Origin of the sequence: Ureibacillus thermosphaericus (assembly GCF_012396605.1) — a bacterium.
Taxonomy (GTDB): Bacteria; Bacillota; Bacilli; order Bacillales_A; family Planococcaceae; genus Ureibacillus; species Ureibacillus thermosphaericus.
The window spans coordinates 1-57,671 of sequence record NZ_JAAXPW010000014.1 but is presented as its reverse complement, the minus strand read 5'-3'; the positions used below and the strand labels follow the sequence as shown (position 1 = coordinate 57,671).

At 35.1% G+C, this 57,671-nt stretch carries 62 protein-coding genes and 1 riboswitch (1 of these 63 running past the window's edge); of the genes, 50 read left to right on the top strand and 12 right to left on the bottom strand.

The window, feature by feature from the left end; all coding sequences use genetic code 11:
- The 17 genes from prmA to recO form a co-directional block, all read left to right on the top strand.
- Positions 1-343, top strand: the 3' end of a protein-coding gene (gene prmA / locus HF990_RS07585; protein ID WP_026019091.1) for a 50S ribosomal protein L11 methyltransferase. 593 nt of this gene lie to the left of the window's left edge; only the last 343 of its 936 coding nucleotides appear in the window; its start codon lies off the left edge, out of view; its stop codon occupies positions 341-343.
- A gap of 47 nt (positions 344-390) precedes the next feature.
- A complete protein-coding gene (locus tag HF990_RS07580; RefSeq protein WP_016838574.1) occupies positions 391-1,131 on the top strand; it encodes a 16S rRNA (uracil(1498)-N(3))-methyltransferase in 741 nt (246 codons plus the stop codon).
- A gap of 15 nt (positions 1,132-1,146) precedes the next feature.
- Positions 1,147-2,478 carry a tRNA (N(6)-L-threonylcarbamoyladenosine(37)-C(2))-methylthiotransferase MtaB gene (gene mtaB, locus HF990_RS07575; protein WP_168412330.1) on the top strand — a complete coding sequence of 444 codons (1,332 nt, stop codon included), beginning with the start codon at positions 1,147-1,149 and terminating at the stop codon, positions 2,476-2,478.
- 146 nt (positions 2,479-2,624) lie between these two features.
- Positions 2,625-3,278, top strand: coding sequence for a deoxyribose-phosphate aldolase (deoC, locus tag HF990_RS07570; RefSeq protein ID WP_168412329.1), 654 nt, complete (start codon positions 2,625-2,627; stop codon positions 3,276-3,278).
- Positions 3,279-3,380: 102 nt separating this feature from the next.
- Positions 3,381-3,554 (top strand): 30S ribosomal protein S21, encoded by a 174-nt coding sequence (gene rpsU, locus HF990_RS07565; RefSeq protein ID WP_016838571.1) that lies wholly within the window; start codon positions 3,381-3,383, stop codon positions 3,552-3,554.
- A gap of 235 nt (positions 3,555-3,789) precedes the next feature.
- Entirely contained in the window at positions 3,790-5,115 is a 1,326-nt protein-coding gene (locus HF990_RS07560) for an NfeD family protein (RefSeq protein WP_168412328.1), read from the top strand.
- 2 nt (positions 5,116-5,117) lie between these two features.
- Positions 5,118-6,110, top strand: coding sequence for a flotillin-like protein FloA (gene floA / locus HF990_RS07555; protein WP_016838569.1), 993 nt, complete (start codon positions 5,118-5,120; stop codon positions 6,108-6,110).
- 30 nt (positions 6,111-6,140) lie between these two features.
- Complete coding sequence (locus HF990_RS07550; RefSeq protein WP_096551216.1) at positions 6,141-6,578, top strand: hypothetical protein; 438 nt, start codon at positions 6,141-6,143, stop codon at positions 6,576-6,578.
- A gap of 57 nt (positions 6,579-6,635) precedes the next feature.
- Entirely contained in the window at positions 6,636-6,890 is a 255-nt protein-coding gene (locus HF990_RS07545; RefSeq protein WP_016838567.1) for a hypothetical protein, read from the top strand.
- Positions 6,874-8,001: a sporulation protein YqfD gene (locus tag HF990_RS07540; protein ID WP_016838566.1), complete on the top strand. Its 1,128-nt coding sequence runs from the start codon at positions 6,874-6,876 to the stop codon at positions 7,999-8,001. Before HF990_RS07545 ends, HF990_RS07540 begins: the two co-directional genes overlap by 17 nt.
- 2 nt (positions 8,002-8,003) lie before the next feature.
- Positions 8,004-8,960 (top strand): PhoH family protein, encoded by a 957-nt coding sequence (locus HF990_RS07535; RefSeq protein WP_016838565.1) that lies wholly within the window; start codon positions 8,004-8,006, stop codon positions 8,958-8,960.
- 113 nt (positions 8,961-9,073) lie between these two features.
- Positions 9,074-11,197: an HD family phosphohydrolase gene (locus HF990_RS07530; RefSeq protein ID WP_168412327.1), complete on the top strand. Its 2,124-nt coding sequence runs from the start codon at positions 9,074-9,076 to the stop codon at positions 11,195-11,197.
- A gap of 8 nt (positions 11,198-11,205) precedes the next feature.
- On the top strand, positions 11,206-11,688 hold the full coding sequence (ybeY, locus tag HF990_RS07525; RefSeq protein ID WP_168412326.1) for an rRNA maturation RNase YbeY: 483 nt from the start codon (positions 11,206-11,208) through the stop codon (positions 11,686-11,688).
- The gene (locus HF990_RS07520; protein WP_016838562.1) at positions 11,681-12,031 is read left to right on the top strand and encodes a diacylglycerol kinase family protein; all 351 of its coding nucleotides are present in this window, start codon (positions 11,681-11,683) and stop codon (positions 12,029-12,031) included. The genes ybeY and HF990_RS07520 overlap by 8 nt, the downstream gene beginning before the upstream one ends.
- A gap of 20 nt (positions 12,032-12,051) precedes the next feature.
- The gene (locus HF990_RS07515; RefSeq protein WP_016838561.1) at positions 12,052-12,453 is read left to right on the top strand and encodes a cytidine deaminase; all 402 of its coding nucleotides are present in this window, start codon (positions 12,052-12,054) and stop codon (positions 12,451-12,453) included.
- On the top strand, positions 12,446-13,360 hold the full coding sequence (gene era, locus HF990_RS07510) for a GTPase Era (RefSeq protein WP_016838560.1): 915 nt from the start codon (positions 12,446-12,448) through the stop codon (positions 13,358-13,360). Before HF990_RS07515 ends, era begins: the two co-directional genes overlap by 8 nt.
- Before the next feature lie 125 nt (positions 13,361-13,485).
- Positions 13,486-14,280, top strand: coding sequence for a DNA repair protein RecO (gene recO / locus HF990_RS07505; RefSeq protein ID WP_168412325.1), 795 nt, complete (start codon positions 13,486-13,488; stop codon positions 14,278-14,280).
- 45 nt (positions 14,281-14,325) lie between these two features.
- Here recO and HF990_RS07500 read toward each other — a convergent pair whose 3' ends face one another.
- Both HF990_RS07500 and HF990_RS07495 read right to left on the bottom strand, forming a co-directional pair.
- Positions 14,326-14,805, bottom strand: coding sequence for a hypothetical protein (locus HF990_RS07500; RefSeq protein WP_168412324.1), 480 nt, complete (start codon positions 14,803-14,805; stop codon positions 14,326-14,328).
- A 166-nt stretch (positions 14,806-14,971) separates the two neighbouring features.
- Positions 14,972-16,357, bottom strand: a complete 1,386-nt coding sequence (locus HF990_RS07495) for a glycine--tRNA ligase (protein ID WP_016838557.1) — start codon at positions 16,355-16,357, stop codon at positions 14,972-14,974.
- Positions 16,358-16,739: 382 nt separating this feature from the next.
- Between HF990_RS07495 and HF990_RS07490 the strand changes: the two genes are divergently transcribed.
- From HF990_RS07490 to HF990_RS07445, 10 genes are all read left to right on the top strand, one after another.
- On the top strand, positions 16,740-17,378 hold the full coding sequence (locus HF990_RS07490; RefSeq protein WP_016838556.1) for a helix-turn-helix transcriptional regulator: 639 nt from the start codon (positions 16,740-16,742) through the stop codon (positions 17,376-17,378).
- Between the two features lie 11 nt (positions 17,379-17,389).
- Entirely contained in the window at positions 17,390-18,205 is an 816-nt protein-coding gene (locus HF990_RS07485) for a pyruvate, water dikinase regulatory protein (protein ID WP_168412323.1), read from the top strand.
- Between the two features lie 220 nt (positions 18,206-18,425).
- Positions 18,426-20,246 (top strand): DNA primase, encoded by a 1,821-nt coding sequence (dnaG, locus tag HF990_RS07480; protein ID WP_168412322.1) that lies wholly within the window; start codon positions 18,426-18,428, stop codon positions 20,244-20,246.
- Between the two features lie 31 nt (positions 20,247-20,277).
- Positions 20,278-21,402 (top strand): RNA polymerase sigma factor RpoD, encoded by a 1,125-nt coding sequence (gene rpoD / locus HF990_RS07475; RefSeq protein ID WP_016838553.1) that lies wholly within the window; start codon positions 20,278-20,280, stop codon positions 21,400-21,402.
- Between the two features lie 792 nt (positions 21,403-22,194).
- Positions 22,195-22,755 carry a hypothetical protein gene (locus HF990_RS07470; RefSeq protein ID WP_168412321.1) on the top strand — a complete coding sequence of 187 codons (561 nt, stop codon included), beginning with the start codon at positions 22,195-22,197 and terminating at the stop codon, positions 22,753-22,755.
- A gap of 275 nt (positions 22,756-23,030) precedes the next feature.
- On the top strand, positions 23,031-23,375 hold the full coding sequence (locus HF990_RS07465) for a c-type cytochrome (protein ID WP_016839008.1): 345 nt from the start codon (positions 23,031-23,033) through the stop codon (positions 23,373-23,375).
- Positions 23,376-23,464: 89 nt separating this feature from the next.
- Positions 23,465-24,160 (top strand): tRNA (adenine(22)-N(1))-methyltransferase, encoded by a 696-nt coding sequence (locus HF990_RS07460; RefSeq protein ID WP_168412320.1) that lies wholly within the window; start codon positions 23,465-23,467, stop codon positions 24,158-24,160.
- Positions 24,160-25,281, top strand: a complete 1,122-nt coding sequence (locus tag HF990_RS07455; RefSeq protein WP_168412337.1) for a Nif3-like dinuclear metal center hexameric protein — start codon at positions 24,160-24,162, stop codon at positions 25,279-25,281. The genes HF990_RS07460 and HF990_RS07455 overlap by 1 nt, the downstream gene beginning before the upstream one ends.
- A 519-nt stretch (positions 25,282-25,800) precedes the next feature.
- Positions 25,801-26,247, top strand: a complete 447-nt coding sequence (gene vrrA, locus HF990_RS07450) for a VrrA/YqfQ family protein (protein ID WP_016839005.1) — start codon at positions 25,801-25,803, stop codon at positions 26,245-26,247.
- A 66-nt stretch (positions 26,248-26,313) separates the two neighbouring features.
- Positions 26,314-27,285, top strand: a complete 972-nt coding sequence (locus tag HF990_RS07445) for a 4-hydroxy-3-methylbut-2-enyl diphosphate reductase (RefSeq protein WP_168412319.1) — start codon at positions 26,314-26,316, stop codon at positions 27,283-27,285.
- Between the two features lie 431 nt (positions 27,286-27,716).
- Here the strand turns inward: HF990_RS07445 and HF990_RS07440 are convergent, their stop codons facing one another.
- The gene (locus HF990_RS07440) at positions 27,717-28,385 is read right to left on the bottom strand and encodes a DUF2642 domain-containing protein (protein WP_168412318.1); all 669 of its coding nucleotides are present in this window, start codon (positions 28,383-28,385) and stop codon (positions 27,717-27,719) included.
- Between the two features lie 272 nt (positions 28,386-28,657).
- On the opposite strand from HF990_RS07440, the gene HF990_RS07435 reads away from it, so the two are divergent.
- From HF990_RS07435 to dacB, 3 genes are all read left to right on the top strand, one after another.
- On the top strand, positions 28,658-29,950 hold the full coding sequence (locus HF990_RS07435; protein ID WP_168412317.1) for a DEAD/DEAH box helicase: 1,293 nt from the start codon (positions 28,658-28,660) through the stop codon (positions 29,948-29,950).
- A 16-nt stretch (positions 29,951-29,966) separates the two neighbouring features.
- Positions 29,967-30,854 carry a deoxyribonuclease IV gene (locus HF990_RS07430; RefSeq protein ID WP_016839001.1) on the top strand — a complete coding sequence of 296 codons (888 nt, stop codon included), beginning with the start codon at positions 29,967-29,969 and terminating at the stop codon, positions 30,852-30,854.
- Positions 30,855-30,965: 111 nt separating this feature from the next.
- Entirely contained in the window at positions 30,966-32,393 is a 1,428-nt protein-coding gene (gene dacB / locus HF990_RS07425) for a D-alanyl-D-alanine carboxypeptidase/D-alanyl-D-alanine endopeptidase (protein WP_083839543.1), read from the top strand.
- A 130-nt stretch (positions 32,394-32,523) separates the two neighbouring features.
- Here dacB and HF990_RS07420 read toward each other — a convergent pair whose 3' ends face one another.
- On the bottom strand, positions 32,524-32,793 hold the full coding sequence (locus HF990_RS07420; protein ID WP_016838999.1) for a DUF2624 family protein: 270 nt from the start codon (positions 32,791-32,793) through the stop codon (positions 32,524-32,526).
- An 89-nt stretch (positions 32,794-32,882) separates the two neighbouring features.
- Between HF990_RS07420 and HF990_RS07415 the strand changes: the two genes are divergently transcribed.
- The 4 genes from HF990_RS07415 (at position 32,883) to HF990_RS07400 (ending at position 35,971) form a co-directional block, all read left to right on the top strand.
- Entirely contained in the window at positions 32,883-33,623 is a 741-nt protein-coding gene (locus HF990_RS07415) for a metal ABC transporter ATP-binding protein (RefSeq protein WP_016838998.1), read from the top strand.
- A gap of 12 nt (positions 33,624-33,635) precedes the next feature.
- Positions 33,636-34,472 (top strand): metal ABC transporter permease, encoded by an 837-nt coding sequence (locus HF990_RS07410; RefSeq protein ID WP_096551186.1) that lies wholly within the window; start codon positions 33,636-33,638, stop codon positions 34,470-34,472.
- Between the two features lie 15 nt (positions 34,473-34,487).
- Positions 34,488-34,901 (top strand): Fur family transcriptional regulator, encoded by a 414-nt coding sequence (locus tag HF990_RS07405; RefSeq protein ID WP_016838996.1) that lies wholly within the window; start codon positions 34,488-34,490, stop codon positions 34,899-34,901.
- Between the two features lie 134 nt (positions 34,902-35,035).
- Entirely contained in the window at positions 35,036-35,971 is a 936-nt protein-coding gene (locus HF990_RS07400) for an ABC transporter substrate-binding protein (protein ID WP_016838995.1), read from the top strand.
- 96 nt (positions 35,972-36,067) lie between these two features.
- On the opposite strand, the gene HF990_RS07395 is transcribed toward HF990_RS07400, so the two are convergent.
- A complete protein-coding gene (locus HF990_RS07395) occupies positions 36,068-37,465 on the bottom strand; it encodes an MDR family MFS transporter (protein WP_168412336.1) in 1,398 nt (465 codons plus the stop codon).
- Between the two features lie 191 nt (positions 37,466-37,656).
- Here HF990_RS07395 and HF990_RS07390 point away from each other — a divergent pair, with 191 nt between their 5' ends.
- The 12 genes from HF990_RS07390 (at position 37,657) to HF990_RS07335 (ending at position 48,419) form a co-directional block, all read left to right on the top strand.
- The gene (locus HF990_RS07390; protein ID WP_168412316.1) at positions 37,657-39,261 is read left to right on the top strand and encodes a spore germination protein; all 1,605 of its coding nucleotides are present in this window, start codon (positions 37,657-37,659) and stop codon (positions 39,259-39,261) included.
- A complete protein-coding gene (locus HF990_RS07385) occupies positions 39,258-40,352 on the top strand; it encodes a GerAB/ArcD/ProY family transporter (RefSeq protein WP_168412315.1) in 1,095 nt (364 codons plus the stop codon). The genes HF990_RS07390 and HF990_RS07385 overlap by 4 nt, the downstream gene beginning before the upstream one ends.
- Entirely contained in the window at positions 40,349-41,551 is a 1,203-nt protein-coding gene (locus HF990_RS07380; protein WP_168412314.1) for a Ger(x)C family spore germination protein, read from the top strand. Before HF990_RS07385 ends, HF990_RS07380 begins: the two co-directional genes overlap by 4 nt.
- Before the next feature lie 96 nt (positions 41,552-41,647).
- Positions 41,648-42,202: a bifunctional adenosylcobinamide kinase/adenosylcobinamide-phosphate guanylyltransferase gene (locus tag HF990_RS07375; protein WP_016838990.1), complete on the top strand. Its 555-nt coding sequence runs from the start codon at positions 41,648-41,650 to the stop codon at positions 42,200-42,202.
- A gap of 11 nt (positions 42,203-42,213) precedes the next feature.
- Positions 42,214-42,987, top strand: a complete 774-nt coding sequence (gene cobS, locus HF990_RS07370) for an adenosylcobinamide-GDP ribazoletransferase (protein ID WP_016838989.1) — start codon at positions 42,214-42,216, stop codon at positions 42,985-42,987.
- Entirely contained in the window at positions 42,960-43,556 is a 597-nt protein-coding gene (locus tag HF990_RS07365; protein ID WP_016838988.1) for a histidine phosphatase family protein, read from the top strand. The genes cobS and HF990_RS07365 overlap by 28 nt, the downstream gene beginning before the upstream one ends.
- Entirely contained in the window at positions 43,508-43,921 is a 414-nt protein-coding gene (locus tag HF990_RS07360; RefSeq protein ID WP_016838987.1) for a bifunctional adenosylcobinamide kinase/adenosylcobinamide-phosphate guanylyltransferase, read from the top strand. Before HF990_RS07365 ends, HF990_RS07360 begins: the two co-directional genes overlap by 49 nt.
- A gap of 119 nt (positions 43,922-44,040) precedes the next feature.
- A riboswitch (cobalamin riboswitch) is annotated at positions 44,041-44,227 on the top strand.
- A 135-nt stretch (positions 44,228-44,362) separates the two neighbouring features.
- A complete protein-coding gene (locus HF990_RS07355; RefSeq protein WP_016838986.1) occupies positions 44,363-44,593 on the top strand; it encodes a glutaredoxin family protein in 231 nt (76 codons plus the stop codon).
- Positions 44,590-44,955, top strand: a complete 366-nt coding sequence (gene nrdI / locus HF990_RS07350; RefSeq protein WP_168412313.1) for a class Ib ribonucleoside-diphosphate reductase assembly flavoprotein NrdI — start codon at positions 44,590-44,592, stop codon at positions 44,953-44,955. The genes HF990_RS07355 and nrdI overlap by 4 nt, the downstream gene beginning before the upstream one ends.
- 2 nt (positions 44,956-44,957) lie before the next feature.
- On the top strand, positions 44,958-47,051 hold the full coding sequence (gene nrdE / locus HF990_RS07345; protein WP_168412312.1) for a class 1b ribonucleoside-diphosphate reductase subunit alpha: 2,094 nt from the start codon (positions 44,958-44,960) through the stop codon (positions 47,049-47,051).
- Complete coding sequence (nrdF, locus tag HF990_RS07340; protein ID WP_168412311.1) at positions 47,039-48,019, top strand: class 1b ribonucleoside-diphosphate reductase subunit beta; 981 nt, start codon at positions 47,039-47,041, stop codon at positions 48,017-48,019. The genes nrdE and nrdF overlap by 13 nt, the downstream gene beginning before the upstream one ends.
- Before the next feature lie 82 nt (positions 48,020-48,101).
- Positions 48,102-48,419, top strand: a complete 318-nt coding sequence (locus HF990_RS07335; protein ID WP_016838982.1) for a heme oxygenase — start codon at positions 48,102-48,104, stop codon at positions 48,417-48,419.
- 104 nt (positions 48,420-48,523) lie between these two features.
- On the opposite strand, the gene HF990_RS07330 is transcribed toward HF990_RS07335, so the two are convergent.
- Complete coding sequence (locus tag HF990_RS07330) at positions 48,524-49,141, bottom strand: hypothetical protein (protein WP_016838981.1); 618 nt, start codon at positions 49,139-49,141, stop codon at positions 48,524-48,526.
- 307 nt (positions 49,142-49,448) lie between these two features.
- Between HF990_RS07330 and HF990_RS07325 the strand changes: the two genes are divergently transcribed.
- On the top strand, positions 49,449-50,084 hold the full coding sequence (locus tag HF990_RS07325) for an alpha/beta hydrolase (RefSeq protein WP_168412310.1): 636 nt from the start codon (positions 49,449-49,451) through the stop codon (positions 50,082-50,084).
- 24 nt (positions 50,085-50,108) lie between these two features.
- Here HF990_RS07325 and HF990_RS07320 read toward each other — a convergent pair whose 3' ends face one another.
- Entirely contained in the window at positions 50,109-52,295 is a 2,187-nt protein-coding gene (locus tag HF990_RS07320) for an EAL domain-containing protein (protein WP_016838979.1), read from the bottom strand.
- A gap of 275 nt (positions 52,296-52,570) precedes the next feature.
- Complete coding sequence (locus HF990_RS07315; RefSeq protein WP_016838978.1) at positions 52,571-53,077, bottom strand: hypothetical protein; 507 nt, start codon at positions 53,075-53,077, stop codon at positions 52,571-52,573.
- Between the two features lie 130 nt (positions 53,078-53,207).
- Here HF990_RS07315 and HF990_RS15210 point away from each other — a divergent pair, with 130 nt between their 5' ends.
- Positions 53,208-53,336: a hypothetical protein gene (locus HF990_RS15210; protein ID WP_016838977.1), complete on the top strand. Its 129-nt coding sequence runs from the start codon at positions 53,208-53,210 to the stop codon at positions 53,334-53,336.
- Positions 53,337-53,410: 74 nt separating this feature from the next.
- Here the strand turns inward: HF990_RS15210 and HF990_RS07310 are convergent, their stop codons facing one another.
- From HF990_RS07310 to HF990_RS07295, 4 genes are all read right to left on the bottom strand, one after another.
- On the bottom strand, positions 53,411-53,986 hold the full coding sequence (locus tag HF990_RS07310) for a 5' nucleotidase, NT5C type (protein WP_016838976.1): 576 nt from the start codon (positions 53,984-53,986) through the stop codon (positions 53,411-53,413).
- Positions 53,987-53,995: 9 nt separating this feature from the next.
- Positions 53,996-55,102: a flavodoxin-dependent (E)-4-hydroxy-3-methylbut-2-enyl-diphosphate synthase gene (ispG, locus tag HF990_RS07305; RefSeq protein WP_016838975.1), complete on the bottom strand. Its 1,107-nt coding sequence runs from the start codon at positions 55,100-55,102 to the stop codon at positions 53,996-53,998.
- Positions 55,103-55,198: 96 nt separating this feature from the next.
- On the bottom strand, positions 55,199-55,531 hold the full coding sequence (locus HF990_RS07300; protein ID WP_168412309.1) for a LysM peptidoglycan-binding domain-containing protein: 333 nt from the start codon (positions 55,529-55,531) through the stop codon (positions 55,199-55,201).
- A gap of 42 nt (positions 55,532-55,573) precedes the next feature.
- A complete protein-coding gene (locus HF990_RS07295; protein WP_016838973.1) occupies positions 55,574-56,089 on the bottom strand; it encodes a DUF1189 family protein in 516 nt (171 codons plus the stop codon).
- Positions 56,090-56,205: 116 nt separating this feature from the next.
- Between HF990_RS07295 and HF990_RS07290 the strand changes: the two genes are divergently transcribed.
- Positions 56,206-56,688, top strand: a complete 483-nt coding sequence (locus HF990_RS07290; RefSeq protein WP_168412308.1) for a DUF456 domain-containing protein — start codon at positions 56,206-56,208, stop codon at positions 56,686-56,688.
- A 209-nt stretch (positions 56,689-56,897) separates the two neighbouring features.
- Positions 56,898-57,503, top strand: coding sequence for a superoxide dismutase (locus HF990_RS07285; RefSeq protein ID WP_016838971.1), 606 nt, complete (start codon positions 56,898-56,900; stop codon positions 57,501-57,503).
- The last annotated feature ends 168 nt before the right edge of the window (positions 57,504-57,671 follow it).

Here is a 57,671-nt window from a genome sequence, read left to right as displayed (position 1 = left end):
AAATAAAGTGCATGCTCTCGATTTAGATCCTGTAGCTGTGAAGTCAGCACAAGAAAATGTTCAGCTAAATCATGTCGAGAAAATTGTGGAAGTGGAGCAAGGAAATCTATTAGAAAAGGTACAAACGGAAGCGGATGTTGTCGTAGCGAACATTTTAGCTGAAGTCATCATGACATTTACAGATGATGCATATTCGATTATCAAGCCGGGTGGATTCTTTATTACATCTGGAATCATCGGTGCGAAAAAAGAAGTTGTGAAAAGTGCTCTTGAAAAATCAGGTTTTATTATTGAAGAAGTATTAATGCTGGAGGATTGGGTATCCATCATTGCGAAAAAATAATTTTAGGAGTTGTCTTTAGGGCAACTCCTTACTTTTAGGAGGAAATAATGCAAAGGTATTTTGTTGATGAACCATTTAATGAACAAAAGCAATTGACAATTACAGGTGAAAGTGCTCGGCATATTTCGAAAGTAATGCGCATGCAAAAAGGAGACAAAATTATTGTCGTGCAAAAGGAAATTGCTTATCTTTGTACAATTCTTTCTGTTGGACAAGAAGTGTTAGTAGAGCAAACGGGTGAAACGATTCCTTCTCCTGAAATGCCCATTCAAGTAGACATTGCTTGCGGTTTACCTAAAGGAGATAAACTTGAATTTATAGCACAAAAAGGGACAGAGCTTGGCATGCATGCATTGATTCCTTTTGTAGCAGAACGATCCATCGTCAAATGGGATGAAAAAAAGAGCGATAAGAAAATCCAACGGCTATCCAAAATAGCTCAGGAAGCTGCAGAACAATCCCATCGCACATTTGTGCCGATTATTTCCCCTCCTCTTTCATTCAAACAACTATTGGAAACATTTCCTTCATACGATGCAGTATTTGTTGCTGATGAAGAAGAGGCTAAGGGTAAGCGCACAAGATTTGCGGATCAGCTAAAAAAAGTGTATGATAGTGAATCGAAGTGCATTTTATTTATTTTTGGCCCAGAAGGTGGAATTTCAAGGAAAGAAATTGAACTTCTAAAAGAACAAGGTGCACTCAGTGTTGCTTTAGGTCCAAGAATTTTACGTGCAGAAACGGCGCCATTATATGTCCTTTCTGCCATATCATATGAATTTGAATGAAAGAGGTGTGTTGCCTTGCAAACGGTGGCGTTTCACACATTAGGCTGTAAGGTAAATCATTACGAAACTGAGGCCATTTGGCAATTATTTAAAGAGAATGGTTACGAACGTGTTGATTTTGAAGAACAAGCAGACGTTTATGTCATAAATACATGTACTGTTACAAATACAGGAGATAAAAAGTCCCGCCAAGTTATTCGTAGAGCTATTCGTCAAAATCCGGATGCTGTGATATGTGTAACAGGATGTTACGCACAAACTTCACCTGCTGAAATTTTAGAAATTCCAGGTGTGGACATTGTGGTAGGTACGCAAGATCGAGTAAAAATGCTTGATTATATTGAACAGTACCGTAAAGAGAGACAGCCAATTAATGCAGTACATAATATTATGAAAAATCGCGTATTTGAAGAATTGGATGTTCCTTATTTTACTGATCGCACTCGTGCTTCGTTAAAAATACAAGAGGGTTGCAACAACTTCTGCACTTTCTGTATTATTCCTTGGGCGCGCGGATTAATGCGTTCACGTGATCCACAAGCAGTAATCAAACAAGCACAAGCGCTTGTAGATGCAGGTTATTTAGAAATCGTGTTAACGGGTATTCATACAGGTGGATACGGTCAAGATTTTAAAGATTACAATTTAGCCCAATTGTTACGCGATATTGAAGCAAATGTAAAAGGAATTAAACGTTTGCGAATTTCATCGATTGAAGCCTCTCAAATAACAGATGAAGTCATTGACGTATTGAGAAAGTCGAAAATCGTTGTGAATCATTTACACATTCCGCTCCAATCTGGTTCTGATACAGTTTTGAAGCGTATGCGCCGAAAATATACAATGGATTTCTTCGCGGAAAGATTAAATAAATTAAAAGAAGCATTGCCAAATTTGGCAATAACTTCTGACATCATCGTTGGTTTCCCAGGTGAGACGGAAGAAGAGTTTATGGAAACGTACAACTTTGTAGCTGAACATAAATTTGCAGAGTTACACGTATTCCCATATTCAAAAAGAACTGGAACTCCAGCGGCAAGAATGGAAAACCAAATTGACGAAGAAGTTAAAAATGAACGAGTACATCGTTTGATTACATTAAATGATCAATTGGCGAAAGAATACGCTTCTCGATTCGAAGGGGAAGTATTGGAAGTTATTCCTGAAGAACATGTGAAAGAATTTGGACCAAACATGTTAGCCGGTTATACAGATAATTATTTGCGAGTTGTTTTTGAAGGAACGGCAGATCTCATTGGAAAACTAGTTAAAGTGAAGATTACAAAAGCGGGATATCCATATAATGAAGGTCAATTTGTTCGCGTATTAGAAGAACAAGTTCAATAATAATTCATTGCGCATTCTTGTACAGATACAGGAATGCGCATTTGTTTTATTCATTGAACAATTTTCACCTTAATATGAATGATTTTCGTATGTTATCATAAGGGCAATTGGACAAGAATAAATAATACATTAAAGGAGCAATTACAATGACAACAAATTATGCTTCATATATTGACCATACGTTACTCTCACCAGATGCAACGAAAGAACAAATTGGAAAATTGTGCCAAGAAGCAAGAAAATATGGCTTTGCATCTGTTTGTGTGAATCCATATTGGGTAAAGTACTGTAAAAATTTATTGCAGGACACATGCGTTAAAGTTTGCACAGTCATTGGTTTTCCTCTCGGAGCTTCAACGACGGAAACAAAAGTATTTGAAACAAAACAAGCAATTGAACAAGGTGCAGATGAAATTGATATGGTCATTAATATCGGATTGCTTAAGACGCGTGATTATGAACGAGTGAAAGAAGATATTCAACACGTTATTGATGCTGCGGGTGGAAAAATTGTGAAAGTAATTATTGAAACATGTTTGTTAACCGATGAAGAAAAGGTGAGAGCGTGTCAATTGGCAGTTGATGCTGGTGCCGCATTTGTCAAAACTTCAACAGGATTCTCAAAAAAAGGTGCCACTGTAGAAGATGTCGCATTAATGCGAAAAACTGTTGGCCAACATGTTGGCGTGAAAGCTTCAGGTGGAATTAGAAGTTTTTCTGATATGAAAAAAATGTTGGAGGCTGGAGCAAATCGTATTGGTACTAGCAGCGGAGTCAGAATTATTGAAGAAACTTTATAGGATTTCTATTGACTCAATATTTACAATACGATATAATTTTCGAGTACACAATTAACGCATGTTTTCTGTGTATTGACGTGTGTTCGGAGGGAGGGAAAAGAGATGACAAAAACTGTCGTAAGAAAAAACGAAACACTTGAAGATGCTCTTCGTCGCTTCAAACGAACTGTATCTAAAAGTGGTACAATTCAAGAAATTAGAAAACGCGAATATTATGAAAAACCAAGCGTAAGACGTAAGAAAAAATCTGAAGCTGCACGTAAACGTAAGTGGTAATCTAATTATACCCTTCGTTCGTAACACGCGTAAGATACACTTTAGCTTAGTAAATCATACCCTAGTATTTGTTAAACAAATACTAGGGTTTTTTGCATTAATGCTTCAATCATTTACATACTTAACAGAGGAACAACAATTGATTTTCATGTACAATATAATTAAGTATTAAATGAAAAATTTGAAACTTTTCATTCAATTGAGACGTAAACCATATTGAGGAAGGAGGGAACAGATGAATAAGCCGCACATTTTCCGATGGATTGTACTTTTAGCAGCTACATTGTTTTTCTTATTTCCGAATAACACTTTTGCGAAAGAAAAAGTGTATCACATTCCTTTAGAAAATGAAATCGAAAGAGGTTTATATGAATTTTTAAAACGTTCCTTTAAAGAGGCGATTGAAAATAAAGCAGATGCTATCGTACTTGAAATACATACCCCTGGTGGCTATGTTGACGTCGCTTACGATATCGGAAAATTAATGGATGAGACGCCTGCCAAAATTATAGCATTCATTAACTCAAAAGCTCTTTCAGCAGGTGCTTATATCGCTCTTCATGCAGATGAAATCTATATGACACCAAATGCGACGATGGGAGCGGCACAAATTATCGATATGAATGGAAATGCTGCAAGTGAAAAAGCGAATAGCGCATGGATTAAAAATATGCAAGCTGCAGCAGAATCAACCAATCGAAATCCAGATTATGCTCGAGCGATGGCGGATGCTAGCCTTGATTTGCCAGAATTGAATAGTCCGAAAGGGAAACTGTTAACACTAACAGCAGAAGAAGCTTATCGGATCGAGTATTCTAATGGAACGGTTGAAAATTTAAATGAATTGTTAGCGAAAACAGGTTTTGAGAATAGCGAAGTTTTTTCCATTCATGAAACATTTGCTGAAAAACTGGCTAGATTTTTAACGAACCCGATTGTGGTAACGTTATTGTTAACAATCGCCTCTCTAGGTTTAGTGCTAGAACTATTTTCTCCTGGTTTTGGGGCACCGGGTATCATTGGTATAATTTCATTAATTTTATTTTTCTTCGGCCACACAGTAGCAGGTTTTGCAGGTCTTGAAACGATTATACTATTTATAATCGGTTCTGTTTTTCTAATTGCTGAGCTATTTGTGCCTGGAGGAATTTTAGGCCTCGTTGGTGGTGCTATAATGATCATCAGTCTATTATTTGCTGGTGAAAGTATCGTTCATATGGCTTATTCAATTATCATAGCATTGGCAATTGCCATAATAGGAATGGTGGTATTAGTGAAGTTTTTCGGAAAAAATCTACATGTCTTTAGCAAACTCGTCTTGAAGGAGGCAACCTCCACAGAAGAAGGTTATGTATCCAATGTCAATCGCATTGATTTAATTGGGAAAGAAGGAATAACGATTACACCATTGCGTCCCTCTGGAACGGTATTAGTAGACGATGAAAGAATCGATGTTGTTTCAGAAGGTAGTTACATCGATTCCAACAAAAAAGTTAAAGTGATTGAAGTAGAGGGGTCACGCATTGTTGTTAGAGAAATAAAAGAGAAAGAGGGAGATTAAGCATGATGTTTATTGATGGTTTATTCGTCACTTCCATTGTTGGAATTGTCTTTGCAATCATTGTATTAGGAATTTTCTTTACATTCGTACCAGTAGGTCTGTGGATTAGCGCTTTAGCTGCTGGCGTGCGAGTAAGCATTTTAACTTTGATTGGAATGAGATTACGTCGAGTAATTCCTGGTCGTATTGTAAATCCATTAATTAAAGCTCATAAAGCTGGTTTAGATGTGACAATCAATCAATTAGAGTCCCATTATTTAGCTGGTGGTAACGTTGACCGCGTTGTAAATGCATTAATTGCTGCGCAAAGAGCAAATATCGAATTATCTTTTGAACGTGCCGCTGCAATCGACTTAGCTGGTCGAGACGTATTAGAAGCGGTTCAAATGTCAGTAAATCCTAAAGTTATTGAAACACCGTTTATTGCTGGTGTTGCCCTTAACGGGATTGAAGTAAAGGCTAAGGCAAGAATTACTGTACGTGCAAATTTAGACCGTTTAGTCGGTGGTGCGGGCGAAGATACGGTGATTGCCCGCGTTGGTGAAGGGATTGTTTCAACGATTGGTTCGAGTGAATCCCATTCAAAAGTTTTAGAAAATCCAGATTTGATTTCTCAAACTGTGTTGAAAAAAGGATTAGATGCCGGAACAGCTTTTGAGATTTTATCCATCGATATTGCAGATGTGGATGTTGGTAAAAATATTGGGGCAGAATTGCAAATTGAGCAAGCTCAGGCTGATAAAAATATCGCTCAAGCGAAGGCGGAAGAACGTCGTGCAATGGCAGTAGCGAAAGAGCAAGAAATGGTTGCTAAAACCCAAGAAATGAAAGCAAAAGTAGTAGAAGCTGAAGCACAAATTCCGATGGCAATGGCGGAAGCTTTACGATCTGGTAATTTAGGAATTATGGATTATATGAATTACAAAAATATTCAAGCGGACACTGCAATGCGTGATTCTATTGCAAATGTGACAAAGAATCAACAAGAGGATTAAGAGATACTCCTCCAGAAAGGAGTGTTATAGTTGGAGAGTTTAATTCTATTTATCATTATAGCTCTAGTTAGTTCTTTTTTTAGCTCGTCAAAAAGACGGCATGATCAATCTACCCCTCCTATTCAAAAAGAACATCGTCAAAGACCAAAAATTGAAATCAAAACATTAGATGAATTTGCAAATGAAGTGATGAAACAATTAACGGAAGAAAAGGAAGTAAAACAGAGAGAATCCGTAATGGTAGATGAGAAGGAGCAAGAACCTTCACCAATACAACAACAAGTACAACCTGTGCCCAATAATGTCGAGTTAAAAGAACGTTCAAATCAAACTCCTGTCGTAACGAAAGAAACGAAATCTCATCCACAGGTAAGTCATAAACTTCCATTCTTATCTTCAAAAGAAGCGTTAAGGAATGCTATCATTACACAAGAAATTTTAGGACCACCAAAATCGAAAAAACGGTAAAAAATCATGTCCTCCCATTCCTAAGCATATACTTGGTGAAAGGGAGGGCAGTTTTTTTTGAAAAAATTATTCCAGATTGACCCTATAATTGAAATGATGAATTGTCGCCAATTACGAATGATAGGAAACTATAAATTTTTAGAAGCATCGGAGCATCATTGTAAGTTTTATTATGAAGGTTTTCTCGTGATGATTGAGGCTGACAAAGTACATATTAATGTACTAAAAGAAGAAGAAATTTTAGTACATGTTGATCAGTTAAAAAATTTTGAAATGAAGCGACAGGTGAATGAAAATGAAATTATACGATAGCCGCCCTGTAGAAATTCGTGTTTCTCGCAGTGGAAACGTACATGAATTGATTCGACGCTTACAACAAAATCGAGTGAAATTACGAGAAATAGAGTTTTTAGAGGATGAAGTCAAATTTGAAATTTCTAGAAAAGATGTGACTATTGTACGTTCATTGCGGAAAAAATTAAATTTGAAAGTAAAAATACGTTACCTGCAACAATCAAGGATTTTTCAAAAAACTGGTTGGACAATTATTGGAATAATACTGTTGATTTTCATCCCCATCATCTGTTCACAATTTATTTGGAAAGTTGAAGTGGAAGCAAGTACGCCAGAATTGAAGGCGAAAGTTGAAAAGATAATAGATGAAAAATTACAACTAGACAATCCTGTGTTAAAGCGAAAACTTGTATCCGATTTTGAAATACGACAAACCATTATGGAAGAAATACGTGATCTTTCTTGGGTGCATATTATCAAAAAGGGAAGCAGTATGACGATTGTTCCCCAACTAGCACCAATAACGGAAAATAAAGAAAAGAAAAGCGACGGACTATATCATTTAGTTGCTTCGAAAAGTGGTGTGATAACTCATTTTAATATTACAAGCGGTGAGCGTCGAGTTATGCCAAATATGACTGTGTATAAAGGAGATGTTCTTGTATCAGGAGTCATTACTGTAGGTGAAGATGAATATATGGCTGTGGGTGCGCAGGGAGAAGTATATGCTGATTACTGGCTAGAAACGAGTTTTGAGATACCGAGGAAAGTCAAATACATTTCAGCCGCTGACAGCAAGTGGATATTTGGATTGAAAAATAGCGATGAAAAGGAGAAAGAGTTATCGTTTCAAAAAATCAAATTGCCAAATTGGATTTCAAATTACATCGAAATCAAAAAGACGCAAAATTATATTACAACTGTACAAGAACTGTCAGAAGATCAAATCGACTCATTTATTTTGCCGCTATTGCACGAAAAAATTTTAAAATCACTACCTCCAAAAACGATTATCAAGAAAGAAAATATTTTGCACGTTACCTTCGATGATGATAAAGTTAAAGGGAAAGTCCTTTTTTTGGTAAACGAAAATATTGCGAAAGAATATCCAATTAGTCAAGGAGATTAGATATGGCTGAAGAATTAACAGAGTTACATGTTGAAAACCCAAATGAAGCAATTATGCTTCTAGGAATGGGCGATGCTAATATAAAGTTAATTGAAGAATCATTTAATTGTCGTATCATTACTCGCGGTGAAATCATTCAAATTACAGGTGAAGTAGAACAAAAGAAGCAAGTAACATTGTTGCTAAAAGAATTATTAAAAGTTATTCGTAAAGGCATTAATATTGATTTAAGAGACGTTTCAAGTGCCATTGAAATGTTAAATAAAGGAACACTTGAATATTTTTCAGAGTTATATGACGTTGAAATAGGTAGAACTCATAATGGCAAGCCTATCCGTGCCAAAACGATTGGTCAACGTGAATATATAAAGGCTATTCGTTCTCATGATTTAGTTTTTGCCATCGGGCCTGCAGGTACGGGGAAAACATATTTAGCAGTAGTCATGGCAACACAAGCATTAAAAAATGGACATGTTAAACGAATCATTCTAACACGTCCAGCTGTAGAGGCAGGAGAGTCGCTCGGATTTTTACCTGGTGATTTAAAAGAAAAAGTTGACCCATATTTACGGCCATTATACGATGCCTTACACGATATTTATGGAACAGAACATACTCAACGATTAATTGAGCGGGGAACAATTGAAATTGCTCCACTTGCTTATATGCGTGGCCGTACGTTAGATGATGCTTTTGTTATTTTGGATGAAGCTCAAAATACAACCCATATGCAAATGAAAATGTTTTTAACTCGATTAGGATTTGGGTCCAAAATGGTTATTACGGGAGATAAATCTCAAATTGACTTACCGAAAAATGTAGAATCTGGATTGATGATTGCTGAACGAGTGTTGAAAAATGTGAAAGATATTCATTTTACCTATTTGGAAGCAGGAGATGTAGTAAGGCATCCTCTTGTGGCAAAAATTATTCAAGCCTATTTCGATCAAGAACTATAACAATGTGTACGCCAGTTCGTACACATTTTTTATTTACTAAAGAATCCAATTCTACCAATGAAAAACGAACGAGAAATTGATAAACTATTAATATACAATATTGGGGGTGCGTTATGGATAAGCACTTAATAAAATTACTGGACATGTTCGGTTTTCGTGTATTACTGATTACTATATTATTTATTACTGGCCTATTACAGTTTTTTATCATGTTTGGCAATGTTCGAGGAGATACATATGATGTCCAACCATTTCAATTAGCTCCAGAAACAATACGAGCTGTGAAAACCGTAGAAGATACTGAAAAAACAGAGAAGGAGAGACAAGCAGCAGTAGATGCTGTGGAATCCGTATATGTCTTTGATGAAGAAATTGTCGATCATCGGGTGGCGCTTATTGAAACAATATATGAAATTATTTTGGACGTCCGAAAAGAAATTTCCGGAAATGGTACTAGAATATTATTGAAAGAAGAGCAAATTCAACTGCTTCAAGATAAATTAAAGGAAATCACTGAAAGTCAAACTTCCCTGCGATTCACAGATGAACATTTATGGACTTTTATCACTGTGGACGAAAAGGAATTAAGTAAAGCTCATACCACATTGATTCAACTAGTGAAAGATACTCTATCGGTCCCAATACGCAAGGAAAATGTCACATCCGTGCGCAATGAATTAGAATCAAAAATTCGTGCACATGAGAGTATTAGTAATTCCCTTATACCACCATTAGTTATTTTAGGAAGGGTAGCAGTTGTCGAAACGGAAACGTTGGATGAAGAAAAAACTGAAGAATTAAAACAACGAGCACGGCAAGCAGTTGAACCAACTCGTATTTTACAAGGTCAAATTATCGTACAAGAAGGCGAATTAATCGACAGAGAAAAATATCGACAGCTGGAATTATTAGGGATGACAAATAATAAGGCATCTATAAAACCTGTACTGGGACTAGCAATTTTAGTTATATTGCAAATGACTTTTCTTTATTTCCTATTTGACAAACTTAATATTGATGTGCAAAAAAAGAGAAAACAAGTTGTTGCAACGGTAATTGTTTATCTATTTTCAATCGGATTTATGGAACTTATTAATTTATTAGATGATTTTGAAGTCCAAATAGCCTTTTTATTTCCCTCTGCTTTAACGACTATGCTTGTGAGTTTATTAGCATCTCATAAAGTTGCAAGTCTAGTAACATTACTCACGGCCGCATCGGCAGGTGTTATATTCCAAGAAGGGTATTCGGCAGTATTGCAAATGGAAATTGCATTGTATATATTGCTTGGTGGCTATGCATGCATTTACTTTATGAAATCGATTGAAAATCGTTCTGATATATTAAAGGGTTGTGGAATTGTAGTTATTATTAATATATTATTTATTGCATTCTATTTATTAATGTCCCAATCCCATTATGAACCGTTAGAATTATTATTTTACGGAGTGGCAGCAGTAGTTTCAGGTTTGTTGTCTGGCGCTTTAACGATGGGATTGTTGCCATTCTTTGAATCAGCCTTTGGAATTTTGTCGACAATGAAATTAATCGAATTATCGAATCCAAATCATCCGCTATTGAAAAAAATATTAACCGAAACACCTGGAACGTATCATCATAGCATCATGGTCGCAAATTTAGCGGAAGCCGCTTGTGAAGCTATTGGAGCAGATGGATTGCTTGCTCGAGTAGGAAGTTATTATCATGATATTGGGAAGACGAGACGCCCTGCATTCTTCGTCGAGAACCAAATGTCAGGCATCAACCCACATGACTCGCTGCCACCAGAAAGAAGTGCGGAAATTATTATAGCCCATACAAATGATGGAGCAGAAATTTTACAAAAACATAAAATGCCACAAGAAATTATTGATATTGCACTTCAACATCATGGCACAAGTTCGTTAAAATATTTTTTGCATAAAGCAAAAGAACAAGGCGTAGTTAAAGATGAGTCCATCTTCCACTATCCGGGGCCAAAACCTCAAACGAAAGAAATTGCGGTCATTAGCATCGCTGATAGTGTAGAAGCGGCCGCTCGCTCCATGAAGCAACCTAATGCTGAGAAAATTCGCAATTTAGTGCAATCGATTATTAAAAATAAATTAGAGGAACAACAATTTGATGAATGCGATATTTCCATTAAGGAGTTAAAAATAATTGAAAAAGTGCTTTGTGAAACACTAAATGGCACGTTCCACTCTAGAATTGAGTATCCAAAAGAGGATAAAAATTAGGAGGAACTATGACTTTAACAATTGATTTTTTAGATGAGACAAATAAATTAAGCGATGAACATATCGAACTTGTTGAAAAATTGCTTCAACATGCTGCGAAAATAGAAAATATCAACAATGCAGAAGTTTCTGTTACCTTTGTAACTAATGAAAAGATACATGAAATAAATCGTGAATACCGTGACAAAGACCAGCCGACAGATGTTATTTCCTTCGCTCTAGAAGAAATGGGCGAAGGAGAAATCGAAATTATTGGAGTTGGAGAATTACCTCGTGTTCTAGGTGATATTATTATTTCTGTCGATCGAACGAGGGAACAGGCAGAAGAGTACGGGCATACATTTGAAAGAGAACTTGGTTTTCTTGCCGTACATGGATTTTTGCATTTATTAGGATATGATCATATGACGGAAGAAGACGAAAAAGTAATGTTTTCAAGACAAGAGGAAATTCTCACATCATACGGCTTAGGTCGTGATTTTCATGCGTAAATTTTTTCGTTCTTTCCACTATGCAATTGAAGGAATACGATTTGCAATGAAAGAACGAAATATGCGCATCCATGTTACTTGTGCTGTATTGGTTACGATTGCAGGCTTATGTTCGCAATTAAGTGCAGCGGAATGGCTGGTGTTAATCTTAACGATGGCCCTTGTGATTGCGTTAGAAATGGTGAATACTGCAATAGAAACAGTCGTCAATCTTGTTTCACCAGAATATCATGCTCTTGCAAAAGCAGCGAAGGATGTTGCGGCTGGTGCAGTGCTCATTTCCGCAATCGCAAGCATTTTCATTGGATTGATTATTTTTCTGCCTAAATGGTTTCTCATGTAATAGGAGGCGTATCCGTACATATGGATGTACAAAAGTTAATGAATGAAGCGAAACACGCCCGTGAAAAAGCCTATGCTCCTTACTCTAAATTTTCTGTTGGAGCCGCATTATTGACGAAGAGCGGGAAAATTTTTCACGGTTGTAATATTGAAAATGCTAGCTTTAGTATGACAAATTGTGCAGAACGAACTGCAATTTTTAAAGCCGTTTCAGAAGGGGAAACAAAATTTGAGGCAATTGCTGTCATTGCCGATACAAAAAATCCCGTTTCTCCATGCGGTGCATGTAGACAGGTAATGGCTGAATTTTGTTCACCAGAGATGCCTGTTTATTTAGCAAATTTACAAGGAAAAATACAAAAAACAACTGTAAAACAATTATTACCAAGTGCTTTTAATTCGGAGGATATGAAAGATGCATGACAATCATCGTTTTAAATCAGGATTCATTTCAATTATTGGTAGACCAAACGTAGGAAAATCGACATTTTTAAATCGTGTAATTGGCCAAAAAATTGCTATTATGTCGGATAAACCTCAAACAACTCGAAATAAAATACAAGGTGTATTGACGAGAGAAAAAAGCCAAATGGTATTTATTGATACACCAGGAATTCATAAACCGAAGCATAAACTAGGCGAATTTATGGTGAAGGTCTCTAAAAATACACTGCGTGAAGTAGATTTAATTATGTTTATGGTTAATGCAGAAGAAAAGATTGGCAAAGGCGACGAATTCATTATGGAATTGTTAAGTGAAACGAATACTCCGGTGTTTTTAGTGATTAATAAAATAGATAAAATTCATCCAGATGAATTATTAGAAATTATTGATGCTTATAGAGAAAAAATGGATTTTGCAGAAATCATTCCAATCTCTGCATTGGAGGGGAATAATGTAGAACGATTGCTAGAAACAATTGAAAACTACTTACCAGAGGGACCTCAATATTATCCAAGCGACCAAGTTACAGATCATCCTGAGCGCTTTATCATATCAGAACTGATTCGTGAAAAAGTATTACATTTAACGAGAGAAGAAATACCTCATTCTGTAGCGGTTATCATTGATAAAATTCGCAGGGATGAAAAAAATGAAAATCTCATTCACGTGAATGCCACGATTATGGTTGAGCGGGACTCGCAGAAAGGGATTATCATTGGTAAAGGCGGATCTTTGCTAAAAGAAGTCGGAACTCAAGCAAGAAAAGATATTGAAATGCTCCTCGGTTCAAAAGTTTATTTAGAACTTTGGGTAAAGGTTCAAAAGGATTGGCGAAATAAAATCACATACCTAAGAGACTTTGGATATCGAGAAGATGAATATTAAAATGTTTAAGAGTGCGTCTAATTACTTACGACGCACTCTTTATGAATTTTTATTCATCGTCCTTTTATCGAAATCATTATTAAATAAGATTCTAGAATGCCTCAGTGAAAAGGGATGTGCAACAGATGCTAAGTAAATTAGAGGGCATTGTTTTAAAAACAAGAGATTATGGGGAATCAAATAAAATTGTTACACTGATGACAAAAGAAGCTGGAAAAGTTGCAGTGATGGCTAGAGGTGCTAAGAAACCGCGGAGCAGGTTAGCGTCAATATCTCAAACTTTTATGCATGGTATTTTCATTGTACAACGATCTTCGGGTATAGGCACGTTACAGCAAGGTGAGCTTATCAATTCGATGCGACATATTCAAACCGATATATTACGAGCAGCTTATGCTAGTTACATTGTGGAAATGGTAGATCGATTAATAGAAGAGGGAAATCCGCAACCATTTCCTTACGAAGTGTTGAAACAAGCTTTATATGCGATTGAAGATGAGCATGATCCAGAAGCAATCGCATTGTTCGTTGATTGGAAGTTTCTTCCTTATGCAGGGGTAAGGCCTATTTTGCATCAATGTTCATCCTGTGGTGCGGTAGAAGGGGAATTTGCCTTTTCCTTTTCACAAGGAGGATTTCTTTGCCACCGTTGTTTTCATGTTGACCCCTATATTATTCGGCTAAGTCCAACACAATTAAAATTAATTCGCATGTTTTCTACTATTCCAATTGAGAAAATTGGAAAGTTGGAGTTAAAGCGTGAAACGAAACACTTTATCAAGAAAATTGTAACGACGATTTATGAAGAACAAACAGGTATGCGTTTAAAGTCTCGTTCATTTATTGAACAGCTTGAAAAATCAGAAGCTTTGTACTCGTTACAAAAAGACAATAAAGACAAAACAGGCGACAAACTTTAGGCGCCTGTTTTTATTGAAATATATATTGTATTAATATTTCTATCATTATCTTAATTCAGCTAAAATAGGCATTAAATCTTCTTTAAAAGCTTGCCAAAATTTTTCCTCTAGCTCAGGAATTAGGATGTGTTTAACATTTTTCAATTCCAAATACAGCTTTTCAATTTTGTCATCGACAAGTCTCATTCGATGATTGATTTTCTCTCGTTCTTCTTCAATATTTAGAATAATAAAACTATCCATCAAAAGTTTAAGTTGATTATATTTTTTTATTGTACTTTCGTAAGCTTCTTTATGAAACACACCAAGCGATGTAGTAAGATCGATCTGTTTTCGGTGATATTGTGCCGCATGAAAATATTGTTGAATTTTCAAATTTGTATTGAATATTAATTGACTGTTGGAACTATTGGAAGGTACTTCTCGCTTTAATATCGCTGTCACAATATTCTTTAATTGGCTGAAAACGTCGCTAACTTGAAGTTCTTGTTGTTTCTTAAAACTTGTAAATGAACTAAACAGCATATAGCTCCCCCCTAATCCAAAATCCCTTAACTCAATTATACTAGAGGGGGAAAGAATATGTATATTTAATTCAGATAATTCTGATTTTAAAATAATGAACAACATATCATTAGACAAAAGAAAAAAAGCTGTACAATCATGTACAGCTTTCATCATGTAAGCAATATTAGAATTGTAAGTGCTTTTCAATATAAGCTTTTACATCCGCAATTGGCATGCGTACTTGCTCCATTGAATCTCGATGACGCACAGTCACTTGACCGTCTTCTTTTGAATCGAAGTCGTAAGTGATGCAGAATGGTGTTCCAATTTCGTCTTGGCGGCGATAACGTTTACCGATGGATTGAGATTCATCATAATCTACTGGGAAATATTTGCGCAATTCGTTCCAAACTTCAGTTGCTTCCTCTGACAGTTTTTTCGATAGTGGAAGAACTGCGGCTTTAAATGGAGCGATAACCGGATGGAATCTAAGCACTGTGCGTTTGTCTCCATCTTCTAGTTGTTCTTCGTCATATGCATCACATAGGAATGCCAATGTTACACGGTCTGCTCCGACAGATGGTTCGATGCAGTAAGGAACGTAACGCTCATTTGTAACTGGATCGATGTAAGTGAAATCTTCGTTTGAATATTGCATATGTTGCTTCAAGTCATAATCTGTGCGGTCTGCAATACCCCAAAGTTCGCCCCAACCGAATGGGAATTTATATTCGATATCTGTTGTAGCTTTCGAATAGTGGGATAATTCTTCTTCGGAATGATCGCGAAGGCGAATGTTTTCTTCGCTCATGCCCAAACTTAACAACCAGTTTTTACAAAATTCTTTCCAGTAATTTTGCCATTCTAAATCTTCACCAGGTTTACAGAAGAACTCCAACTCCATTTGTTCGAATTCACGCGTACGGAATGTAAAGTTACCAGGCGTAATTTCGTTTCGGAAAGATTTACCAATTTGTGCAATACCAAATGGAAGTTTTTTGCGCATAGAACGTTGAACGTTTTTGAAGTTAACAAAAATACCTTGAGCCGTTTCTGGTCTTAAATAAATTTCGTTAGAAGAGCTTTCTGTAACACCTTGGAATGTTTTAAACATTAAGTTAAATTGGCGAATTTCAGTGAAATCTTGTGCACCACAATCAGGGCAGGAAACATCATATTGCTTCATGATTTCTGCCATTTTTTCAAATGATAAGCCGTCAACGATAATTTCATCACCTTTTTGTAGAGCTGCTTCTTCTATTAACTTATCAGCTCGATGTCTTGCTTTACATTGTTTACAATCAATCATTGGGTCATTGAAGTTTCCAACATGTCCTGATGCTTCCCAAGTGCGTGGATTCATTAAAATTGCTGCATCAAGTCCAACGTTGTAAGGTGACTCTTGAACAAATTTTTGCCACCATGCTTTTTTAATATTATTTTTCAGTTCCACACCAAGAGGACCATAATCCCATGTATTAGCAAGTCCCCCGTATATTTCAGAACCTGGAAATACAAATCCACGTTGTTTTGATAAATTCACAATAGTTTCCATTGATTGAACAGCCATTTTTGTTCCTCCTATTTAATTTTATTTTTCATAATAATAATAGAAAAGCACCCGTCTCCGGGCCATAAGCCCGGGGACGAGTGCTGGAATACATAATTACACCCGCGGTTCCACCCCGATTGATTGCATTTCATTCATAGAATTGCAATCCTCTTTTTTTCATCATGGCTCGAGGCTGCCGTTTCTCTTTTCGTGTAGGCTTTCACCATCCCTACTCGCTGTTTGTTGAAAAGATACTTATAGTCCTGTCATTGCCAAAATATTTGAATATAGTAATTTTTTTAATTAGTTGTGACATTATTTTATCATGTAGGACTTTTCTTAGCAATTATAAAGAAAATAGTATATAATATTTAAGAAAAGTATAACACTAATTGAGGCGGTGAGTCCAATAGAACTCAATCAACGTCAAGATAAAATTCTGCAAATTGTTAAAGAGAAGGGTCCAATAACAGGGGAGAAAATTGCTGAACAATTAAACTTGACTCGAGCAACCCTTCGACCAGATTTAGCAATTTTAACAATGGCAGGGTTTCTAGATGCCAGACCTAGAGTCGGGTATTTTTATTCTGGCAAAAAAACGATGGCTTCTGTAACAGAGTCAATGATGAATTTAAAAGTTAAAGATTTCCAATCTATGCCAGTTGTTGTATCTGAGAATATGACAGCTTATGATGCTATTTGTCAAATGTTCTTGGAAGATGTTGGAACCTTGTTTGTGGTGGATGATCGATCCCGTTTGCAAGGTGTGCTTTCAAGAAAAGATTTACTTCGCACAAGTATTGGAACTCAAGCTATAACAAAGATTCCCGTTCATATTATTATGACGAGAATGCCGAATATTGTGTATTGTCATAAGAATGATTCACTCATTCATGCTGCTAAAAAATTGATCGAGCGACAAGTTGACTCATTGCCAGTTGTAGAAGAGAAAGAAGATGGGTTAGAAATTGTCGGTCGTATAACCAAAACCAATATTACAAAAGCTTTTATTTCATTAGCTGAGACGAATGATTTGTAAGAGGTGCTAATTTGAAAAACTTAAAAATCTTTGTCGTATCTGATTCTGTCGGAGAAACTGGAGAACAAGTGGTTAAAGCAGCTGCTACACAATTTAGACCAAATTTTGATGGCATCATTATCCGAAGATTCCCACATATCTCAAATGATGACCATATAAAAAACATTGTAGAAATTGCGGCGATGCAAGGTGCAATTATAGTGTATACATTAGTAGAAAAACAAAAACGTCAGTTAATGTATAATTTATGTCAACAAAATAACATTGATTGCATTGATTTATTAGGTCCTATTATTCATTTATTTAGTAATAGACTTGAAGAATTTCCGTTAGAAGAACCTGGAATAGTTCATAAGTTAGACGATGACTATTTTCAAAAAGTAGAAGCGATCGAATTTGCCGTAAAATATGATGATGGACGAGATCCGAGAGGAATATTATTGAGTGATGTGGTGTTAATTGGCGTATCTAGAACTTCAAAAACTCCACTATCACAATATTTGGCTCATAAAAGATATAAGGTAGCCAATGTTCCAATTGTTCCAGAAGTCGAACCGCCTGAAGAATTATTTCAAGTAGATCCAAGAAAATGTTTTGGTTTAGTGATTTCTCCTGAAAAACTAAACGTCATCCGTAAACAAAGGTTAATTGCATTGGGTCTAAGTGATGATGCGATTTATGCAAAAAGAGATCGCATTGAACGGGAAATTGCGCATTTTTATAAAGTGGTAGAAAAATTAGGTTGTCAAGTCATCGATGTTACAAATAAAGCTGTTGAAGAAACAGCGAATGACATCATTGAGCGACTAGAGCGTTTAAAAAAATAAGATAATTATTTACACCTCCAGATTATCGAGGAGGTTTTTTTTTCATTTTTTTATAAATAAGTATAGAAAAATCATAAAGAATGTTTTATAATAATAAAATTGTGGTAAAAATATTTCTAACAAATAAATATTATAAAAAGTGAAGTTTTTTTGTCGCATTTTAAAGGAATTTTTAATTTTTTATCGAATTGTGTTATTTAGCAACAAAGTTGGTGATGGAATGATAGGCAAAATAATTCCTGAAGAATTAATTGAAAAAATCCGAACAGAATCGGATATCGTTGATGTAATCAGCGAATATATTCAGTTAACAAAAAGAGGGCGAAATTGGTTTGGATTATGTCCTTTCCACGGTGAAAATACACCTTCTTTTTCTGTTTCTGAAGACAAACAAATATTCCATTGCTTTGGTTGTGGTGCAGGGGGCAATGTTATAACCTTTGTCATGGATATCGAAAATGTATCCTTTCCTGAAGCGGTTTCTAAATTAGGGGAGCGCATCGGCATACATATTGATATCCAAAATCAAAGTATGGACAAAAATTTTCGCCGATATTCACCAAAAGAAGAAAATATGATAAATGCCCATCAATTTGTTGCTGAATTTTATCATCATTTATTGATGAACACAGAAGAAGGCGAAAAAGCATTAAATTATTTATTAAAAAGAGGATTTACAAGGGAAGATATCGAATCCAATGGTATAGGATACTCATTGCCAGTATGGGATTCAGTGACTGTATTACTAGAGCGAAAAGGTTTTTCGTTAGATGAAATGGTTGAATGTGGACTCATCATCCAAAAGGAAAATGACCATACTTACTTTGATCGCTTTCGAGGACGTATCATGTTTCCAATTCGCAACGAATTTGGAAAGGTCATTGGTTTTTCTGGTCGAATTCTTGAGGCAAATGAATCAGAAGCGAAATATTTAAATAGTCCAGAATCCCCGATTTTTCGAAAAAGTGAAGTTCTTTTTAATTTGGACAAGGCTAGAGCTTCAATTCGTAAAAAACGTCAAGTTATATTAATGGAAGGATTTATGGACGTGCTTGCTGCGCAAAAAGCAGGTATAGACAACGCTGTGGCAACGATGGGCACTTCCTTAACAAAAGAGCATATCACAAGGCTAAAACGCTTAGTTCGAAACGTAGTGGTTTGTTATGACGGTGATTATGCAGGTTGGGAAGCAGCGAAACGGGCCGCAGAAATGATTTACAACGAACAAATGGATGTTGAAGTTGTCGTACTACCCGATCAATTAGATCCTGACGAATACATTCGGAAGTATGGTTCAGAGTCCTTTGCACAGATGATTGAAAAACCACATGCATACATGGCTTTTATGATGATGTATGCACGACGCAATAAAAATTTTCAATTTGAAAATGATATTTTGCAATATATTCAAGAAGTGCTTGAGCATCTTGTTGGAAAATCATCGCCTATCGAACGAGAACTTTATATTAAAGAACTATCGAAAGAAACAAAAATATCGGAAGAAGCTATTTATGCACAATTCAGAAAATTAGATGCTGACTTTTCTAAAAATTATAAACGAGCTGAACAAAAAAATACAATATTTAGTGGCCAAATTCATTCCAAAAATTTAAATGCGACTGAACGTGCTGAAAGATTACTCCTTTCACATATGTTGTTTGATATGGAACTAGTGAAAAATATTTTACACAGTGATGATTCGCAACCATTTATTCATGATGAGTATATGGCAGTGTTTGTTCGCTTAATCGGCTTTTACGAAGAGCATGGCACTGCGGATTATCAAAGGTTTTTAGAAATTTTGGATGATGCAGAACTTCGAAAAATTGTTATGGAAGCTGCATTAATAGAGCGCGATCCAGAATTTAAAGAGGCTGAGATTGAAGATTGTTTAAAACAACTAAAAAAACATCGCATAAAGCTTGAAATAGAAAAACTCATGCACGATTCCCAAGAAGCTGAAAGAATGCATGAATATAAAAAAGCTTTAGAACTCGTCCAACGAATGATTGAACTGAAAAAAACATTATCTGCGATTTGAGTGATATTGGTTGTTATAAGGAGGAAGGTTTATGGCGGACAATATGTCAGAACGTTCAAGAGAAATTTTGGAAAAAAACTTGGAAGAAGCGAAAAATTTTCTTCGACAAAAAGCAAAAAATGATGGTATATCCATGGATGATATTTCAAAAAAATTAGATCCATTTGAATTGGAACCTGAGGAAATTTTTCATTTTGCTGAAGAATTAGAAAGCCAATATGATATTCGTGTGGAAGGAAAAGAAGAATTTGAAGAAGAAGCACTTGCGAAACAGGAAGCAAGTGAAGAAGAATTTGATTTGAATGATTTAAGCGTTCCTCCTGGTGTAAAAATCAATGACCCTGTCAGAATGTATTTGAAAGAAATCGGGCGTGTAGATTTATTAACTGCTGAAGAAGAAATTGAACTTGCAGAACGTATTGAGCAAGGCGATGAGGAAGCTCGTAAACGACTTGCGGAAGCAAACTTAAGATTAGTTGTTTCGATTGCTAAACGCTATGTGGGTCGTGGAATGCTTTTCTTAGATTTAATTCAAGAAGGAAATATGGGATTAATTAAAGCAGTAGAAAAATTCGACCATCGAAAAGGATTTAAATTTTCTACGTATGCCACTTGGTGGATTCGTCAAGCTATTACGCGAGCGATTGCGGACCAAGCAAGAACGATTCGTATACCAGTTCACATGGTGGAGACGATTAATAAATTAGTCCGCGTCCAACGTCAATTATTGCAGGATTTAGGGCGTGAACCAACGCCAGAAGAAATCGCAGAGGAAATGGACTTAACGCCTGAAAAAGTTCGTGAAATATTAAAAATTGCCCAAGAACCGGTTTCATTAGAAACACCAATTGGTGAGGAAGACGATTCGCATTTAGGCGATTTCATCGAAGACCATGAAGCGCAATCTCCTGCTGACCATGCAGCATACGAACTGTTAAAAGAACAGCTTGAAGACGTTTTAGATACTTTAACAGATCGAGAAGAAAATGTGCTTCGTCTTCGTTTCGGTTTAGATGACGGTCGTACACGCACTCTTGAAGAAGTAGGGAAAGTATTCGGGGTGACTCGTGAACGTATTCGCCAAATTGAGGCAAAAGCACTAAGAAAGCTACGTCATCCATCTCGTAGTAAGCGACTAAAAGATTTTCTTGAGTAACATCATTCTGAGAAATGTAAAGGTACCTAATTTTAGGTACCTTTTTTATTAGTGCGCCTGGCATGGGTGTAATCTATAGGGTGTAAGTCCCGAACTGTGAAGGCAGAAGTAACAGTTAGCTTAACGCAAGGGTGTCCGTGGTGACGCGGAATCTGAAGGAAGCTGGAGGCAAAACACCGGTCCGAGGAACACGAACCTCATATAAGGCTAGGTATGATTGAGTGAGTTTGCAAAACAAAACAAAGCTCTTTCTGTCGAAGGTCATATCGAGTAGATGAGGCGGATAGATGGTGTGAAAGTGCATGTACTTACCCGGGGAGGTCTGGCGGATAGGTGAAGTACGCTTCATAACCTACTTAGTGATAAGTAGCTGAACCGTCAGAAGTCAGCAGAGGTCATAGTATTAGTTGGTCTAGAACAACTAAGAAGGACCGAACAATTAAGAGAGAATAGCCCTTGGCATTCAGTGAGTCATGATGAAAACAGAAAACGTAGTACCTCACTTGAGGAAGGAAGCGGTGAATCCCGTGGGGGACCTCTTGGAGGGTGGAGTGACCACTGGCATAAAGAGAACAGCTATTCACGGAAGTTATAAAGACTTGCGTCAATCATCTTAATTGAACCGCCGTATACGGAACCGTACGTACGGTGGTGTGAGAGGACGGGAGTTAATCGCTCCCTCCTACTCGATTGAAATTATAAAAAATTTTCTTTGATAATACTTTGTACGGATGTCGAAATATAGAAAATACTATACAATAATACATAAATAAACAAATTTGGTGAATGTTTATGGATAATCCGAAAAAACAAATCATAATCAATGAAATCTTATTTTGGAAGCAAAATAAGTTATTACCAGAACATTACTGCGACTTTTTAATGACACTTTATACTGAAGGTGAAGACATTCAACTTCAAAATCATATTAGTATTAAAAAATCAATTAAAATGAAAGAAAAACGTAAAAAAACAACTATTTCTTTATTAATAATGGCGATAACAGCAGCACTCTTAATACTCCTTTTCCTTATGACAGCATATTTTTATATCGCTGCTTTCATAGTCGGAATAATAGCAATACTTTTTCTTGTATATTCATACAAATTTGCAAAGAAGCATGATTTGATTGCTCCCATTTTACAAGTAGCTGCGGCGCTATTAATTTTTGGAATTTCAGTAAAAGTTAGTTTAGTATATTTCGAAAATAATAATGTTGTACTTTATTCTTTATTAGTAGCTAATTGTTTTATGTGGACGATTACAGGTATTAAATTAAAACTATTATATTTCACAATTTCTGGTGTATTAGGATTCATTATCATTATTGCATATCAATTGTTTTTCCTATAATTCGATCGAAAAGTAGTTTTTCATTTCGTTTTTTAAATATAATTTTTTGTTGAAAGGAAATAATAAAGACAATTGATAGAAAAAATGATGAATATATAATTATTCAATCGGAAATTTATTCTTTGGCTAAATTGTGAAAAAATGTCGAAATTGTTACATTCCTTGTAAAAGTTATGGTTTAGGTCTTTTCGTTTTAAGAAATATGAAGTACAATAATTGTTGTTGACTATATTCTATATTTATAGCATTGATGATTCTACAAGGGAGGTAAAGACATGAAAAATAATCCGATCGTTCCTTATATCCTCATTATGGCATTCGGTATCGCACTTATCTTCTTTATGTCATTAGATGGAGTTGGAAAACAAGCTGAATTAGCTGAAGGTGAACATGGAACAACTGAAGAAGGTGCAGGAGGAGATGAAGCACTAGTTCAAGCTTGTATTGGTTGCCACGGCGGCGACTTAAAAGGTGGTATGGGACCTTCATTAGTTGGACTTGATGCAGATCATATCGTTGACGTTTTAGAAAACGGTATTGAAGGAACTCCAATGACTCCAGGTCTTAAAACTGGTGACGAAGCTCGCGCGATTGCTGAGTACATCAGTTCATTAGAATAAAAAAATAAATCCTTAGTTGCAAAAGGCGACTAAGGGTTTATTTTTTTATATAATGAGAGTTAGAATTTTACAATAAAGGCGGGTACTACATGAATGCACAAAATCTTTCCAAACGACTAGAAAAAGTTGCTTCTTTTGTGCCAAAAGGGGCAATTGTTGCAGATATTGGTTCAGATCATGCCTATCTACCATGTTACTTAGTCCATAAAGGAATCATACAAAAAGCTGTTGCAGGAGAAGTAGTGAAAGGACCCTATCAGTCAGCGTTAAAGAAAGTAAAAGAAGAAGGGTTAGAAAATCAAATTACTGTTCGACTTGCTGACGGATTAGAAGCAATTGAGAGCAGCGATCATGTTGATACAATCACGATTGCAGGAATGGGTGGTTCCTTAATCGTCTCTATTTTAGAAAAAAATCCTGAAAAACTCGAAACCGTTAATCGCCTCATCTTACAACCAAATATTCATGCACGCGTCATTCGACAATGGGCATTAGAAAACAAGTGGAAGATTATTGAAGAAGCTATAGTCGAGGAAGATCAAAAAATTTATGAAATCATCGTATTAGAACGAGGGAACATGGAATTGACTGAAGCAGAAATTTTGATGGGGAACATATTAATTCAAGAAAAATCAGAGGTATTTCTAAAAAAATGGTCGAATGAAGTAAACCATTGGAAAAAAGTACTTAAATCATTAGAATATGCGGAGCCGACTCCTGAAATCGTTGGAAAACGTCAAGAATTGCTTCATCAAATAGCACTAGTTGAGGAGGTAATCCATTGATGAAACAAGCTAATGGAAACGAAATCATTCAACTTTTTGAGAGCTGGTCACCGAAAAAACTTGCTTGTATGGAAAATGATCCGATTGGACTCGCAATAGGCACTTTAAATAAAGTAGTTACGAAAGTGCTTGTTACTCTTGATGTCAATCAAGAAGTTGCAGATGAAGCTATAGAGAAAGGGTGCCAATTAATTATTGCCCACCATCCACCTATTTTCCGGAAATTGTCGAATTTAAGAACAGATACACCGAGCGGAAGACTATATGAAAAGCTATTGAAAAATGATATTGCTGTTTATGCAGCTCATACGAATCTAGATGTTGCTGAAGGCGGCGTCAACGATTTGCTGGCTGATGCTTTACAATTACAAAATCGTGAAATTTTAGAAAAAACGTATTCAGAACATTTAATGAAGTTAGCAGTGTTTGTGCCTGATGAGCATGCGGATGAACTTCGATATGTCCTAGCAAAAGCAGGTGCCGGGAAGATAGGGAATTATGATTCTTGCAGTTATTCAACGGATGGAAAAGGGCGTTTTCGTCCATTAGAAGGTGCTAATCCATATATCGGTGATGTTGGAGAGATCGAAGTAACCGATGAAGAAAAAATAGAAGTAGTATTTCCAACATCAATGAAAAACCGAATATTAAAAGCAATGTTAAATGCACATCCATATGAAGAACCAGCATATGATCTTTATACTCTAGCTCAAGAAACGAATGAATACGGTATTGGACGCATCGGAATTTTGAAGGAACCTATGAGTTTGCGACAATTTGCTGATTATGTAAAAAAAAGACTACAAGTTCCAATGGTTCGTATAGTAGGGAATGAAAACAGTACAGTTTCAAAAGTTGCTGTACTTGGAGGAGATGGAAATAAATATATCCATATTGCAAAAAGAGCTGGTGCGGATGTATTTGTAACAGGAGACATGTATTTCCATGTTGCTCAAGAAGCACAAGCGATAGGACTAAATATTGTGGACCCCGGCCATCATGTTGAAAAAGTGATGATAAAAGGCGTTAAAGAAAAAATGACAAGCCTGTGTAAGGAGAATAAGCTTGATGTAGAATTTATTGAATCAGAAGTAAATACAGAACCATTTATTTTTATATAGGAAATTAAAAGTTACGTGAGCGAATGAGAAAACAATTTGTTTTTCATTCGCTCAATTTTTTATTTGAGTACAGAAAACAGGCGAGAAAAATTCGTATACGAAAGGTCCGATAATAGTCAAATATGTGACAATAATTGCCAATCTCCAATGGATAATAGTCACACTTGTGAACATAATAGCCAAATGGATAAAAAGAACTTTTGAAAAATAAGATAATAGTCAAATTCGTTACAATAATAGCCAATCATGAAAAATAATAGTCATTCCTGTCATTTTAATAGCCAATCTAAAAAAAATAACCTCTGAAAAGTAAGATAATAGCCAAAACTTAACAGTTATTAGTCAAACTACTAAATATAATAGTCAAATTTTGAAAATTAATTGCCAAATTCTAAGACATGAATTTTACCAACTTTTCAGCATAGCCTACTACCTGTTGCTGTACCTTTCAAAATGCATTTGCATATGATAGCTTTTAGAAAGCTTACGTCATTTGGAATAAACAGAAAGGAGATTTCTATGCGTCCACATCACTTTCCAAACCAAATGCCTCCAGGAAGACCTAATTTTTATGCACCAAGACCTCCTCAATACGGCTTTAGACCCGGACCATATCCGCCACCAATGCCACCTGGTTTTCAACCACCAAAAGGAACAGCGAGATTGGACTCCATTTTAGAAACAGCTAATCGATTTTTAGCGACAGCACAAAGTTTCCAACCTTATATCCAACAAGCAGCGCCGATGCTTCGGAATTTGCCTGCACTATGGAAATTATATAAAGGGTTTCAAGGGCTTCCAACTCAAACTCAAGGGAAACAATCAAATGAGGAAGGAAAAAGACAAATATCACCGTCAAATCATTCAAGACAAGAAAGAAGAAATGAAAGAAATCTAAGACAAGAAGAAATTAGTAGACCGTCAATTCCAAAAATCTATCAACCGCCGTTCGATCATTTTGAATAGAAACTTTGTAATAACACCATAGCTCCGTTATAATAAAGTTATGTACCAACAAAAGGAGTTGTCATGATGGAAGTCATTAAAATAAATCCTCGAGGCTATTGCTATGGTGTAGTTGATGCAATGGTTATTGCAAGAAATGCTTCATTAGATAAATCATTGCCAAGACCAATCTACATTTTAGGAATGATTGTTCATAATAAACATGTAACGGATGCTTTTGAAAAAGAGGGGATTATCACTCTTGACGGAAGCAATCGAAAAGAAATCATTGAAAAAGTGGATAAAGGGACTGTTATTTTCACTGCTCATGGAGTATCACCTGAAATAAGAGAAATTGCGAAAAGAAAAGGACTTGTAGCAATTGACGCTACATGCCCAGACGTAACAGTCACTCATGAATTAATCCGTGAAAAGTCTAAGCAAGGATATGACATTATTTATATAGGGAAAAAGAATCACCCAGAGCCTGAAGGAGCAATTGGAGTTGCACCGAACCACGTTCATTTAGTTGAAAATAAACTAGATATTGACAATCTAAATTTACAAAATGATAAATTGCTAGTAACAAATCAAACAACTATGAGCCAATGGGATGTTAAGGATTTAATGGATTACATTAAAGAAAAATATCCCCATGTGGAAGAGCATAAAGAGATTTGCATGGCTACTCAAGTACGACAAGAAGCGGTAGCAAATCAAGCAGGAGAAGCGGATTTACTTATTGTAGTAGGAGATCCTCGTTCCAACAACTCAAATCGTTTAACTCAAGTTTCTGAAGAAATTGCAGGTACCCCAGCCTACCGCATTGCTGATATATCAGAGTTAAAAATCGAGTGGTTGATGGATATTGAAAAAGTTGCTGTTACAGCAGGTGCTTCGACACCAACTCCTATTGTGAAGGAAGTCATATCATTTTTAGAGAAGTTTGATAAAAATGATCCATCTACTCATGAAATAAAGCGTACTGTGACACTGGATAAAATACTTCCAAAAATTAAAGAACCAAAACCTGTTAACGTTATTCTTCCTAACGAGTAAAAGGGGCTGTTCAGAAAGTCGAACACTTTCTGAACAGTCTTACTTCTTATAGTAAACTTCTCTTAAAAACTTTGCTCCTGCGGTGGTCACATCAAACGTGCCTCCTCGTCGCAATTTATCTGCGGCTAAGCTTGTGCGACAGCCGCAAATTATCTGCGGCTAAGCTTGTGCGACAGCCGCAAATTATCTGCGGCGAAAGCGATAGCGACAGCCGCAATTTATCTGCGGCGAAAGCGATAGCGACAGCCGCAAAGGGGGCGTCTCAAAATAACTTTTCAGACTTCCCCTTTTTCATTTTATCGCTAGTTTTATAAGCCGAAGGGGAAAAATGAATAATCTATCATATAATAATTATCGTTTAAGTAGAATGTTAAGAATTATGTAAGATTTAAGTGAAATGAGTGCGAATAATTGAAAGTTTACTTAACTTTTTATACAGGATTGACAATTTGTATGTGTGAAAGATTGCAGTATATAGTATTTGACTTTCCATCTTTCATTTCAATTAATCGTCCCTCTACATGATTGATTTTTCCAATATGAGAAAAATCTTTGCCTAAATTTAAAATAACCAGTTGACCTTTTAATTCGGCAATTTGATCAGCAAATTGCTTTTTTAATGTTGGAAGCTTAATTTTCGATAAGGATAAGAATTCGGTTTCACTGATGCCGTAAGGAAGGTCATTTTTAATATGAGGTATTATCCATTTTAAATGTTTATTTGGAATGTACATAGTGTTATAAATGGGTGACTGAAATACAAAATAGTCATCCATTACAGACGTAATGACGCCATGTAGTGCTTCATTTCTTGTCACCATTAATTCTACGTGCAGTCCTTTTGCCATGGAAAGAATATTGAATAACGTCAAATCTTGATTGACTTTTGTAATAAATTGCGGTATTTCTGAAGGGGATTGAATATTATTTTCATTATCAATATCCCTTTCCAAAGTATATATATGGTCAGTTGGCAAATATACAAATTGATTATTTACGTGGATCACGAAAATTTCATCACTTGAATCAATTAAGGAGCCGTTAAATATTTTCCCGCCCATGATTTCAATGAAAACAACTTCATTATTTAAATGATGCATATGGTGCCCCTCCTATCTATTTACAATCAAGAACAAAAGTATTACTTTATGATATTTTTTTATTATTATTAATATTCCATTTTAATTAAACAATCGGTACATATTTCAACAATGAAAAAATTATGTATTATTATTTGCTTCCATTTGTTAGACAAAAAGTTTAATTGTTCCTATTTAATAATCGCTGTTGAAAGCATGATGAACGAAAGTTGTTTATTGTTCTTTAGAAAGCGTATTTGGTACAATAATATTCATGTTAGGAGGTACGAAAAATGTCGAACTTTACAGATTTTCAATTCAAACCATTTATTATGGATGCTATTCAAAAGCTCGGCTTTAAAGAACCAACTCCCATCCAAAAAGAGATGATTCCGTTAATATTGCAAGGGAAGAGTGCGATTGGACAAGCCCATACAGGGACAGGCAAAACCCATGCGTTTTTATTACCGATCGTTCAAAGAATAGATGTAGAGAATACAGAAGTCCAAGCAGTAATTACTTCACCAACAAGGGAATTAGCAACTCAAATTTTTGAACATCTAAAGCAATTAATAGAAGGCACTGAAATTTCCGCAAAATTATTAATTGGGGGTACGGACAAGCAGCGAACAATTGAAAAATTAAAAAATCAACCGCAAATTGTTGTAGGAACACCAGGGCGAATTCATGATTTAGTAAAGGAAAATGTTTTACTAGTTCACAAAGCATCTATTTTAGTAGTAGATGAAGCGGATTTAGCCTTCGATATGGGATTCATTGAAGAAATAGATGGATTTGCAGCTCGAATGCCTGAAGATTTAGAAATGTATGTGTTCTCTGCTACAATCCCTGTTAAATTGCAACCATTCCTCAAAAAATATATGGAATCCCCAGTACACATTCAAATGAACGATCGAAAACCGGTGGCGGAAGGAATCGAATTTTTCCTTGTACCGATTCGCTCTAAATCTCGTACGACTCGACTACTAGAAGTTTGTGAGGCGATTAATCCATTTTTATGTGTTATTTTCTGCAATACGCGAAAAACTGCTGAGGAAGTTGCAGACTTTTTAGCGGAAAATGGCATACGTACAGGACAAATACATGGTGATTTAACGCCTAGAGAGCGTAAAAAGATGATGAAGCAAATTCGAGATTTAGAGTATCAATATATCGTAGCGACAGATTTAGCTGCTCGAGGTATTGATATACAGGGTGTTTCTCATGTTATTAATTATGAAATACCTGAGGATTTAGAATTTTTCATCCATCGTGTAGGTAGAACAGCGCGTGCTGGACTTCAAGGAACAGCGATTACCTTATATGGACCGGACGATGAAAATGATTTAGCCCGAATTGAAAAAATGGGTATTCCATTCCAACAGAAAGATGTTAAAAACGGCGAATGGATTGAGTTAAAAGAACGGCACGCTCGAAAAAAACGAGTGAAACAGGAAAATGAGTTAGACCAACTCGCTAAAGCATTAGTGCGCAAACCGAAAAAAGTAAAGCCGGGCTATAAAAAGGCAATGAAAATGCAAATAGAAAAGATTAAGAAGAGAGAAAGAAGAAAAAGAAATCGCTAGAAGTGAGGGGAAGAGAATGTTAATTGGATCGCACGTATCCATGAGCGGCAAGAAGATGTTACTTGCTGCTAGTGAGGAAGCTGTATCATATGGATCCACGACCTTTATGATTTATACGGGGGCACCCCAAAACACAAGAAGAAAAGCTATTGAAGATTTAAATATTGAAGCTGGATTAAAGCATATGAAAGAACACGGTATCTCAAATATTGTTGTCCACGCACCGTACATCATTAACATTGCAAATACTGTAAAACCTGAAGTGTTTGCTTTAGGGGTGGAATTTTTGCAAAAAGAAATTGAGCGCACAGAAGCGATCGGTGCAACACAAATTGTTTTACATCCGGGTTCCCATGTAGGAGCAGGGGAAGAAAAGGGGATTAAAAAAATTATTGAAGGATTAAATGAAGTGTTGTCAGTCGATTCTCCTGTTCAAATTGCATTAGAAACAATGGCTGGAAAAGGATCAGAATGTGGCAAAAACTTTGAAGAAATTGCGATGATTATCGACGGGGTTACGAATAATGAGCGACTCTCCGTATGTTTTGATACATGCCATACTCATGATGCAGGCTATAATATTGTAGAAGATTTTGATGGTGTTCTAGAACAATTCGATAAAATCATTGGTCTAGACCGCATTAAAGTGGTTCATATAAATGATAGTAAAAATGAGAGAGGGGCAAGAAAAGACCGCCACGAAAATATTGGATTTGGCCATATCGGCTTTGATGTATTAAATTACATAGTACATCACGAAGCATTTAAAGAAATCCCAAAAATACTTGAAACACCTTGGGTAGGTACAGATTCAAAAAATAAAAAGCCACCATATAAAGAAGAAATTGAAATGTTTAAAACAAGTACATTTCAACCGGAATGGATTGAAGCATTACGCAACTAGGGACTGAAATAAGTCCCTTTTTTAATGAAGGAAATTTTAAGTGAAAGTGACGATAAAAGAAGGCGTATACGAGCATAATAGAATGTAAAAGAATGGTTCAAGGTGGCTGCCATGATGAAAAAACAGTGTGTATTATGTATTGTTATCGTGTTTTTCTTTTTCCAATATCTTCATCCAAGTCAAGCGATGTCACTCCATGAAAAAATAACACACCATTTAGGTACAAAGGATATCAGCGTGTCCATTCGCGATCTAGAAACTGGACAGCTATTATATACGAAAAATGGGGATATTGGAATGAAACCCGCGTCCACATTAAAATTGCTTACTTCAGCTAGTGCATTACATGTATTGGGACAACAGCATCAATTTGCAACAGAAGTTTATATTGATGGGAAAGTAAACAACGGGGAACTTCAAGGTAATCTTTATGTAAAAGGAAAAGGTGATCCTACTTTTCAAAAGAAACATTTTTTACAAATTGCAGATATATTAAAGTTGTTAGGCATTTATTCGGTAAGAGGCAATTTATATGGCGATGATTTTTATTTTAATGGTGAAGCACTCTCTCCTGGCGTTTCAAAAGAAGATGAAAGTTTTTATTACGCATCAAGAATAAGCGCATTAACGATGTCACCGGATGGAGATTACGATGCAGGAACGCTCATTGTTCATGTAATCCCTACTTCCATTGGAAATAAACCAATCATACAAACGGAACCGAATGATAGTGGGATGATTTTATTGAACTACGCAATGACGGTTCCTTCGAATAACAAAAATACTATCGAAATCATTCGTAAATATCATTCAAATGAGGTAGTAATTTCAGGAAATATTCCGTTAGGGGCATCTCATAAAGATTGGGTGACATTATATGACCCAACGCTCAACACGCTCGAGGCTCTCAAAATCACGTTGGAGGAAGAAGGGATTGCATTTTATGAAACATCTGTTGTTCGAAAATCTGTACCTAAAAATGCAACGTTGATTTATAGAAAACAATCCCCCCCTCTGAAATATATCAACCATACATTCTTGAAATTAAGCAATAATAGCATTGCGGATATTTTAGTAAAGACAATGGGACAAAAAGTATATGGAAATGGAAATTTTGAAAATGGATTAAAGGTCATTCAACAATATGGCAAAGATTTAGGATTAAAAATGGAACAGTGGAAGTTTGAAGATGGTTCAGGAATTTCACATTATAACCGTACAACTGCTAATGAGTTAACGAACTTATTAGTAAAAGTTCAAGAAGAACCTTTTTTCCCGATCTTTTTTAGCAGTTTGCCTGTGGGAGGAGACACGAATCGACAAATCGGGGGATCGTTAAGAGAAAGATATTTAGGTGAACATTTGAAAAATCGAGTATTTGCCAAAACTGGCCACATTACTGGTGTATATACGTTAGCAGGATATGTAAAGGCTAATAGTGGGAAAATGTATGCATTTGCAATCATGACGCAATATCAAACAACTAACAAAATAAAAGACATTGACAAAGTTGTGGAATCGATTATTGAACAATACTAAACAAACATTTAAGAAAAAATAGGCTGTCTAGGAAGGAAAAACTTTCTAAACAGCCTACATTCGTTCACGATTGCCATTAGTATCTTTTTTGAACTAACTCATCGTTTTTTAAGTGCTTCTTGAGGGAAATTTAATTTCTTAAATCATCAAGCATTTTTTTATATTTTTTATACTTCTTAGAACCTAAAATCTGCTCGGCTTGTTTTAACACATTCTCAGGAATGCCTGTAATAAGCCAGGTGATGTTTGCTTGTTGGGCTAGTGGACGAAGCTGTTGGATTTCCTCAATCGTTAAATCCACACCATATTGTTTCGCCAATTTCCGAATTTCTTTATCGGATTTCGAAATTAGGGATTCCCAAAATTCAATCGCATTCATAACATCATCCTTTCCGTTCATCAAGCAAGAAACCTTTACAAAGAAAATTAAATCCCTTATACTAACAAAATGTAAATCGTAATGATTATGAATTAGAAAGAAGAGAAATGATGAAAAAAACTTTTGTGGAATTACAGAATGTTTCATTTAAATATAATTCGAGACTTGTATTAGATGATATTTCTTTTAATGTGAATGAAGGGGATTTTTTAGCGATTGTCGGACCGAATGGTTCTGGTAAATCTACTTTACTGAAAATCATTTTAGGATTATTGAAACCTAAAGGTGAAATAAAACTTTTTGGTGAACCATTCACTTCATTCCAACACCGTGAATGGATTGGATATGTTTCGCAAAAATCAAATGCCTTCAATTCTGCCTTTCCTGCAACGGTGAAAGAAGTTGTGCAAAGCGGATTAACGAAAAAAGTTGGTTTATTTAAAAAACTCCCAAAAGATACGATTAAAAGAGTAAATGATGCGTTAAGCGCTGTAGGAATGGATAAATTTATCAATCGTAATATCGGAGAATTATCCGGTGGCCAACAACAAAGAGTATTCATTGCTAGAGCATTAATTTCTGAACCAAAATTACTCGTATTAGATGAACCAACTGTTGGAATTGATATGAAAAACGTACAATCATTTTATGATATGTTAGGTGAATTAAATAAGAAACATAATTTAACCATTATTTTAGTGACGCACGACATTGAAACACCCTCCAATCAAATCAGCCATGTTGCTTTTTTAAATGGGAGAATTCTATTTTACGGAGACATCGAACAATACAATCAAATTTCAAAAGAACAAATTTATAAGTGGTACGGTCATTCCGTACGGGCGATGTAAGGAGAGAGGGCTATGATCGAAGCATTACTCAACTATGAATTTTTACAAAATGCCTTCATCTCTGGAATTATAATTGGTTTCATAGCTCCATTACTTGGAGTATTTATAGTTGTTCGTAGAATGTCTTTAATTGCCGACGCACTGTCCCACGTAACATTAGCCGGAATCACAGGAGGGTTATTTTTAAGTCAAAATATCGCTGCTTTCTTTTTTATTCATCCTATTTATTTTGGAATTGCGGCTAGTGTACTTGGTTCCATTTTGATTGAACGGTTAAGGGCTATATATAAACATTATGAGGAATTAGCCATTCCAATCATTATGTCTTGTGGAATTGGATTAAGTGCTATATTTATTTCTTTAGCAAAAGGTTTTAGTACCGATGTGATGGGGTATCTTTTTGGTACTGTTTCTGCTGTTTCAAGGCAAGATTTATTTGTTGTGATTACGATTGCGATTATTGTAATCCTATTTTTAGCTTTATTTTTTAAAGAGTTATTTGTCTTATCCTTTGATGAAGAATATGCGAATGCATCAGGGCTTCCATCAAAAATGATTCACCTATTATTTATGCTCGTTGTTGCATTGACGATTGCTGCTAGTATGAGGATTGTAGGAATATTGCTCGTTTCATCATTAATTACGTTGCCAGTTGCCAGCGCCATGCGATTGTCGAAAGGCTTTAAGGCGACGATAATATATTCTGTTTTATTTGGCGAATTAGCGGTTATTATTGGTTTAATATTGGCGTTTTACTTAAATCTTGCACCAGGTGGAACAATTGTCATAACATCGATCATCATTTTAGTGGTAGTAATCTTATTCAAGAAATGGTTTAAATTTGATTAGAAGGGAGTCACAGCTGTGAATCGGACACGAGCGTGGGAAATATTAAAAGCCCATGGATATAAAAAAACAGATAAACGTGAGCTAATATTATCAATGTTTGAGGAAACAGATAAGTATTTAACAGCTCGCGATTTATTGGAAGTATTAAAAAAAGACTATCCTGGAATGAGTTATGATACCATTTATCGTAATCTAGCAACATTTGTTGAATTAGGTATATTAGAAGAAACGGAATTCAATGGAGAGAGAAATTTCCGAATGCATTGCGAAATCGATCATCATCACCATCATTTTATATGCATGGAATGCGGAAATGTGAAGGAAGTTTCGTTATGTCCAATAGAAAAGTTGGAAGCAATGCTTCCTGGATATACAATCGAATCCCATAAATTTGAAATCTATGGGAAATGTCCACAATGTAACGGATAATGTTTAAGCTTGAAAGGCGATACTGTCACTCCAGAAAAAAATATTTTTTATGGTAATACACCGAAATGATTTGAGAAGGAAGTTTTAGTTGAAAAAGTATAAAGAGAAAAGCAAATTGAAACGAGGGAAAAGAATTGAAGCGTATTTGGTTCTTAACTGTATTATTAATCGTGATACTAGCAGGCTGTGGCAACAATAAAGAAAATGGAACTTCACAGGAAACAGATCTACATAAATCCGATTATTTATATACAGTTGTTGATGACCGGGGAGTAGAAATTGCTTTCGAACAAGTACCTGAAACGGTCGTATCATTACAGCCGAGCAATACAGAAATTTTATATGAATTAGGTGTTGGTGATAAAGTTATCGGTGTTACAGAGTATGATAAGTGGCCAGAAGAAGTACAACATGTTGAAAAAGTTTCCGATATTACGACTGTCAATGTGGAGAGAGTAGTTGAGTTAAATCCTGATGTCATATTTGCTTATATCACTGGTGGAGAGGAACAATTGGAACAATTAGAAAGCATTGGTTTGAAAGTATTTGTAATCAAGCCAGCAAACTCCATTGATGATGTATATGGAGACATTCAGCAAATTGCTCAAGTCATGGGTGTTGAAGAAAAAGGGAATGAATTAGTAGAAAAAATAAAGGAACAGTTTGCAGTAATTAAAGAAAAAACAGCTTCAATTGAACAGAAAAAGAAAGTATATTTTGAAATTGCACCAGCTCCTGATATTTGGTCTATCGGATCAGGTACGTTTCAACAGGAGTTAATAGAAGCAGCGGGTGTTGAAAATATATATGCGGATCAACAAGGATGGTTCTCAGTTTCTGAGGAAGATATTATTAATCGAAATCCAGAAGCTATTATTACAACGGTCAATTTTTCTGATGATCCAACTGGAGAAATTAAATCTCGAAAAGGCTGGGAATCTGTACTTGCTGTTTTAAATAATGAAGTATATGTATTAAACCCAGATATTTTGGATAGACCAGGTCCACGAATTGCAGAAGCAACAGAAATAATTGCTCGGGCTATTTACCCAGAATTATTTGAAGATTAAAAGGCAGGGCTTTATCCCAATTTGTGCAAAAACGAGCGAATGGAGAAATTGTTTCCAATTCGCTCGTTTACTTTTTTAGGGCATAGCCTTTATAATTTAATTCACACTTTCCATCGGAGTTTTTTTCTTTTTTGATAAGAAGAAAGATAGAAGAAGTCCGACAAAAGCAAAAATGAGTGCCACTAGAAATGCGAGTTTAATTCCTTGAAAGATTTCATCGCTATTTGCTATCTGTTGCGATTTACCCAAACTCATCACCGAAACCAAGAGTGCAGTGAAAATTGAAGCACCAACTGTTCGAATGGTATTATGCATGGCTGTTCCATGGGCAATTAATGATTGTGGCAATGCATTAATTCCAGCAGTCATTAATGGCATCATTAGTAATGACATGCCAAGCATTTGAATGGAAAATATGACAGTAATGACGATAACGGATGTATCTTGGTTGATGAAGGTATATAAAATGGCCGAAAGAACCGTAAATCCAAAACCGACGATGGATAATCCTTTTGCCCCGAATCTGTCAAATAATTTCCCTGAAATTGGCGACATTGCTCCAGTGATAATCGCCCCCGGAAGAAGCATTGCCCCCGAAGTAAGTGCAGAACCTTGTTGAACATTTTGCACATAAATCGGTAAGATTGTTTCAATACTGATTAACAACCCAAATACAACAATTGATAGGATTGTGGTGAGTGTAAATTCTTTTGACTGAAACACGCTAAAATTCAACATAGGCTGCTTTAACTTAAACTGTCTTCGAATGAAGAATACTAAAGCTAATGCTCCAATTATTAGAGATGAGATGACATTTAAACTACCCCATCCATACGTACCTACTAAACTCGATGCGTAAAGTATACCTCCCCATCCAATGGAAGATAATATGACGGACAATATGTCGAGCTTTCTTTCCTTTTGTTCCGTCACATTTTTCATTAAAAAGATTGCTAATACCAGGACCACTAGTGTAAATGGCAAGACTGTATAAAATAATGATCTCCATGAAAAGTGATCAATGATCCACCCTGCAAGAGTTGGTCCAATGGCTGGAGCAAAACCTATCACTAAACCGCTCATCCCCATTGCAGTACCTCGTCTTTCCACGGGGAAAATTGAAAAAATGACTGTTTGCATTAATGGCATTAACATCCCCGCACCAATCGCTTGCACGATGCGAGCAACAATCAATAGCCAAAAGTGTGGTGTAATAGCACCGAGAAGTGTACCTAGTCCAAAAATACTAATGGCGGTAATTAGTAAAGATTTACTACTAAATTTTTCGATTAAGAATGCAGTAATAGGAATCATAATTCCGTTTGCTAACATAAATCCCGTTGTCACCCATTGAGCTTCGGTTGGGCTGATTGAGAATTCATTCATAATAGACGGTAAAGCAACAATTAACAATGTTTGATTAAGTAAAGAAACAAAGGATGCTGCAAGTAAAATGCTGACAATTAAACTACGATTATATGAAACATGATTCATAGTATCCAAAGCGGTAATACTCCTTTTAATGAAAGGGATTTTGTAATAAGAAAAGCTTAAAATATGTTGGTAAAGAAATCAAGCAAAGAAAGAATTGAACAATAACTAAGTGGATGAAGAAAAGATGTATGTTATTTCTATTTTGAGCCATAATAACAGCAAATGATGAAAGAATAGGAAGGTGATTCAGATTGTCACCGTACTTTAAGAAAAGCAATCATTATGTAGACAGAACCCCAATATTTCCAGAAAGTCATATTGTCAATAAATACAAAGACAAACAAATCACAAATCGTCTTGAAGAAAATGTACAAATTTTTAAAGAAATATTTCAAAAAGATATGGATTTCTCTGTTCGGACATTTAAATTATTTCACGAAACACAATCTACAATTATTTATCTTAATTCATTAGCCAATAAAGACATCATTAATAACGATGTTATTAAACCCCTTCAAGATCATGAGATGGATGAAGAAAAAAATATAATTTTACCCCAATATATTATTGAGAATATACTCTTTTTTAATGATGTGAAAGCGATTAAAGACATACCGAAAATTATCAGCGCCATTGTTCAAGGAAAAGCGATTGTCTTTATTGATGGTATTCAAGAAGCATTGGAAATCGATGCAATTGAAAAAGAAAAAAGAAGTATAGAGGAGCCGGATACGGAGCGGGTTGTACGAGGACCGAGAGATGGATTTATTGAACAATTGCCTATCAATGTTGCATTGCTTCGATATCGCCTTCCCATTCCTGAATTCCGTGTAGAAGAAACGGAAGTTGGTACTCGTACAAAAACAAAACTCGCTGTCTGTTATATTGAGGATGTTGTAAATCCCACATTAGTGACAGAAGTTAAGAAGAGAATTGATGCAATTAAAATTGATGGGGTTTTAGATTCAGGTTATGTTGAACAGTTTCTCGAGGATAATCCAACATCTCCTTTCCCTCAGCTCATCAATACAGAAAGACCGAATAAAGTGGTTGGGAATCTTCTGGAAGGTCGCATTGCTGTATTAATGGATGGCAGTCCATCTGCATTAATTGCGCCTGCAACTTTTAATCAGTTTTATCATACAACGGAAGATTATAATGAGCATTGGATTATCTCTTCATTTGTACGATTTTTCCGAATCATAGCACTTGTTTTTTCATTGACCTTTTCTTCTTTATACGTAACCGTCATTTCTTTCCATCCGGAATTGATTCCTGCAAAGTATGTTGTGGCAGCAACTAGCGGTCGACACAGTATTCCATTCCCGATTGTTATTGAAGTATTTTTAATGGAATTGGCGATGGAAGTGTTGAGAGAAGCAAGTGTTCGAATGCCGCAACAAGTAGGTGGAGCCTTATCGATTGTCGGGGTACTAGTTGTTGGTCAGGCTGCTGTCCAAGCGGGATTTGTTAGTCCAATTACTGTGGTTATTATTGGGATGTCCACGATTGGGTCCTTTGCTGTTCCATCTTATAATGCAGCCAATACTTTCCGCATGTTACGATTTTTGCTAATCATTTTAGCAGGTACTCTAGGTTTATTAGGACTTGCGGCAGGGCTTATGATTGTCGTGAATCATATGCTTTCTTTGCGCTCCTTTGGTGTTCCATATATGGATCCATATGCACCATTAAATTTAAAAGCTTTAAAAGATAGCATTATTCGAGCTCCATTCCATAAATTAAAAAGACGTCCATCCAACATTCATCCAAAGAATCCAGTTCGTGTGGGAGTAACGGAAAAGGATTATACGAATTACAATTTCCTTGATGAAGAAGAAAGGGAAAAATTATGAAACATACAGATTCCATCAGTTCGATTCAATTAGCTGTCATAATTGCAAGTACAATCATCGGTGTATCTTTATTGGTATTACCTCGATTCATTGCTGCTGAAGTAGGAGAAGCAGCCATACTTGCAAGTATCGTAGGAATACTCATCTCGTTAATTAGTGTGATTGCTATTACCCTATTAGCAAGGAAGTTTCGAGAACATACAATCTTTGGATGTAATCAACTATTGTTAGGAAAATATTTTGGAAATTTATTTAATTACATGATTGTCATTGTGTTTATTGTCATTATGGGTCTTGAAGTAAGACAGTTTGCGGAAGTATTAGCAACTGGGCTTTTGCCCAATACACCCATTGAAATTTCCATTTTTATTATGATTATAATTTGTGCTTTAGTCGGTTATAGCAATGTTTCTACCTTCGCCTATATTCACTTTTTTTATTTACCATTTTTATTAATTCCAATGTTTTTCTTTTTGTTTGCCCTAGAAGATATTGAAACATATCATTTACTGCCGATTTTAGGCCATAATTTATCGGTGAAACAGTTTTTGTCTGGGGCCATCATCATGACGCAGGTCATAACGAATTATTTTGTTATTGCCATGTTAATACCGTATATAAAGGATTACGAAAATTGTGTTAAACATGGAATTTGGGGGTTCTTTTTAGGAGCATTAGCCATTCTTTATTGCATTGTGGTTTCTCTAGGGGTATTTGGTGCTAAGGAATTACAAGAAATGTATTGGCCCATTTTATCCCTTAGTCGAATTATCCAAATACCCGGAGAAGTTTTATCACGAATCGACGCCATTATTTTAATTACTTGGATTTTTGCTGTATTTACGACATTGCTTTCATATTACTTCGTGATTGTACGTGGCACTGCAGAGTTATTTCGTACAGATAAATATAGTTTCATTACAGTGCTCATGATTCCGGTAATTTTTGTTTTTGCGTTAATTCCAAATAATGTTTATGAAATATATGAATATGCTTCAAAAATTACTTATGTTAGTCTATTTCTATTTATTATACTCCCAGTTTGTTTATTAGTCATTGGCCATTTTCGAAAAAGGACGGGAGTGCAATGAAAAGGTTTCAATTAAAATTCGCTTTTGTTTTGATTGCTGTCTTTTTGTTAAGTGGTTGTTGGGATCGTTATGAACTTGAAGAAAGGGCAAATATTTTAGCTTTATCGATTGATATTGCTGAAGAAGGTGAAGACATTGAAATGCCTGAAGTCACCCATTCGAAAGGAGAGTTTCCAGCAGAGGAAAAAATCATTTATAAAGTGGCAGCCCAATTAGCAGTACCAGGAAAAATTATGCTTGGACCCGGAGGAGGAGATACAAATTCCGCAGAGACTGATTGGCTGTTAGTAACATATGGATATTCAATGAAGGATGTATTATCCAATTTACAACAAGAACTTGCAGAAAAAATTTATTTAGGACATATTCAATTGATTGTTGTCAGTGACAAAATAGCAAAAAAAGGTCTTGAAGATATTATGGATTTTTTAAAAAGAGATTATGAAGTAAGAAGAACTGCGTGGATTATGATTACGGAAGGGGAAGCACAAGAAATATTAAATGCCACTCCACCCGTTCAAACCGTTCCTTCTTTATATTTATCTGGTACGTTAAAAGATGCTGTGATGTTCGGAAAGTTACCGAAAGAGTATTTAGGGAAAGTATGGATTGATTTTTCTGATGTAGGTGTGGATGCGATCATTCCTCTTGTAAAGCCGATGGGAGATCATATTTTGGTTGATGGACTCGTTTATTTTAAAGATTATCAAATGGTTGGTACGTTGACGCCAACGGAAACAGGAGCTATTTTAGCGATGCAGGGAATAAATCCTGCTGGTTATTCTAATGTAATTGTACCTGGTGATAAAAAAGGGGTTTATCTTGTAAAGCCATTCAAAAGAATATCAAAAATCTCAGTAGAAATTCAAGACGGAAAACCGAAAGTATTGATCGATGTCAAAATAGAAGGTTTTGTTGAAGAACAACTTTATACGAATGATTTAAGTAAAGAAAAATTGCAAGAACTTGAAAAATCAGCCTCTGAGTTGGGTGAGAAAGCCTTATCTAGTCTAATGAAAAGATTGCAGCAAGATGAATCAGATATACTTGGAATTGGTGCAAGGGTGCGTGCATTTTATCCAAAATATTGGAATGAAAACGTGAAAACAGAAGATGATTGGCGAGAAATTTATAAAGACTTAGATATTCAAATTAAAATGGATTATAAGATTCTACGTGTCGGAATGGAATGGAAATGATAAATAAAATATATTTTTCGCAGGCTGTCCATAAAATGATATACTCATTTTGGACAGCTCTATTTTTTGGGAAAATATATTAGAGGAGGGGAGAGAATGGGAAAAATCATTTTTATTACAGGCGGGGTTCGAAGTGGTAAAAGTTCCTTTGCAGAAAGTGTGGCTGTAAAGTTTTTCGAACAAAACCAAAAAGGCCTTTATTATTTAGCTTCCGGTGTCCCCTTCGATGAAGAAATGAAAAGAAGAATTGTTCGCCATCAAAAGGATCGAGAACGCTCGAAAAAGCCATGGTATACAATAGACGTAATTGATGAGTTGCCTGTACAAAGTTTTCATGAGAATGACATTGTATTATGGGATTGTATAACAACTTGGCTGAACAATATTTTATACAAGACGGAACATTTAAAAGAAGATCGATTACATAAAATACATCAATGGATAAATCAGTTTCAACAGGCAATAACGCAATGGAAAGAAAATGGTGTTATCATCTTAATTGTTTCAAATGAAGTGCTTGATGAAGTACCATCTTCATTCCAAGAAGTCCAACTATATCGAAAACTCCTCGGAACTCTTCATCAATGGATTGTCTCAATTTGTGATGAAGCATATGAGTTGGATTATGGTATTTGCGTACGCAGAAAATAGGCGGTGTTTTTGTGAAAAATATTATTGCAGGGTTATTATTATCTCTTCAATTTTTTACTTCTTTCCCCATTCGTAAGACACTTCCAATGAATAATAAAACTGTTACAGCTATGTTTGGCACAATGCCTTTCATTAGCTTCTTTATGGGGGTAATCGTTGTACTTGTCATTCTACTGAATGATGTTTATTTTCATTTTACTACACTTTTCTTAGCAATAATCATTGTCATTATCAATATTATGATGACGGGTGGGTTGCATCTCGATGGTTGGATCGATTTAAGCGATGCTTATTTTTCTTATAGAGATAAAGAAAAACGACTAGAAATATTAAGCGATTCCCGTATTGGAGCTTTTGGTGCTATCAATCTAGTGCTCATTGTTCTACTGAAAATCGGCATATTTTATGAGTATTTACATCAGCGTCCAACAAACTTTTATTTATTTTTTATCATCTTACCTGTCTTATGTCGATTAGCAATATTGATTTATTTCAATCTGTCAGTAAATGTGAAGGAATCTGGATTGGCAGCCTACTTTAAAAAACATGTGAAGGCAAAATCGTTATGGATTTATATTGCGTGTTATATATTCATTATCCTCATAACAGGTTTTGTGTTAAATGAATATAAACTATTTGTTTTAACATTTAGCATGTTTGTGATGACTTGGATTTATCGGCATTGGACATATCGCCATTTTGGCGGAATGACGGGAGACTTGCTAGGTGCTTTATATGAAGGGATGGAATTGGCATTATGGGGAATGCTGTTACTGTTCATTTAATTCGGCATGAAAAAACGAAAGCGAATTTAGAGCGAAAATATATTGGATGGACGAATGAATCGATATACATACAAACAGCAAATTGTCAAGTACCGATTCATACTAAGGATGTATTTGGCAGTGACTTAAAGCGCTGCATAGAAACAGCGCAACTTTATTTCCCCGAGGCAAAATACCATCCTTTTTTTCAATTAAGGGAATTACATTTTGGAGATTTTGAAATGAAAACTTATGATGAATTAAAAGATAATCCAGCGTATCGGCAGTGGATTGATTCACCAGAGAAAGCTGCGCCACCAAATGGTGAATCTTTTGTTTCGTTTAAAGAACGGATTTTAAATTGTTTTCATCAAATCGTGAGCTGTGGTGGAGAATATGTGTTTGTCGTCCACGGTGGTGTCATTCGTGTTATCCTATCGAAATTTCAAAAAGAGAAAAGTTTTCAAGATGTTATTGCACAGCATCGGATGATTTATACCCTATGTTGGGACGATATTGAATCTTTGAAAGGGGGAAGAGAATGCAATCAGTTATTGGAGGCGCCTATAATGGTAAACGAAAATTTGTAAGTAACATGTTAAAAGAAATAGGTGCGAATCGCTGTTATTTTTATGAAGGCGAAATACCGGAAGGCCCTTTTACAAAAGATGAATACGTTATTATAGGTAGTTTTGAAAAAATGATTTTGCTCGTCCCGGATTTATCGGAAGATGAAATCGTATCACAAATAATGGGGAAATTAATGAATTTAGATTATAAGACAAACCTAATTTGTATTTGTACGGATATCGGACGTGGAATAGTGCCGCTTTCAAAAGAGGATCGTCATTTGAGAGATACTTGTGGTAGATTGTATCAACAACTTTTTGAGAAAAGTGAGAAAGTCATTCGCGTTTGGTATGGTATTCCTGAGATATTAAAAGAGGAAAATTAACCAACCGTTCTTAAGTTCTACGTATCGAGTGAATGATTTTAGTAGATACTGTATCATTTACCAAATAAGCTTGTAATTAACAATACTACATGTTACAATGAAACACGAAAACACAATATATAGCATTTCGTTTATTAGGTTCTACTATATATAGTAGATTAAAAGGGAAGTCAGTGAAAATCTGACGCTGTCCCCGCAACTGTAATTGCTGACGAAAAGTTCAAATCCACTGTACAAATTTGTATGGGAAGGGAACTTGGAGGATGAAGCATAAGCCAGGAGACCTGCCTAATAAACGTGAATTGCTCATTTCTTCGGGGGCTAGGAAATGGAAGCAAGACGGTCCATTTCCTAGTACCTGACTGTTTCCATTTCAAAGCCATACCGAAAAAGGTATGGCTTTTTTATTTTCATAAAAGAATGGTAGAAAGGGAGAAGGAAATGAAATTATATTCAAAAAAAGTTTGCCCAAAATGTTTGTTGATGAAATACGAATTAAATCAACTTGGTTATGAAGGGAAATATGAAGAAATTTTGATTGATCACAATGAAGAAGCGAAAGAAAAATTATTGAATGCTGGATTCCTTTCTGTCCCTGTAATCGAAATCGATGGAGAGCTAATGGATAACATAGAAAATATAAAAAAATTCATTAGCAGGATCACAGTATGATTGCTTATGCTTCTCGAACGGGCAACGTGCGTTTTATCGTTCATCAATTAGAATTACCCCACATTGAAATTCGCGATGATCTTATTTTGAATGAACCCTTCTTATTGTTCACCTATACCGATGGATTAGGCGAAGTACCACAAATTGTGGAAAGGTTTTTACAACATAATGTTCGTTTCTGTAAGGGTGTTATTGCAAGTGGGAACTCGAATTTCGGCCATGCTTATTTTTGCCGTTCTGCTCATTTGATTAACGAAAGGTACGGAATTCCCATTGTTCAAAAGATAGAATTACGCGGATTTCAGAAAAATTATGATGCCATAATTGATTATTATAACAGAGTAATTCAAAAGGAGATTTAGTGATGAAAAGCTATTTAACTTTGAATAATGAAATTTTGAATCACTACCACCAAACAGGAAAAATTGATTTAGAGAAAGATCGAGAGGCTACTCGTCAATATTTTATCGAACATGTTAATCAGAAAATGCGGAAGTTTTCTAGTTTGGAAGAAAAGATTCGCTTTTTCATTGAAGAAGGATATTATGAGAAAGAATTTTTACAAAAATATTCTTTCGAATTTATAAATAAAATTTTTGACATTGCGTATTCTTATCGTTTTCGATTTCAAACATTTATGAGCGCGAGCAAATTTTTTGAAAGTTACGCAATGAAAAGTCGAGATGGAAAAGAAATTTTAGAAACTTATGAGGATCGGATGAGCATTATCGCCTTATATTTAGCGAATGGTGATGAATTGTTGGCAGAAAAAGCAATTCGTGCGATGATGGAGGCTTTTCAACCAGCAACACCAACCACACTGAATAGCGGTAAAAAAGCGCGTGGGGAATTGGTAAGTTGTTTTAAATTATCCATGGATGATTCGATGAATAGCATTGCAGAAAACCTCGGTTATTGTTTAGAACTCTCAAGGCTTGGCGGAGGGGTAGGGGTAAATTTAACGGATTTAAGACCTTTGGGTGATCCGATAAAAGGTATCGCCAATCGGGCAAGCGGTGTTATGCCCGTTGCAAAATTATTAGAAAATGCCTTTTCTTATTCCAATCAATTAGGACAACGGAATGGTTCAGGTGTTGCTTATTTAAATATTTTCCACGCGGATATTGAAGAATTTATTTCTTCTAAGAAGCCGAATGCCGACGAAAAAATTCGGTTACAAACTTTATCGACTGGTGTCATTATTCCAGATATATTTTTTGAACTGATGAAAAAAGATGAAGATATCGTTCTTTTTAGTCCTTATGATATTTATCGAGAATACGGAAAAAGAATGTCTGAAATAAGCATAACGGAAATGTACGGGGAGTTGTTGAACAACCCAAATATACGAAAGTTAAAGCAAATCAATGCTAGAAAACTATATACGGAAATCAAAAAGAGCCAATTCGAATCCGGATATCCTTTTGAAATATTTGATGATAATGTAAATAAACAACATCCACTAAAAAAACTTGGAAGAGTCAAAATGTCCAACCTCTGTACTGAAATTTTACAAGTTCAACAAACGAGCATCATTAATGATCAAGATACACCAAATGAATATGGATTAGACGTATCTTGCAATCTTGGATCATTAGATATTCACCATGCGACAAAGTTTCATGATTTTGAAGAGTTAGTAGATACAGCCATGCGTTTGTTAACACAAGTGTCTTTAATGACCAATATAAAAAACGTTCCATCTGTAAAAAAAGCAAACCAGATGATGCATTCTGTCGGATTAGGTGTTATGAATTTGCACGGACATCTTGTAACTCAAAATATATTATATGGATCAAAAGAATCAATTGAATTTATCGATTACTTTATGGAAGCATTGAACTTCTTTTCATTAAAAGCATCGATGCTACTTGCGAAAGAAAAAGGTGAAACTTTTTACGGATTTGAAATAAGCGAATATGCAAATGGTCATTATTTTGAAAAGTACGTGAATAAATTGGAAAAGGAACCTAGTGAATTGGTAAAAAAAGCTTTAGGTAATGTTCCAATCATTACAAAAGAAATGTGGAGAAAATTGAAAGAAGATGTAATGAAATACGGATTATTTAATGCTTATCGGTTAGCAATCGCACCAACCGGCTCGATTTCTTACGTTCGTTCTTGTACGGCATCCATTGCACCCATTACTGAGCGAGTAGAGATACGAGATTATGCAGATAGCCGCACGATTTATCCAATGCCATTTTTAAATAATGACAATCAACATTTATACGTAGAAGCATATGACATGAATGTCTATAAAATCATTGATTTATACGTCGCTGCACAAAAGCATGTTGATCAAGGTATCTCAATGACTTTATATGTAACAGACAAGTGGACGACGGAACAATTAGCGAAAGCCTATATTTATGCTTGGATGCGAGGAATCAAAACGGTCTATTATGTACGCCAACGATTACAATCACTGGAGGAATGTGTAGCATGTACAATTTAACATACGAAGCAGTCAATTGGAATCAGTCAGCAAGCAGTCTTGCTAAAATTTTTTGGGATCAACAATGGAAACAAATGTGGTTTCCAGAAGAAATTGCAGTTTCAAAGGATATTCAACAATGGAGAAATTTTGAGCATCAAGAAACATATAAAAAAGTGTTTGGTGGACTGACGCTGCTCGATACAATTCAAACAAATATCGGGATGAATGAAATAGCAAAATACAATCCCAATTTACAAGAAAAAGCTGTATTAACGGTATTTGGTGCCTTTGAAGCCATTCATGCGAAATCCTATTCGTATATTTTTACAACCCTTTGTCATAACGACGAAATCGAAGAAATTTTTCAATGGGTAAAAAAAAATCAACTATTACAATATAAAACTTCAAAAATTGCCAATATATATTCGTCTATTAAGGAAAATGATTTAGTCAGCCTATGGAAAGCGATGTTTGCTTCCGTCATGCTCGAATCCTTTTTATTTTATTCTGGTTTTTTCTATCCGCTCTATTTAGGGGGACAAGGCATTTTAAGGAACAGCGCAGAGGTGATTTCGCTAATATTGAGGGATGAATCCATTCATGGGGTGGCTGTTGGAATATTCGCACAAAACATTTTTAATCAATTTTCTAAAGAACAACAAGATGAATTAAAAAATTGGGGCTATGAATTATTGCTAGATTTATATGATAATGAATTGCGTTATACAGATGAAATTTATCGAGGAACAGGTTTGGAAGATGAGGTGAAGGCGTATATTCGCTATAATGGGAATAAAGCATTAATGAATTTAGGGTTCGATACAATGTTTCCTGAAGAAGAAATTCATCCAATCGTGATGAATGGAATACGAAATGAAGGTTCCACATATGATTTCTTTTCTCAAAAGGGTTCCACATATGCCTTAGCAAAAGTAGAGCCTATCACGGATGAAACGTTCCATTTTGACATTTTGCTAGATGATTGAGGCTTATAAATTGCTGTTCTATTAAAATAATGTTTTAATTATTATAATGAATTTCAAAAATTCAAAAAGGAGTTTTGTTTTTATGTATACAGTAACTAATCGAATTAAAGTGAAAAAAGGCTTGGCAAAAAAGATGGCACCACTCTTCACGCAACCTGGTCCATTATTAACGTTTAAAGGATTTCGTAAAGTAGAAGTACTCGTAAGTACACAATTTGAAGACTACGATGAAATGAACGTCGTTATGTATTGGGATTCACTCGAAGAATTTGAGGCGTGGAGAGCAAGTGATGCATTTAAAGAAGCTCATAAACGTCCAAGCGGTAATAGCGAAGAAGCCCCTACACTCGAAAATGTAATCGTAATTTCTGAAGTTGTCTCAACATTAGAAAACAATTAATGATTAAATAGGAAAGAGGGTGTCTAGAAAGTCGAAAACTTTCTGGACACCCTCGCTTCTAATTTATAGACCTTTGCTCCTGAAGTAGTCGAAACAAGATTTTACTATCCTCGTTTCAATTTTTCTTTTGCTAACCGTTCGAGATGTTTATTATATACTTTGTATGCTTCATCAATTGCATTTCTTATCATTCGATCAAATGAATTAGTAGAATGCAGTTCTTTCACAGCTGCCTTTACAAACTTCGATTGATCTTCTAAAAAGGATTGAATTTCATCTTCTGATCCTAAATGAGCATCAAAATAGATACGTTTTTTATTTCTTTCAATCATATATGTTAAATCATGTTTGATCATCACGCGTAAAATCCATTCGTTTAATCCTGTAGCTAGTTGGAGTGACATGATATAATATAATAGTTCTGGGCGATTTTCACGGAACTTTAATTGGTTAAAATGTACATTGTCTTGAAGAGCATTTAGTATAACGAAATTCGAGGAGTAGTATAGGGTTTTTTCAGCTGAGTGAATGATATTGTATTTATTGGGCAGCAATAAAAGCCAAATATTGAAGGCGATAATCCAAGCATCGATGGTATTTAATGCGCCTTCTTTAACTAGATAATTGAATTGGCTATTTTGTTTCGCTAAATCAATAAATTTGTCTACATGATATTGCTCAATATATAGTATGCTTCGTTCTACTGTAATTTCCCTATACATTCCAAACACCCCTTTGCTAAGAATGTTGTTTTGTTTTCACCCAGTCAAAACAGACATTTTTAACCAACTCTACTAATAGTTTATCGTTTAAAAACTATTTTTCCAAATCATATTTCAAAAATCAGACAAATTTTTTAAAAATAATAAGAAAGATTTATGTTATCGACAAAATTTTTGATTAATATCAGTATTTTTAGTAAATGAAACATACTATTTTTAAATAGAAATTAAGAATAAAATAATATTTTGGAAAAAAAGATTTGGGAATGAAGCGTTGTAGGTAAGGGAAACTTGAGGAGGAAATAGAATGCAGTCATTATATACATTCAAACATATTGAACCGAAGAATAATATTGAACAAAGTCCAGCTATTTTTTTATTTCATGGATTAGGAAGCGATGAAGAAGATTTATTACAAATTATAGGTGAAATAAAAGAAGTTTGCCATGTATTTAGTTTAAGGGGACCAATCAGTCATGATCCTGGTTATGCCTTCTATACTTTTGTAGAGGAAGGAAAGCCTATTCAACCTGTTTTTGATAAAGTAATTGCTGTTACAAGAGATTTTATTTTACAAGCAATTAAAGAATATCAATTAGATCCGACGAAGATATTTATTGCAGGATTTAATCAAGGAGCAGTCATCGCACAAACATTATGCATCGTGATGGGAAATCAAATTAAGGCATGTGCTTCAATGTCAGGGTTTTTACCAGATTTTGTGAAAGAACAATATCACAAAAATAAAATGGATGAAACGAAAGTATTCATTTCTCACGGGGAATATGATTACGATTTTCCAATTATGTGGAGTGCAGATAGTAAAGAATTTTTTGAGCAACATGGAGCGAAAGTTGTTTATAAAACCTATCCTGTAGGACACGGCGTTTCGCCAGAAAATATGAGAGATTTTGTTCATTTTATAATGGAAGAAATTAAATAAAAAAGCTGACGCTAGTCAGCTTTTTTATTTTGAATTGATTAATTTTTCAGCTTCTACAATCGGCATTGGTTTATGGAAATAATAACCTTGACCTGTATGGCAACCAATTTGTACAAGGGTTTTATATTGTTCCAACGTTTCGATCCCTTCCGCTACCGCATGCATGTTTAAACTTTTTGCAAGTTGAACAATTGATTTTACGATTGCATACATACCTGAATCATGTATTTCATTAATAAACGATTTATCAATTTTAATTTCTGAAAAAGGCAGCCGTTGTAGATAACTTAATGACGAGAATCCGACTCCAAAATCATCAATCGAACTCTCATAGCCATGTTCCTTTAATTTTAATAAGATGTTCTTTGCTTTTTCAAAATCAAATAATTCAAAGTTCTCAGTAACTTCGATTTTAATAAATTTTGGGTCAATTTGATATTGGCGGACAAGGGTTAATAAATCATCTGCAAAAGAATCATGATAAAAGTGTACAGGTGATACATTGATGGATACAGGATACAATTGATGGCCTTGCTTCTTTCTTTCCCATTGCCATCGTAATACTTTTTCAAAAATAGCATGATCGATATCCCTAATTTTTCCGCTATGTTCGGCTATCGAGATGAATTCTGCCGGCGAAACGTTTCCAAGTACAGGAGAATACCATCTCGCAAGAGCCTCGAATCCAATAATTTCCTTTGTCAACAAATGGACTTTTGGTTGCAAATAAACGGAAAGTTCATCATTTTTTAATCCAGTTGTTAATTCGTTTAATACGTTCAGTTCTCTTTGTATTTGTTGATCGGTTTCTTTTTCAAAATAGGAAATGACAGTTCCTATTTTTTTTCTTGATTTTGTGATAGCAATATCTGCTTGCCGTATACTTTCATCAATCGACAGTTGTTGATGAAAATAACTAACGCCAATTTTTAATGATATAAACATTTCCCTTCCATTTACATCAAAAGGTTGGGAAGTGCATTCAATAATCTTATGAATGTAATCATCCACTTTATTTACAGGAATTACGCTCCCTAAAATAAATGTAGAATTTGAAAAACGACTAAAAATCGTTCGGTTTTTTTGAGTAATCATTTCAATGCGATGAACGATTTGTTTAATTAAACGGTCGCCAACTTTGCGCCCATACATATCGACTATGGAAGTATATTCTCCTGGCTGTATTAATAAAATGACTCCTTCAACACCGTTTTGAATCCACTCGTTTAATTTTTTATAAAAATAATGGTAATTTGGAATTCCTATATTTATATCATAATAAGCTAATTGTTTTAATAGGTTTTTTTGTTTAAAATGTTTGACTGTCAAGGCGATAATAGGGGACAGTTTATTTAAAAAATCAATATCCGATTGTTTCAAATATAAATTTTTTTGAATATAGATCGTAAATGTGCCAATCATCTTTTTTTCGTTGTCGACAATTGGCTTTGACCAGCAATACTGAATGTTATAGGTTGAAATAATTTTCCGTAATTTTTCATAATCCTCTTGTAAGCTAATGGATTGTATATAAGATAAATCTTTCATATAAATTGCATTTTCACTATTACCAGTTGTTGGACTAACTTCCATTCCGACGAGGTTTTCTATCCAACTGAAGGGTATCGTGGGACTGGCAATAGCCTTTAATGTACCATCTTTTTGAAGAACATGAATAGCACAATAAACTTGTCTAATATAATTTTTTTCTACCTGTGCGGTTATTCGTTGAAGAATATCTTCTAGTTTACTATCCTTTCCTAATTCGACATATACTTCATGCTCAATTTTGTGAAGCATTTTTTCCAACATTTCGGATGTAATATCTTTGCATTGAATAAGCACAAAGGTTGCTTCTTTCTTGGAGTTTTGAATTGGTTGAATACTAAGCTGGTTCCAAAAAGCGGTACCATCTTTTTTGTAATGAATCATTGTTGTTTCATAGGTGAGCTTATTTAATATATGAAACTCCAGATCTTGTTCAGTTTCGGGAAGGGTATTTGGACCGCATAAACATGAAATATGCTTGTTTAATAATTCAGCCATATCATAACCAGTTAATTGGGCAAATGATTGATTGTAATACTTAATGGAAAGTGGTTGCCGTTTTAAATCAATGATTACAATTGGTTGCTGAAGTTGTTCACCTATCGTGTATAAATATGAATATAAATCATCATTTGTTAGGTCGATTTGTTCTTGTTTAAACATATACTTCCCACCAAATTTTGATAATACTGTAAAGTAATTATAACAAAAGTATTTATTAACATGCATTAATAATTTTTTGAAATAATGATAGTGTTTTATGTTTAATTTGTCGTATTTTTGGCAGAAGAGGATGGTTTTTGAAAAGTTTAAATGGTTTTTCTATAAATTGTAATTTTTTAATAAAATTGTGGGTTTATGCATTTTATTTTGAATAAGTCATTAAAAAAATGTAGTACAAACCTTGCGATGGTTAGTACTACTAGAGTAAATTTTCATTACATTTTCTGTTGTAAATAAATATCGTATAAGTAATAAAGTATTTCTGCTCCTTTTTCATCCACTAACAATTCTTCATTTAATTTCATGCTGACCGTTGTTTCATTTGAATTTAGCAGTTCATCTACAAATACTAATTCAATAAAAATTTTACCGCTCTTTGAGAGTCTTTCTTTTACATCATCCGAAAGCTGTAATTGTTCAAATAATGGTTCCTTCCATGTACCTTTTACTAGCAAAATATGCTTATTATGATTTTTTTCATATTCCCATTGGACATCACGTAGAATAGTTTTAAATAATTCGTCAACTGTAAATAATTCGTCTTTATATTCAATCTCATACTCACGCAAAGTATATGCATCGATCGTTAGACCGCTTTTTGCTTTTTCTGCTTGTGTATGGATACCAGAAACTGCCTCCTTTAAGTCGCTGACGGAACTTTTGCAACCTATTAATAGAAACATAGCAAGTAGTAATACAACATAAATATGTATGTTTCTCATTATAAAACCTCCTAGTGTTCAAACTATTGGCTATTTTCATCATAGCGAAAAAATTCATCGTTGTATTAGGAGATTTTAGAAAATTCCTTTACATTTCTTGTTTTTCAACTTTAATAGAAGGGAAGTTTTCATGAAAATCAATGATGAACTGCTGGAAAAATTAGGAGTGTATTTTGTATATCATGATATTTATAATCGATATGGAATTACTTTTGAAACATTTGTTGAACGTTGGGTGAGGGGAACATTAGAGATTTAAAACGAATAGCGTTCACAAAAAATCGCTAGACGATGTCACCAATAGGTTGGACAAGTCTAGCGATTGAAATGTGGCTAAAAATGACGCTCAATCCATTCGTTTGCTTCTTTCCAATTATGAACTCGAATCACGTTGGAAGGTATAACTTTACGATTGTATGGTGTGTCAAATAACAGTACGGGAATTTGGAGTTCTTCTGCAAGTATCACCGCATTATCATGTTTATCTTCAAAAAAAACATCTACGCGATACTTTTTTGCAGCTTCCAATTTATCATGACTACCTATTAATTCAATATGATCATAAGGTACTTGATGCTGTTCAAACCATTTTTTCGTCACATCGTATAAATGCAAGTCTCGAGCGGATATATAATATAATTCATATTGTTTATGCCAATTGTTTAAGATTTGTTGAGCATCGTTAGCAATTTTGCTTACTGAATATAAATAAGGTTCATTTTCTTTAAACCAACGAGCAAACTCGTTTCGATCAACCGGATGGGGGAATGCGCTTAAAAAATCATATTCAATGACATCATCAAGTACGATGTTTGTATTGTATTGTTTATTTATATGTGGAATCAGCGTATCAGGAGTTGTTACTGTTCCATCAATATCAATACCGAAACGAGGCTTATTTTGCTTCATATGGACCCCCTAAGATTCAATTTGTTTTTGTTCTCGCTCTGTTAACATTTCTGCTGCCAATTTATCGATTTCTTTTTTCAATTCTTCTACCATTGTTTCTTCTGGTACTTTTCGTACGGTTTTACCCTTCATAAAGAGTAAACCTTCTCCTCGAGCACCTGCGATTCCGATGTCTGCTTCTCTCGCTTCTCCCGGCCCGTTTACCGCACAGCCTAATACCGCTACTTTCAATGGTACATTCAGTTTTGAAATATACTCTTCTATTTCGTTAGCAATGGAAATTAAATCGATTTCGATTCGACCACATGTTGGACATGAAACTAAAGTAGCCATGTTTGATGCAAGACCAAATGCTTTCAATAATTCTCGAGCTACTTTTACTTCTTCTACTGGATCAGCAGAAAGAGAAATACGTAATGTATTGCCGATTCCTTTGGATAAAAGAGCACCTAAACCAGCAGCGGATTTAATTGTACCGGAAAAGAGCGTTCCAGATTCTGTAATACCTAAGTGCAATGGATAATCAAATGCACGTGCAGCTTTTTCGTAAGCTTCGATAGCAAGATTTACATCAGAAGCTTTCATCGACACGATAATATCATGGAAATCTAAATCTTCCAGTATTTTAATATGATGTAAAGCAGATTCAACCATTCCATCTGCAGTAGGATAGCCATATTTTTCTAATATATGGCGTTCTAAGGATCCTGCATTAACACCAATTCGAATTGGAACACCTTTTTCTTTTGCCGCATTCACTACGGCTTCAACTTTCTCGCGACGACCAATATTGCCGGGATTAATGCGTACTTTATCGATACCGTTTTCTATAGCCATCAAGGCAAGTTTATAGTTAAAATGAATATCCGCTACTAAAGGGATATGGATGCGTTTCTTTATTTCAGGAATCGCCGCTGCAGCTCGTTCGTCTGGAACAGCAACACGTACTAGCTGACACCCTGCTTCTTCTAATCGTAAAATTTCAGCAACAGTAGCTTCCACATCGTGAGTTTTCGTTGTACACATACTTTGAATGATTAGTTCGTTACTACCGCCGATTGTTAAATTGCCGACACGTACTGGACGTGTTTTCGAACGATGAATAATTTCACTCATCAATAACTCTCTCCTTCTTGAGGTACTTTTTCCGTACCTTCACTTCCATTATTTTAGCAGTGTAAAATAGTGTCGACAAGGAAGAAACACGTTTTTTTATTTTTTACATTCATGGTTATTTGAGTAAATCGGTATTTTGATTAATTCACCTGGTGCTATGACTTGATTTTTTAAATGTGGATTAAATTTGTAAAAATCCGCCATTCGTTCTGGTACTGAAATTCTTTCATCTGTTGGATATTGGGCGAGTAACCCTTGTAAAGTATCCCCTTCTTTTGTAATAACAGGTACTGTTTTTACAGCTAGTTGTTCATTGCATTGGTCAACGCTTTCAGAAAACGCGATTAATGGTACTGTTCCTTCAGTTAAATCTATTTTAATGACCGTAACGATTATGATGATGATAGATGTTAATAGAAAAAATCTCATATAAAAACCCTCCTTGCTCCACTATATGAAGCAAGGAAGGATTCAGAACTTCTTTTTTTCTATTTTTGGATATTTTAGTGATGCAATTGTTAATAGAATGATGGTAATGATGGCATTAACAACTGTTCCAAACCAACTAGATATATTAATAAATGAAAATAGGATAGATAGTAGTGTTGACCATGTAATCGCTAATGCGGTCGTTCTCCACATATGTCGATATTCCCCGCGACGATTGAATATTTTTAATAATAATGTTCCTATGGCTGCGTAAATGGTAATTCTCACAAATAATAAAACGGTAGAAGTTAAGAGTAATAAAAGAAGCGCAAAAGGATAGAGCAGCCATTGAATATCAGAGACATATTGTTGCAACCCTTCAAATTGAATAGTAGTTTTCGATACCCCTGTTAAAAATTGTATAAACGAGAAAATCGTAACAATCGCAATTAGAATAAATACATATTGAATTACTTTACCGATTGTTAATAGTCGATAAGCAGCTAGCTTGTTTGGTTGAAACAGACTGTGTATGAATATTTGTAAATGAGTAACCATTTTCTTCTCCTCCATTGAGAGTTTAACATGAAATGATGAAAAGAAAAAACGTACAAAAACATTTTATTGAAACTTTTTGCAAACCTGTCCGTAAACTGTATCATGGAGGGAAGAACTTGGAAATCATTGCTTGGTTACTCATTATTATTTGTTTTATCGTGGCTTTTGTAGGATTAGTTTATCCAATCATTCCATCGGTATTATTTATACTATTAGGATTTATCGTTTATGGTTTGTTTTTCTCCTTTGCAGAACTTTCATGGTGGTTTTGGATCATCGAGATTCTGTTTGTTATTTTATTGTTTGTGGCGGATACTTTAGCGAATCTGATTGGCGTGAAAAAGTTTGGCGGAACGAAGGCTGGACTTTGGGGCAGCACGATTGGTTTATTAGCAGGACCATTTATCATACCATTTCTGGGCATTATTATCGGGCCATTTATAGGTGCAGTAATGGGGGAAATGATAGTTGCGAAAAAAGAATTTAGCCAAGCGGTTCGAGCTGGTATTGGCTCGCTTGTTGGCTTCTTAACATCTGTTGTAACAAAAACGATGATCCAATTAGTGATGATTATTGTTTTTGTAATCGCAATCGCATAATAAGTTTTTTGTATAAAAAATCATCTAAAAGGAAATAGTGAGTTTGGTTGAAAAATAAGTGCGTCACTGTTAAAAGACAAACAATGGATTGATTTCAGCCAAAAGTATGAAAATCACTAAGAAAGAGCTAAATCATTGAATGACTACCTCTATTTTGATAATCTTATAGAGGTAGGAAATTACTGATTTATACAAAGGAGGAAATTCTAATGGCATTCGAATTACCAAAATTACCTTATGCTTACGATGCTTTAGAACCACACATTGATGCACAAACAATGGAGATCCATCATACAAGACACCACAATACGTATGTAACAAATTTAAATGCTGCTGTAGAAGGTACTGAATACGCTGATAAAGATTTAATCGAACTTATTTCAAATATCAATGCTCTTCCAGCTGATAAACAAACTGCAGTTCGCAATAATGGTGGCGGACATGCAAATCACTCATTATTCTGGGAAATTTTAACACCTGGAGGTTCAAAAACTCCAACTGGTGAGTTAGCTTCTGCAATTGATGCGAAATTCGGTAGCTTCGATGCATTTAAAGAAGAGTTTGCAAAAGCTGCTGCAGGCCGCTTCGGTTCTGGATGGGCTTGGTTAGTAGTAGATAACGGTGAATTAAAAATCACTTCTACGCCAAACCAAGATTCTCCATACATGGAAGGCCAAACACCAATCCTTGGATTAGACGTTTGGGAACACGCTTATTACTTAAAATATCAAAACCGTCGTCCTGACTACATTGCTGCATTCTGGAATGTAGTAAACTGGGACGTTGTAGCAGAAAAATATGCTGCAGCAAAATAATTGACTTTAAAAAAATGAGGAAAGCCTAAACATAGGTTTTCCTTTCAGCTTGTAGACAAAGTCCCTAACTAGGGGCCAAATCTACAGGCTTTTTTGTATAATAGGGATAGAATTCTTGGTTAACGGGGGAAATTTAGGATGTTATCGAAGCGTACTGACAATAATCGA

Excerpts from the sequence above, each read along its gene's own strand:
- HF990_RS07580 (WP_016838574.1), top strand. The coding sequence starts at position 391 with ATGCAAAGGTATTTTGTTGATGAACCATTTAATGAACAAAAGCAATTG.
- deoC (WP_168412329.1), top strand. The coding sequence starts at position 2,625 with ATGACAACAAATTATGCTTCATATATTGACCATACGTTACTCTCACCA.
- rpsU (WP_016838571.1), top strand. The coding sequence starts at position 3,381 with ATGACAAAAACTGTCGTAAGAAAAAACGAAACACTTGAAGATGCTCTT.
- HF990_RS07560 (WP_168412328.1), top strand. The coding sequence starts at position 3,790 with ATGAATAAGCCGCACATTTTCCGATGGATTGTACTTTTAGCAGCTACA.
- floA (WP_016838569.1), top strand. The coding sequence starts at position 5,118 with ATGATGTTTATTGATGGTTTATTCGTCACTTCCATTGTTGGAATTGTC.
- HF990_RS07540 (WP_016838566.1), top strand. The coding sequence starts at position 6,874 with ATGAAATTATACGATAGCCGCCCTGTAGAAATTCGTGTTTCTCGCAGT.
- HF990_RS07535 (WP_016838565.1), top strand. The coding sequence starts at position 8,004 with ATGGCTGAAGAATTAACAGAGTTACATGTTGAAAACCCAAATGAAGCA.
- HF990_RS07530 (WP_168412327.1), top strand. The coding sequence starts at position 9,074 with ATGGATAAGCACTTAATAAAATTACTGGACATGTTCGGTTTTCGTGTA.
- ybeY (WP_168412326.1), top strand. The coding sequence starts at position 11,206 with ATGACTTTAACAATTGATTTTTTAGATGAGACAAATAAATTAAGCGAT.
- HF990_RS07520 (WP_016838562.1), top strand. The coding sequence starts at position 11,681 with ATGCGTAAATTTTTTCGTTCTTTCCACTATGCAATTGAAGGAATACGA.
- HF990_RS07515 (WP_016838561.1), top strand. The coding sequence starts at position 12,052 with ATGGATGTACAAAAGTTAATGAATGAAGCGAAACACGCCCGTGAAAAA.
- era (WP_016838560.1), top strand. The coding sequence starts at position 12,446 with ATGCATGACAATCATCGTTTTAAATCAGGATTCATTTCAATTATTGGT.
- recO (WP_168412325.1), top strand. The coding sequence starts at position 13,486 with ATGCTAAGTAAATTAGAGGGCATTGTTTTAAAAACAAGAGATTATGGG.
- HF990_RS07500 (WP_168412324.1), bottom strand. The coding sequence starts at position 14,805 with ATGCTGTTTAGTTCATTTACAAGTTTTAAGAAACAACAAGAACTTCAA.
- HF990_RS07495 (WP_016838557.1), bottom strand. The coding sequence starts at position 16,357 with ATGGCTGTTCAATCAATGGAAACTATTGTGAATTTATCAAAACAACGT.
- dnaG (WP_168412322.1), top strand. The coding sequence starts at position 18,426 with ATGATAGGCAAAATAATTCCTGAAGAATTAATTGAAAAAATCCGAACA.
- rpoD (WP_016838553.1), top strand. The coding sequence starts at position 20,278 with ATGGCGGACAATATGTCAGAACGTTCAAGAGAAATTTTGGAAAAAAAC.
- HF990_RS07470 (WP_168412321.1), top strand. The coding sequence starts at position 22,195 with ATGGATAATCCGAAAAAACAAATCATAATCAATGAAATCTTATTTTGG.
- HF990_RS07465 (WP_016839008.1), top strand. The coding sequence starts at position 23,031 with ATGAAAAATAATCCGATCGTTCCTTATATCCTCATTATGGCATTCGGT.
- HF990_RS07460 (WP_168412320.1), top strand. The coding sequence starts at position 23,465 with ATGAATGCACAAAATCTTTCCAAACGACTAGAAAAAGTTGCTTCTTTT.
- HF990_RS07455 (WP_168412337.1), top strand. The coding sequence starts at position 24,160 with ATGAAACAAGCTAATGGAAACGAAATCATTCAACTTTTTGAGAGCTGG.
- vrrA (WP_016839005.1), top strand. The coding sequence starts at position 25,801 with ATGCGTCCACATCACTTTCCAAACCAAATGCCTCCAGGAAGACCTAAT.
- HF990_RS07445 (WP_168412319.1), top strand. The coding sequence starts at position 26,314 with ATGGAAGTCATTAAAATAAATCCTCGAGGCTATTGCTATGGTGTAGTT.
- HF990_RS07440 (WP_168412318.1), bottom strand. The coding sequence starts at position 28,385 with ATGCATCATTTAAATAATGAAGTTGTTTTCATTGAAATCATGGGCGGG.
- HF990_RS07435 (WP_168412317.1), top strand. The coding sequence starts at position 28,658 with ATGTCGAACTTTACAGATTTTCAATTCAAACCATTTATTATGGATGCT.
- HF990_RS07430 (WP_016839001.1), top strand. The coding sequence starts at position 29,967 with ATGTTAATTGGATCGCACGTATCCATGAGCGGCAAGAAGATGTTACTT.
- dacB (WP_083839543.1), top strand. The coding sequence starts at position 30,966 with ATGATGAAAAAACAGTGTGTATTATGTATTGTTATCGTGTTTTTCTTT.
- HF990_RS07420 (WP_016838999.1), bottom strand. The coding sequence starts at position 32,793 with ATGAACGGAAAGGATGATGTTATGAATGCGATTGAATTTTGGGAATCC.
- HF990_RS07415 (WP_016838998.1), top strand. The coding sequence starts at position 32,883 with ATGAAAAAAACTTTTGTGGAATTACAGAATGTTTCATTTAAATATAAT.
- HF990_RS07410 (WP_096551186.1), top strand. The coding sequence starts at position 33,636 with ATGATCGAAGCATTACTCAACTATGAATTTTTACAAAATGCCTTCATC.
- HF990_RS07395 (WP_168412336.1), bottom strand. The coding sequence starts at position 37,465 with ATGAATCATGTTTCATATAATCGTAGTTTAATTGTCAGCATTTTACTT.
- HF990_RS07385 (WP_168412315.1), top strand. The coding sequence starts at position 39,258 with ATGAAACATACAGATTCCATCAGTTCGATTCAATTAGCTGTCATAATT.
- HF990_RS07380 (WP_168412314.1), top strand. The coding sequence starts at position 40,349 with ATGAAAAGGTTTCAATTAAAATTCGCTTTTGTTTTGATTGCTGTCTTT.
- HF990_RS07375 (WP_016838990.1), top strand. The coding sequence starts at position 41,648 with ATGGGAAAAATCATTTTTATTACAGGCGGGGTTCGAAGTGGTAAAAGT.
- HF990_RS07365 (WP_016838988.1), top strand. The coding sequence starts at position 42,960 with ATGGGGAATGCTGTTACTGTTCATTTAATTCGGCATGAAAAAACGAAA.
- HF990_RS07360 (WP_016838987.1), top strand. The coding sequence starts at position 43,508 with ATGCAATCAGTTATTGGAGGCGCCTATAATGGTAAACGAAAATTTGTA.
- HF990_RS07355 (WP_016838986.1), top strand. The coding sequence starts at position 44,363 with ATGAAATTATATTCAAAAAAAGTTTGCCCAAAATGTTTGTTGATGAAA.
- nrdI (WP_168412313.1), top strand. The coding sequence starts at position 44,590 with ATGATTGCTTATGCTTCTCGAACGGGCAACGTGCGTTTTATCGTTCAT.
- nrdE (WP_168412312.1), top strand. The coding sequence starts at position 44,958 with ATGAAAAGCTATTTAACTTTGAATAATGAAATTTTGAATCACTACCAC.
- nrdF (WP_168412311.1), top strand. The coding sequence starts at position 47,039 with ATGTACAATTTAACATACGAAGCAGTCAATTGGAATCAGTCAGCAAGC.
- HF990_RS07335 (WP_016838982.1), top strand. The coding sequence starts at position 48,102 with ATGTATACAGTAACTAATCGAATTAAAGTGAAAAAAGGCTTGGCAAAA.
- HF990_RS07330 (WP_016838981.1), bottom strand. The coding sequence starts at position 49,141 with ATGTATAGGGAAATTACAGTAGAACGAAGCATACTATATATTGAGCAA.
- HF990_RS07325 (WP_168412310.1), top strand. The coding sequence starts at position 49,449 with ATGCAGTCATTATATACATTCAAACATATTGAACCGAAGAATAATATT.
- HF990_RS07320 (WP_016838979.1), bottom strand. The coding sequence starts at position 52,295 with ATGTTTAAACAAGAACAAATCGACCTAACAAATGATGATTTATATTCA.
- HF990_RS07315 (WP_016838978.1), bottom strand. The coding sequence starts at position 53,077 with ATGAGAAACATACATATTTATGTTGTATTACTACTTGCTATGTTTCTA.
- HF990_RS15210 (WP_016838977.1), top strand. The coding sequence starts at position 53,208 with ATGAAAATCAATGATGAACTGCTGGAAAAATTAGGAGTGTATTTTGTA.
- HF990_RS07310 (WP_016838976.1), bottom strand. The coding sequence starts at position 53,986 with ATGAAGCAAAATAAGCCTCGTTTCGGTATTGATATTGATGGAACAGTA.
- ispG (WP_016838975.1), bottom strand. The coding sequence starts at position 55,102 with ATGAGTGAAATTATTCATCGTTCGAAAACACGTCCAGTACGTGTCGGC.
- HF990_RS07300 (WP_168412309.1), bottom strand. The coding sequence starts at position 55,531 with ATGAGATTTTTTCTATTAACATCTATCATCATCATAATCGTTACGGTC.
- HF990_RS07295 (WP_016838973.1), bottom strand. The coding sequence starts at position 56,089 with ATGGTTACTCATTTACAAATATTCATACACAGTCTGTTTCAACCAAAC.
- HF990_RS07285 (WP_016838971.1), top strand. The coding sequence starts at position 56,898 with ATGGCATTCGAATTACCAAAATTACCTTATGCTTACGATGCTTTAGAA.